This is a genomic window from Nocardia sp. FDAARGOS_372 (assembly GCF_002554515.1).
GTDB lineage: Bacteria > Actinomycetota > Actinomycetes > Mycobacteriales > Mycobacteriaceae > Nocardia > Nocardia farcinica.
The window spans coordinates 106699-162806 of the sequence record NZ_PDDW01000001.1; the positions used below are offsets into that span (position 1 = coordinate 106699).

The 56108-nt window shown below is 70.4% G+C and carries 54 protein-coding genes, 1 tRNA gene and 1 pseudogene (1 of these 56 running past the window's edge); 38 read left to right on the top strand and 18 right to left on the bottom strand.

The genetic code is table 11. The features are described 5' to 3' along the window. Window positions 1-621: the 3' portion of a 16S rRNA (uracil(1498)-N(3))-methyltransferase gene (locus CRM89_RS00655; RefSeq protein ID WP_098082989.1), read on the top strand. 120 nt of this gene lie to the left of the window's left edge; 621 of the gene's 741 nt are visible here — the last part of the coding sequence; the start codon falls outside the window, past its left edge; the stop codon is at window positions 619-621. A gap of 76 nt (window positions 622-697) precedes the next feature. Here the strand turns inward: CRM89_RS00655 and CRM89_RS00660 are convergent, their stop codons facing one another. Next, window positions 698-1186: a MarR family winged helix-turn-helix transcriptional regulator gene (locus tag CRM89_RS00660; RefSeq protein ID WP_098082990.1), complete on the bottom strand. Its 489-nt coding sequence runs from the start codon at window positions 1184-1186 to the stop codon at window positions 698-700. A gap of 55 nt (window positions 1187-1241) precedes the next feature. On the opposite strand from CRM89_RS00660, the gene CRM89_RS00665 reads away from it, so the two are divergent. The 24 genes from CRM89_RS00665 to CRM89_RS00785 all read left to right on the top strand — a co-directional run bounded on the left by CRM89_RS00665 (window position 1242) and on the right by CRM89_RS00785 (window position 29853). Then, on the top strand, window positions 1242-1742 hold the full coding sequence (locus CRM89_RS00665; protein ID WP_011207959.1) for an SgcJ/EcaC family oxidoreductase: 501 nt from the start codon (window positions 1242-1244) through the stop codon (window positions 1740-1742). A 255-nt stretch (window positions 1743-1997) separates the two neighbouring features. Beyond that, window positions 1998-3062 (top strand): PhoH family protein, encoded by a 1065-nt coding sequence (locus tag CRM89_RS00670; RefSeq protein WP_011207962.1) that lies wholly within the window; start codon window positions 1998-2000, stop codon window positions 3060-3062. Window positions 3063-3138: 76 nt separating this feature from the next. Beyond that, complete coding sequence (ybeY, locus tag CRM89_RS00675; RefSeq protein WP_011207963.1) at window positions 3139-3693, top strand: rRNA maturation RNase YbeY; 555 nt, start codon at window positions 3139-3141, stop codon at window positions 3691-3693. Next, window positions 3690-5051 carry a hemolysin family protein gene (locus tag CRM89_RS00680; protein WP_060592786.1) on the top strand — a complete coding sequence of 454 codons (1362 nt, stop codon included), beginning with the start codon at window positions 3690-3692 and terminating at the stop codon, window positions 5049-5051. The genes ybeY and CRM89_RS00680 overlap by 4 nt, the downstream gene beginning before the upstream one ends. After that, on the top strand, window positions 5048-5407 hold the full coding sequence (locus tag CRM89_RS00685; RefSeq protein WP_011207965.1) for a cytidine deaminase: 360 nt from the start codon (window positions 5048-5050) through the stop codon (window positions 5405-5407). Before CRM89_RS00680 ends, CRM89_RS00685 begins: the two co-directional genes overlap by 4 nt. Then, window positions 5400-6317 (top strand): GTPase Era, encoded by a 918-nt coding sequence (gene era, locus CRM89_RS00690; protein ID WP_086841328.1) that lies wholly within the window; start codon window positions 5400-5402, stop codon window positions 6315-6317. Before CRM89_RS00685 ends, era begins: the two co-directional genes overlap by 8 nt. Before the next feature lie 135 nt (window positions 6318-6452). After that, window positions 6453-9287: a hypothetical protein gene (locus CRM89_RS00695; protein ID WP_060592784.1), complete on the top strand. Its 2835-nt coding sequence runs from the start codon at window positions 6453-6455 to the stop codon at window positions 9285-9287. Between the two features lie 884 nt (window positions 9288-10171). Continuing rightward, window positions 10172-12271, top strand: coding sequence for an AMP-binding protein (locus CRM89_RS00705; protein ID WP_098082992.1), 2100 nt, complete (start codon window positions 10172-10174; stop codon window positions 12269-12271). 1 nt (window position 12272) lies between these two features. After that, complete coding sequence (locus CRM89_RS00710; RefSeq protein ID WP_011207969.1) at window positions 12273-13316, top strand: 3-oxoacyl-[acyl-carrier-protein] synthase III C-terminal domain-containing protein; 1044 nt, start codon at window positions 12273-12275, stop codon at window positions 13314-13316. A gap of 24 nt (window positions 13317-13340) precedes the next feature. Further along, window positions 13341-15962 carry an aminotransferase class III-fold pyridoxal phosphate-dependent enzyme gene (locus tag CRM89_RS00715; protein ID WP_098082993.1) on the top strand — a complete coding sequence of 874 codons (2622 nt, stop codon included), beginning with the start codon at window positions 13341-13343 and terminating at the stop codon, window positions 15960-15962. A 42-nt stretch (window positions 15963-16004) separates the two neighbouring features. Continuing rightward, the gene (locus CRM89_RS00720) at window positions 16005-17114 is read left to right on the top strand and encodes an acyl-CoA dehydrogenase family protein (protein WP_098082994.1); all 1110 of its coding nucleotides are present in this window, start codon (window positions 16005-16007) and stop codon (window positions 17112-17114) included. A 17-nt stretch (window positions 17115-17131) separates the two neighbouring features. Next, a complete protein-coding gene (locus CRM89_RS00725; protein WP_098082995.1) occupies window positions 17132-18628 on the top strand; it encodes an FAD/NAD(P)-binding protein in 1497 nt (498 codons plus the stop codon). After that, the gene (locus tag CRM89_RS00730; RefSeq protein ID WP_098082996.1) at window positions 18625-20205 is read left to right on the top strand and encodes an MFS transporter; all 1581 of its coding nucleotides are present in this window, start codon (window positions 18625-18627) and stop codon (window positions 20203-20205) included. Before CRM89_RS00725 ends, CRM89_RS00730 begins: the two co-directional genes overlap by 4 nt. Next, window positions 20202-21335, top strand: coding sequence for a DUF3419 family protein (locus CRM89_RS00735; RefSeq protein WP_098082997.1), 1134 nt, complete (start codon window positions 20202-20204; stop codon window positions 21333-21335). The genes CRM89_RS00730 and CRM89_RS00735 overlap by 4 nt, the downstream gene beginning before the upstream one ends. Window positions 21336-21347: 12 nt before the next feature. Then, window positions 21348-22919: an S-methyl-5-thioribose-1-phosphate isomerase gene (gene mtnA, locus CRM89_RS00740; protein WP_098082998.1), complete on the top strand. Its 1572-nt coding sequence runs from the start codon at window positions 21348-21350 to the stop codon at window positions 22917-22919. Continuing rightward, window positions 22916-23485 carry an acireductone dioxygenase gene (locus CRM89_RS00745; RefSeq protein WP_011207976.1) on the top strand — a complete coding sequence of 190 codons (570 nt, stop codon included), beginning with the start codon at window positions 22916-22918 and terminating at the stop codon, window positions 23483-23485. Before mtnA ends, CRM89_RS00745 begins: the two co-directional genes overlap by 4 nt. A gap of 23 nt (window positions 23486-23508) precedes the next feature. Further along, window positions 23509-23916 (top strand): hypothetical protein, encoded by a 408-nt coding sequence (locus CRM89_RS30610; RefSeq protein ID WP_107646850.1) that lies wholly within the window; start codon window positions 23509-23511, stop codon window positions 23914-23916. A 31-nt stretch (window positions 23917-23947) separates the two neighbouring features. After that, entirely contained in the window at window positions 23948-24883 is a 936-nt protein-coding gene (locus CRM89_RS00755) for an SGNH/GDSL hydrolase family protein (protein WP_098082999.1), read from the top strand. An 86-nt stretch (window positions 24884-24969) separates the two neighbouring features. Continuing rightward, a complete protein-coding gene (locus CRM89_RS00760) occupies window positions 24970-26199 on the top strand; it encodes an acyltransferase (protein ID WP_229434926.1) in 1230 nt (409 codons plus the stop codon). Window positions 26200-26275: 76 nt separating this feature from the next. Further along, a complete protein-coding gene (locus CRM89_RS00765; RefSeq protein WP_011207980.1) occupies window positions 26276-27142 on the top strand; it encodes an alpha/beta fold hydrolase in 867 nt (288 codons plus the stop codon). Continuing rightward, a complete protein-coding gene (locus tag CRM89_RS00770) occupies window positions 27129-27731 on the top strand; it encodes a TetR/AcrR family transcriptional regulator (RefSeq protein ID WP_041559946.1) in 603 nt (200 codons plus the stop codon). Before CRM89_RS00765 ends, CRM89_RS00770 begins: the two co-directional genes overlap by 14 nt. Before the next feature lie 61 nt (window positions 27732-27792). Then, entirely contained in the window at window positions 27793-28563 is a 771-nt protein-coding gene (gene recO, locus CRM89_RS00775; RefSeq protein WP_098083001.1) for a DNA repair protein RecO, read from the top strand. Window positions 28564-28606: 43 nt separating this feature from the next. Next, the gene (locus CRM89_RS00780; protein WP_011207983.1) at window positions 28607-29410 is read left to right on the top strand and encodes an isoprenyl transferase; all 804 of its coding nucleotides are present in this window, start codon (window positions 28607-28609) and stop codon (window positions 29408-29410) included. A 29-nt stretch (window positions 29411-29439) separates the two neighbouring features. Continuing rightward, a complete protein-coding gene (locus CRM89_RS00785) occupies window positions 29440-29853 on the top strand; it encodes a YbjN domain-containing protein (protein WP_011207984.1) in 414 nt (137 codons plus the stop codon). Here CRM89_RS00785 and CRM89_RS00790 read toward each other — a convergent pair. Further along, window positions 29839-30456: a TetR/AcrR family transcriptional regulator gene (locus tag CRM89_RS00790; protein ID WP_060592771.1), complete on the bottom strand. Its 618-nt coding sequence runs from the start codon at window positions 30454-30456 to the stop codon at window positions 29839-29841. The genes CRM89_RS00785 and CRM89_RS00790 overlap by 15 nt on opposite strands. 101 nt (window positions 30457-30557) lie before the next feature. Here CRM89_RS00790 and CRM89_RS00795 point away from each other — a divergent pair, with 101 nt between their 5' ends. Continuing rightward, window positions 30558-31535, top strand: coding sequence for a hypothetical protein (locus tag CRM89_RS00795; protein WP_098083002.1), 978 nt, complete (start codon window positions 30558-30560; stop codon window positions 31533-31535). A 146-nt stretch (window positions 31536-31681) separates the two neighbouring features. Here the strand turns inward: CRM89_RS00795 and CRM89_RS00800 are convergent, their stop codons facing one another. After that, a complete protein-coding gene (locus CRM89_RS00800; RefSeq protein WP_011207987.1) occupies window positions 31682-32107 on the bottom strand; it encodes a Fur family transcriptional regulator in 426 nt (141 codons plus the stop codon). Between the two features lie 3 nt (window positions 32108-32110). Beyond that, a complete protein-coding gene (locus CRM89_RS00805; RefSeq protein ID WP_011207988.1) occupies window positions 32111-32455 on the bottom strand; it encodes a helix-turn-helix transcriptional regulator in 345 nt (114 codons plus the stop codon). Between the two features lie 300 nt (window positions 32456-32755). Here CRM89_RS00805 and CRM89_RS00810 point away from each other — a divergent pair, with 300 nt between their 5' ends. Then, window positions 32756-34156 (top strand): glycine--tRNA ligase, encoded by a 1401-nt coding sequence (locus tag CRM89_RS00810; RefSeq protein ID WP_011207989.1) that lies wholly within the window; start codon window positions 32756-32758, stop codon window positions 34154-34156. A gap of 48 nt (window positions 34157-34204) precedes the next feature. Here CRM89_RS00810 and CRM89_RS00815 read toward each other — a convergent pair whose 3' ends face one another. Then, window positions 34205-34810, bottom strand: coding sequence for a TenA family protein (locus CRM89_RS00815; protein WP_011207990.1), 606 nt, complete (start codon window positions 34808-34810; stop codon window positions 34205-34207). 106 nt (window positions 34811-34916) lie between these two features. Between CRM89_RS00815 and CRM89_RS00820 the strand changes: the two genes are divergently transcribed. Next, on the top strand, window positions 34917-36188 hold the full coding sequence (locus CRM89_RS00820) for an acyltransferase (protein ID WP_229434928.1): 1272 nt from the start codon (window positions 34917-34919) through the stop codon (window positions 36186-36188). Window positions 36189-36197: 9 nt separating this feature from the next. Here CRM89_RS00820 and CRM89_RS00825 read toward each other — a convergent pair whose 3' ends face one another. Then, window positions 36198-36797, bottom strand: coding sequence for a TetR/AcrR family transcriptional regulator (locus CRM89_RS00825; protein ID WP_011207992.1), 600 nt, complete (start codon window positions 36795-36797; stop codon window positions 36198-36200). Window positions 36798-36826: 29 nt separating this feature from the next. Between CRM89_RS00825 and CRM89_RS00830 the strand changes: the two genes are divergently transcribed. Beyond that, window positions 36827-37177: a DUF6463 family protein gene (locus CRM89_RS00830; RefSeq protein ID WP_106427496.1), complete on the top strand. Its 351-nt coding sequence runs from the start codon at window positions 36827-36829 to the stop codon at window positions 37175-37177. On the opposite strand, the gene CRM89_RS00835 is transcribed toward CRM89_RS00830, so the two are convergent. Next, a complete protein-coding gene (locus tag CRM89_RS00835; protein ID WP_098083003.1) occupies window positions 37155-39161 on the bottom strand; it encodes a TPM domain-containing protein in 2007 nt (668 codons plus the stop codon). The two genes, CRM89_RS00830 and CRM89_RS00835, sit on opposite strands and share 23 nt — an antisense overlap. A gap of 7 nt (window positions 39162-39168) precedes the next feature. Here CRM89_RS00835 and CRM89_RS00840 point away from each other — a divergent pair, with 7 nt between their 5' ends. Continuing rightward, the gene (locus CRM89_RS00840) at window positions 39169-39891 is read left to right on the top strand and encodes an MBL fold metallo-hydrolase (RefSeq protein ID WP_081433165.1); all 723 of its coding nucleotides are present in this window, start codon (window positions 39169-39171) and stop codon (window positions 39889-39891) included. A 139-nt stretch (window positions 39892-40030) separates the two neighbouring features. On the opposite strand, the gene CRM89_RS00845 is transcribed toward CRM89_RS00840, so the two are convergent. Then, a complete protein-coding gene (locus tag CRM89_RS00845; protein WP_098083004.1) occupies window positions 40031-40603 on the bottom strand; it encodes a dihydrofolate reductase family protein in 573 nt (190 codons plus the stop codon). Between the two features lie 298 nt (window positions 40604-40901). Here CRM89_RS00845 and CRM89_RS00850 point away from each other — a divergent pair. From CRM89_RS00850 to dnaG, 5 genes and pseudogenes are all read left to right on the top strand, one after another. Then, a pseudogene (locus CRM89_RS00850) lies at window positions 40902-41343 on the top strand (hypothetical protein); the annotation flags it as partial. A gap of 61 nt (window positions 41344-41404) precedes the next feature. Further along, window positions 41405-42556 (top strand): serine hydrolase domain-containing protein, encoded by a 1152-nt coding sequence (locus CRM89_RS00855; protein WP_098083005.1) that lies wholly within the window; start codon window positions 41405-41407, stop codon window positions 42554-42556. 69 nt (window positions 42557-42625) lie between these two features. Then, window positions 42626-43321, top strand: coding sequence for a YdcF family protein (locus CRM89_RS00860; RefSeq protein ID WP_170916209.1), 696 nt, complete (start codon window positions 42626-42628; stop codon window positions 43319-43321). A 4-nt stretch (window positions 43322-43325) separates the two neighbouring features. Then, complete coding sequence (locus tag CRM89_RS00865) at window positions 43326-44585, top strand: deoxyguanosinetriphosphate triphosphohydrolase (protein WP_060592764.1); 1260 nt, start codon at window positions 43326-43328, stop codon at window positions 44583-44585. A 33-nt stretch (window positions 44586-44618) separates the two neighbouring features. Next, entirely contained in the window at window positions 44619-46526 is a 1908-nt protein-coding gene (gene dnaG, locus CRM89_RS00870) for a DNA primase (RefSeq protein ID WP_060592763.1), read from the top strand. Between the two features lie 13 nt (window positions 46527-46539). On the opposite strand, the gene CRM89_RS00875 is transcribed toward dnaG, so the two are convergent. Then, window positions 46540-46794, bottom strand: a complete 255-nt coding sequence (locus CRM89_RS00875) for a hypothetical protein (protein WP_011208001.1) — start codon at window positions 46792-46794, stop codon at window positions 46540-46542. 224 nt (window positions 46795-47018) lie between these two features. Here CRM89_RS00875 and CRM89_RS00880 point away from each other — a divergent pair. Further along, a tRNA-Asn gene (locus tag CRM89_RS00880) sits at window positions 47019-47091 on the top strand. A 956-nt stretch (window positions 47092-48047) separates the two neighbouring features. Here CRM89_RS00880 and CRM89_RS30285 read toward each other — a convergent pair. From CRM89_RS30285 to CRM89_RS00910, 7 genes are all read right to left on the bottom strand, one after another. Continuing rightward, the gene (locus CRM89_RS30285) at window positions 48048-48434 is read right to left on the bottom strand and encodes a hypothetical protein (protein WP_127516030.1); all 387 of its coding nucleotides are present in this window, start codon (window positions 48432-48434) and stop codon (window positions 48048-48050) included. Further along, the gene (locus CRM89_RS00885; protein ID WP_098083006.1) at window positions 48434-49822 is read right to left on the bottom strand and encodes a hypothetical protein; all 1389 of its coding nucleotides are present in this window, start codon (window positions 49820-49822) and stop codon (window positions 48434-48436) included. Before CRM89_RS00885 ends, CRM89_RS30285 begins: the two co-directional genes overlap by 1 nt. Before the next feature lie 6 nt (window positions 49823-49828). Beyond that, window positions 49829-50128, bottom strand: coding sequence for a WXG100 family type VII secretion target (locus tag CRM89_RS00890; protein WP_098083007.1), 300 nt, complete (start codon window positions 50126-50128; stop codon window positions 49829-49831). Continuing rightward, complete coding sequence (locus CRM89_RS00895; RefSeq protein ID WP_098083008.1) at window positions 50125-50463, bottom strand: WXG100 family type VII secretion target; 339 nt, start codon at window positions 50461-50463, stop codon at window positions 50125-50127. The genes CRM89_RS00890 and CRM89_RS00895 overlap by 4 nt, the downstream gene beginning before the upstream one ends. Window positions 50464-50772: 309 nt before the next feature. Then, the gene (locus CRM89_RS00900) at window positions 50773-51609 is read right to left on the bottom strand and encodes a helix-turn-helix transcriptional regulator (protein WP_098083009.1); all 837 of its coding nucleotides are present in this window, start codon (window positions 51607-51609) and stop codon (window positions 50773-50775) included. After that, window positions 51606-52136 carry a DUF6879 family protein gene (locus tag CRM89_RS00905; protein WP_098083010.1) on the bottom strand — a complete coding sequence of 177 codons (531 nt, stop codon included), beginning with the start codon at window positions 52134-52136 and terminating at the stop codon, window positions 51606-51608. The genes CRM89_RS00900 and CRM89_RS00905 overlap by 4 nt, the downstream gene beginning before the upstream one ends. Further along, window positions 52117-52458, bottom strand: a complete 342-nt coding sequence (locus CRM89_RS00910; protein ID WP_098083011.1) for a hypothetical protein — start codon at window positions 52456-52458, stop codon at window positions 52117-52119. The genes CRM89_RS00905 and CRM89_RS00910 overlap by 20 nt, the downstream gene beginning before the upstream one ends. A 234-nt stretch (window positions 52459-52692) precedes the next feature. Here CRM89_RS00910 and CRM89_RS00915 point away from each other — a divergent pair, with 234 nt between their 5' ends. Beyond that, the gene (locus tag CRM89_RS00915; protein WP_098083012.1) at window positions 52693-52893 is read left to right on the top strand and encodes a hypothetical protein; all 201 of its coding nucleotides are present in this window, start codon (window positions 52693-52695) and stop codon (window positions 52891-52893) included. Further along, window positions 52890-53060, top strand: a complete 171-nt coding sequence (locus tag CRM89_RS30680; RefSeq protein ID WP_172964423.1) for a hypothetical protein — start codon at window positions 52890-52892, stop codon at window positions 53058-53060. Before CRM89_RS00915 ends, CRM89_RS30680 begins: the two co-directional genes overlap by 4 nt. Window positions 53061-53407: 347 nt before the next feature. On the opposite strand, the gene CRM89_RS00920 is transcribed toward CRM89_RS30680, so the two are convergent. Continuing rightward, the gene (locus CRM89_RS00920; protein WP_098083013.1) at window positions 53408-54460 is read right to left on the bottom strand and encodes a sorbosone dehydrogenase family protein; all 1053 of its coding nucleotides are present in this window, start codon (window positions 54458-54460) and stop codon (window positions 53408-53410) included. Window positions 54461-54775: 315 nt separating this feature from the next. Further along, the gene (locus tag CRM89_RS00925) at window positions 54776-55963 is read right to left on the bottom strand and encodes a lipase family protein (protein ID WP_060592742.1); all 1188 of its coding nucleotides are present in this window, start codon (window positions 55961-55963) and stop codon (window positions 54776-54778) included. Between the last annotated feature and the right edge of the window lie 145 nt (window positions 55964-56108).

The following is a 56108-nucleotide window of genomic DNA, read 5'->3' on the forward strand; positions in this document are numbered from 1 at the left end:
ACCCTGTCGGACGGGCGCGGCCTGCTGGCCGCCTCCGAAGTGGTTGCCGCCCAGCGCGATCGGCTGGAACTGCGGGTGGTGGAGCGCACCGTCGCGCCGCGGCCGGCACCGGAGGTCACCGTCGTGCAGGCACTGCCGAAATCGGACCGCTCGGAACTGGCCGTCGACCTCATGACCGAGGCGGGTGCCGACGCGATCGTGCCGTGGCAGGCCGCCCGGTGCGTGGCGAACTGGGAGGGCAAGGCCGCCAAGGGGGTCGAGAAGTGGCGTTCGGCGGCGCGTTCGGCGGCACGGCAGTCCCGCCGCGCCTACATTCCCGAGGTCGCCGACCTGCATCGCACCCGCGACGTGCTCGACCTGGTGCGCGGCGTGCGGGCCGAGGGCGCGGTGGTGGCGGCGTTGCACGAGTCCGGCACCGCGAAGTTCACCGAGCTGTCCTTCGCCGGGGCGTCGCGGGTGGTGTTGATCGTCGGCCCGGAGGGCGGCCTCGACGACGGCGAACTCGACGCGTTGGCCGCGGCGGGCGCGCAGGTCACGCTGCTCGGGCCGACCGTCCTGCGCACCTCCACCGCCGCGGCGGTCGCCCTCGGCGCACTGGGAGCGCTGACCCCGCGCTGGTGAGGGCCAGTCGGCGGGTGCACTGTTCGGCGGACCGCCCGAGGCTTTGCGGCGCAACGACACTCGTGTCCGGTCGATGTCATTGCCTGGCGTCGTCGGCGCCGGGTGGCGCCTGCCGTGCGACCAGGCGCATCGTCTGGTCGTGGTGGACGTCCAGGGCGGTGTGCAGGAAGTCGAGCACGACCGCGAGCTGGTCGGTGTCGTAACGCGCCAGCGCCTCGGCGCCCGCGACCGCCACCGGCTCGAAGATCTCCGTGGCGGCCGCACGGGCGGCGTCGGTGGGCGCGACCAACACCCTGCGACGGTTGGCCGGGTCCGGCGCCCGCGTCACGAGCCCGGCCCGCACCAACCGGTCGACCACGGTGGTCGTGGCGGCCGGGCTGAGCTTCAGCTCCCTGGCCAGTTCCCCCGGAGTCGACGAGTCCGATCCCGACACCACGTCCAGGCAGCGCAGATCGGTGCGGTTCAGCCGCAGATGCGCCGCCGCCGCCTCGTCGAAGGTGTCGAAGCTGCGTTGCAGGAGGCGGAGTTGCCTGCCGATCTCGGCGATCAGATCATCTTTCGACATTCGAAACTTTCTGCTAGCGTATTGTTCGATCATCGAATAATAGCAGGAGATACCGATGCACACCGACGCCAGCCTCGACCGCACCTCCGACGACGCCGCGATCGGAGCGCTGTTCCACGACATGTTGCGTGCCTGGACCGCCAATGACGCGGACGCGTTCGGCGCACTGTTCACCGAGGACTCCGACTATGTGTCCTACGACGGCACGCTGGCCCGCGGCCGCGCGACCCACCAGCGCAATCACGACCAGCTCTTCCGCGGTGTGCTGGCCGGATCGGCCTTGGTCGGCGACCTCGAATCGATCCGGTACGTGACCGACGACGTCGCCGTCGCGCACGGCACGGGGTCGGTGCTGATGCCGTGGCGCTCCCGGCTCCCGAAACGCAGGCTGTCGCGCCAGACGCTGGTCGTGTTGCGCACCGGCGCGGGCTGGAAGATCACCGCGATCCACAACGGCCGGGTGCGGCCGGTGACGGTGCCCGCGCCCGATTCGTTCCCCGCGCGTATGTCCCAGCTCATGGCGCGCGCGGCACGGGCACTGGGGATCGGACGGTAGTCCACCCGGAGGTGCCGCGAGCGGTGGGCGGGCTGGGCGCGGTGTCGACCCGGCCGTGACCGGCACCGCCCGGATAATCCCTGTCGGGTGTCGGTGGGCCGCGTTAAACTTCGAGTATCGGTGAACAGTTCTCGAAGCCGCTCGTCGGAGCCGGTTTCTCGGGTCGCTGTTCGGCGCGGAACTACTGTCGAGACCGGAAAGCGGGCTTAATCACTTTTGCGAACCCATGGTGAGATCGGCGACCCGACCAACCCCGTGACCGGCATCGGTGCAGGCGATGGTACGGGCCCCGCAGCACGGACCGTCCGTTCCAGCATCGAGCTCGCCCCCGAATCCGTCTTCCCGTTCCTCGGCTCCGCCGACGAGAACCTGCGCGAACTCGAACGCCTCCTCGCCGCCGACATCCACGTTCGCGGCAATTCGGTCACCCTCACCGGCAAGGCGGCCGAGGTCGCGCTGGCCGAGCGGGTCATCGAGCAGCTCGTCGCGCTCACCGGCCGCAACCGGGTGATCACGCCCGAGGCCGTGCGGCACACGGTGTCCATGCTCACCGAGGGCTCCTCCGAGTCGCCCGCCGAGGTACTGAGCCTGGACATCCTGTCCCGGCGCGGCAAGACCATCCGGCCCAAGACGCTGAACCAGAAGCGCTACGTCGACGCCATCGACGCCAACACCATCGTGTTCGGTATCGGCCCCGCGGGCACCGGCAAGACCTACCTGGCGATGGCGAAGGCCGTGCAGGCGCTGCAATCCAAGCAGGTCAACCGGATCATCCTCACCCGCCCGGCGGTCGAGGCGGGCGAGCGCCTCGGCTTCCTACCCGGCACGCTCAACGAGAAGATCGACCCCTACCTGCGCCCCCTCTACGACGCCCTGCACGACATGATGGACCCCGAGGCCATCCCCAAGCTCATGGCCGCCGGCGTCATCGAAGTCGCCCCCCTGGCGTACATGCGTGGTCGGACCCTCAACGACTCCTTCATCATTCTGGACGAGGCGCAGAACACCACGGCCGAGCAGATGAAGATGTTCCTGACGCGGTTGGGGTTCGGCTCGAAGATCGTGGTCACCGGTGACGTCACGCAGGTCGATCTGCCCAGCGGGGCGCGGTCGGGCTTGCGGGCGGCGACGGAGATCCTCACCGAGATCGAGGACATCCACTTCGCCGAACTCACCAGCAGCGACGTGGTGCGGCACCGGCTGGTGTCCGACATCGTCGATGCCTACGACCGCTTCGAGGCGACCAGTCGCCCGCAGGTCGGGCCGCACTATCCGGGCAACCGCGCGCAGCGGCGGGCCGCGGGGCGCGAGCGCCGCTGATCGATGCCGCCCGGCGTCCGCCCCCGGCCCGCGAGCCGGGCGGACCCGGACCGGCCGCACCGAATACCCTGTTCACGTGAGCATCGAGATCGCCAACGAGTCGGGGATCGACGTACCCGAAGAAGACCTGGTCAGCGTCGCGCGGTTCGTCATCGGCCGGATGGACGTGCATCCGGCCGCGGAACTGTCGATGGTGCTGGTGGATCTCGACACCATGGCCGATCTGCACATGCGGTGGATGGATCTGCCCGGGCCGACCGACGTGATGTCGTTTCCGATGGACGAGCTCGAGCCCGGCGGCCGCCCGGACAGCCCGGAGCCGGGCCCGTCGATGCTCGGCGACATCGTGCTGTGTCCGGAGTTCGCCGCCGACCAGGCGCACAAGGCCGGGCATTCGCTCGAACACGAACTCGCCCTGCTCACCGTGCACGGCGTCCTGCACCTGCTCGGCTACGACCACGCCGAGCCGGAGGAGGAGAAGGAGATGTTCGCGCTGCAGGCGCGGCTGCTCGAGGAATGGTACGAGAGTCTGCGCGAGGCACGCCGCCGCGCCGAACTCGCCGAGCGCGACGCCCGGCTGCTCGGCAAGGCGGGATTCACCGCGCCGGGTGACGCGCTGGGCCCGGCGTGAGTTCACCGACCCTCATCCTGCTCGCGGTGCTGCTGGTGCCGATCGGCGGACTCTTCGCCGGCATCGACTCCGCGCTCAACACCATCTCACTGGCCCGCCTGGGCGACATGGTGCGCGCCGACCGTCCCGGCGCCGTGCGGCTGAGCCAGATCGTGGCCGACCGCGCCCGCTACGTGAACCTCATGGTGCTGCTGCGGATCTCGTGCGAGATCGGCGCCACCGTGCTGCTGGCCGCGGCCCTGATGGACATCTGGTCCGACACCGTGGCGTTGCTGGTCACCGCCGCGATCATGGTGCTCGTCGACTACGTGGTGATCGGTGTCGGCCCGCGCACTCTCGGCCGCCAGCACGCCTATTCGCTGGCGCTGGCCGCCGCGGTGCCGCTCCAGGTGATCGGTGCGCTGCTCGGCCCCATCAGCAGGCTGTTGATCCTGCTCGGTAACGCCATCACCCCCGGCAAGGGCTTCCGCAACGGCCCGTTCGCCTCGGAGATCGAGCTGCGCGAGGTCGTGGAGATGGCGAGCGAGCGCGGCGTGGTCGCCGACGAGGAACGCCGGATGATCCAGTCGGTCTTCGAACTCGGCGACACCGCGGCCAGGGCGGTGATGGTGCCGCGCACCGAGATGGTGTGGATCGAGGCGGACAAGACCGCGGCGCAGGCGCTGTCGCTGGCGGTGCGCTCCGGGCACTCCCGTATTCCGGTGATCGGCGAGAACGTCGACGACATCCTCGGCGTGGTCTACCTCAAGGATCTGGTGCCCTACGCCGATCGCGGCAGGCAGGTGCGGGTGCGCGAGGTGATGCGCCCGGCGGTGTTCATGCCCGACTCCAAGCCGCTGGACGCGCTGCTGGACGAGATGCAGCGCCGGCGCAACCACATGGCCCTGCTGGTGGACGAGTACGGCGGCATCGCGGGCCTGGTCACCATCGAGGACGTGCTCGAGGAGATCGTCGGCGAGATCGCCGACGAATACGACACCGACGAGATCGCGCCGGTGGAGGATCTGGGGGACGGCAGCTACCGGGTGTCGGCGCGGCTGTCGGTGGAGGATCTCGGGGAGCTCTACGGCATGGAGATCGAGGACGAGGATGTCGACACCGTGGGCGGGCTGCTCGCCCACGAACTGGGCCGGGTGCCGCTGCCCGGCTCCAAGGTCGAGGCGTACGGGCTGGTGCTGCGCGGTGAGGGCGGACCCGATGCGCGCGGCCGGATGCGGGTGCACACCGTGCTGGTGCGCAAGGCCGAGGAGCCGCCCGAGATCGTCGAGGCCGCGGCCAGGACCAACGGCCGCCGCAAGGGCAACGGCTCGCAGCGGGATGTGCCCGCGGAAACGAACGAGGACGGAGACACCGAATGACCGAACTGGACGCCGAGGACACCAAGCTGGTGGTGCTGGCCCGTGGTGCGCTGGGCCGCACCGGAGGTACCGCGGGCGCGGCGGTGCGCGACACCGACGGCCGCACCTACGCGGCGGGCGAGGTGGATCTCGCCGCGCTGCGCCTGACCGCGCTGCAGGCCGCGGTCGCGGCCGCGATCTCCAGTGGCGCCGAGGGATTCGAGGCGGCGGTGGTGGTGGGCGGCAAGTTCTCCGACCCCGGCGTGACGGCGGTGCGCGAGGTGTCCGGCGCGGCCAGGATCATCTTCACCGACAAGGCGGGCGCGGTCTTCGACATCGTCGACGACGCGGCAGGCGCCGAGGTGCAGGGTGGCTGAGCGGGGCGCGGACGCCGTATTCCGTTCCGGTTTCGTCTGTTTCGTCGGCAGGCCGAACACCGGCAAGTCGACGCTGACCAATGCGCTGGTCGGTGCGAAGATCGCGATCACCTCCTCGCGCCCGCAGACGACCCGCCACACCATCCGCGGCATCGTGCACCGCGAGCACGCGCAGCTCATCCTGGTCGACACCCCGGGCCTGCACCGGCCGCGCACGCTGCTCGGCCAGCGGCTCAACGACCTGGTGCGCGACACCTATTCCGAGGTCGACGTGATCGCGATCTGCATCCCGGCCGACGAGAAGATCGGCCCGGGCGACCGGTGGATCGTGCAGCAGGTCAAGCAGATGGCGCCGAAGACGACGCTGCTCGGCGTGGTCACCAAGATCGACAAGGTGGGCCGACAGCAGGTCGCCGAGCAGCTGCTCGCGGTCTCGGAGCTGCTGGGCCCGCAGGCCGAGGTGGTGCCGGTGTCGGCGGTGCGGGGCGAGCAGGTCGAGGTGCTGGTCGATGTGATCGCGGCGAAGATGCCCGAGGGCCCGGCGTTCTACCCCGACGGGGAGCTCACCGACGAGCCCGAGGAGACGCTCATGGCCGAGCTGATCCGCGAGGCCGCGCTCGAGGGTGTGCGCGACGAGCTGCCGCATTCGCTGGCGGTGGTGATCGAGGAGGTGCTCCCGCGCGAGGAGAACCCCGACATGCTCGACGTGCACGCGCTGCTGTATGTGGAGCGGCCGAGTCAGAAGGCCATCGTCATCGGCAAGGGCGGATCGCGGTTGAAAGAGGTGGGCACCAACGCCCGCAAGCAGATCGAGCACATCCTGGGTGTGCGGATCTATCTGCACCTGCACGTGAAGGTCGCCAAGGACTGGCAGCGCGACCCGAAACAGCTGGGCAAGCTGGGCTTCTGAGGACGCGGAAAGCATTACGGCCCAGTGACGTCCGGGCCGATCCGGCTGTCCTCGCGGAAGCGCGCCCGGTACAGTCCCCCTACGCGCGGGATCGCGGTCCCGCCCGCCAGACACATTTCCGGGGGAGGCCGTCGAGTGCCCGAGGCGAACGACATCGGCAAGCTGCTCGAACTGGTGCGCGCGCTGAACGTCCCGGACGCCAGGCCCCGCGTCCTGCGCACCATGATCCGGCGCAGGCGGCCGTTGCCGCGTCCGATCGTCGGGCTGGTCGGTACCCCGGCCACCGGGCCGCTGCTGGTCGAGATCTACCGCTGGCTCGGAGAATCCGGCGGGCGGCGCGCGACTCCCCGTGCGCGGGTGGACCTTTCGGCCGCCGACCTGCCGCCCGACGCGCTGGCGCCGGACCCCAACGCCACCGGCGAGGAGATCGCCGGCCACTGCCTGCCGATCCTGCAACGGTTGGTGGAGGGGTTCTCGACCGACGACACGGCCATGGGCCCGATCAAGTTCCCGCGCTACCGCACCGCCGACTGGCTGACCCGACAGCGGGTGACCAGTGACGAGACCGAGGCGGCGGTGGAGTTGCGGGCCCGGTTGCCGCGCCTGCTGCGCAGCGGTTCACCGGCGGCCTCGGCCACCGACGCGGGCGAGGCGGCGGCGGGCGACATCGTGTCGCGCACGGTGTTCGCGGTGTTCGCGTTGTGGCCGGTGCTGCGGCTGTGGTTGTGGATCAGCGGGCGTATCCCCGGCATGTCGAAGGTGACGCGCTGGTTCATGCACCAGCGGTACCTCGCTCCGGAGCTGTCCGACTCCTTCCTGGGTTTCGCGACCAGGTTGACCGCGTCGCGGCGCAGCGACGAGAACGAAGAGCAGCTGGCGAAGCTGCTGGTGCACGCCTTCCTGGAGGATCTGCGCGACGCCTATCGACGGCACATCTGGCGCCCGTCCGGCTGGCGGCGCACCGCCTATCCGGTGGCGCTGCTCGGCCCGGTGGCCGAGGGCAGCGCGGGCGCGCGCCTGCTCGGCTGGATCAACGACATCCGCAACGAGACCGGACAGTTCGATCCGCTGGTCGTGCTGGCCTGCCTGGACACCCCGCCCGCGCGGCCGCCGGTGCGGGACCTGGCCCGGGTCGGGGACCTGGCGCATCTGGACACCCTGGAGAGCCTGGTCGATCGCCCGTACGCGGAGCAGGAGCCGGATCCGCTGCAGCGCTGGCTGCGCAACATCGAGAACATGCGCACGAACCGGCTGTCCTACGCCTGGTTCCTGCCGTTGCGGGTGCGCCTGCCCGATCCGCTGAACGGTCGGGTGCGCGACCCCGGGTACGCGCATCTGGCGGTGCCGCCCGCGCCGCCGCTGGCCGCTCGGCGGTGGTTCGTGGCGATGTCGGTGCTGGTGCCGGTGGCGCTGCTGGTGGCGGCGGCGCTGGTGTATGTGCCGCCGCTGCGCGGGGCACCGTGCGCGCACTGGCCGTGGACCTCGGGGATCGCGGTGCAGCTGCGCGGCGAGGAGTGCGTGGGCTACAGCGACAACGCCGATCAGGTGTTCACCGACGATCCCGAGCTGGCCGCGATGCAGCGGGAGGTGTTCCGGCTCAACGCCCGCGCCGCGGTGGCGCGCCGGGACAATCCGCGCAGGCCGCTGGTCTCGCTGGTCTACTTCTCCGGGCTCAGTTACACCGACACCAACGTGCGTTATCCGCACGCGCAGGTGGAGGAGCTGGCGGGGCTGGCAGTGCAGCAGCGTCGCGCCCTGCTGGCCTCCGACGAATCCGAGCCGCTGCTGCGGGTGATCGTGGCCAACGGCGGCTCGGACATGCAGCACGCCACGTGGGTGGTCGACCATCAGCTGCGCGGGCTGATCGCTGACGATCCCGGGGTGCTCGGCGTGATCGGGTTGGACCGCAGCAATGCCGAGACCCGCCGCGCGATCGGCAGACTCGGCGAGTTCGGCGTGCCCGTGGTCGCGACGACGCTGTCCGCCGACGGACTGGCCGAGGCGTCTCCGCTGTACTTCCAGGCCGCGCCGAGCAATGCCACCCAGGCCAGGCTGATCGCCGACTACGTGCAGGGCGCGCGCCATCCGGCCGGGTCGGCGCAGGCCGGGCAGCCGCGCTACCGGCGGGTGAGCGTGTACCACCCGGAGGCGGCCGAGGACATCTACGTCACCACGTTGGTGGCGGATCTGAAGTCCGAGCTGGCCCGGCGCGCGATCGACTATGACGCCCACACCTGGCGGATCCAGCAGGAGCTGAACCGTTTCCCCGCGCCGTGCGAGACGGACGATTTCGATCCGGGCACGCTGCTGTTCTACGCCGGGCGCAACGAGGACTTCCCGACCTTCGCCCGCTCGGTGAGTCGCGGCTGTCTCACCGGTCAGGCCCCGGCCATCCTCGGCAACGACACCCTCACCCGGGTCATCACCGACCCGCGCGCGACGGCGGCGCTGCCCGCCAACCTCACCGTGCGTTACGTCGCCAAGGCCGCGCCGGTGCTGCTCGGCGGTGCGCGGTGCATCACCGGCGTCGCGGAGCTGGGCGATCAGCCGGTGCCGATCGAGTACGAACAGCTGTGCCGGGAGCTGCCCGGCCTGATCGAGGATTTGCGCCGCTACCCCGAGCTGGCCGACTACCGCCCGTCGTGGGCGGGGGACCGGACGGGTCTGGCCTTCGACGTGAGCGGGTTGTTCCTGGCGGCGGTCCGCGCGGGCAGGCACACCGATCTGCCGCCGAATCGCACCGCGATCGCGATGCAGTTGCGCGAGCGCGACTATCAGGGCATCACCGGGACACTGGGTTTCGGCGCGTCGCGGGTGGCCGACGGTTCCTCGATCGCGGTGCTGGTCACCGAGTCGGTCGGCCAGACGGGGCCGCAGCGGTGCCTGGTGATGTTGCCGCGTGCGCAGGGCGACGGGTGCCCGGCCGGTACCGGCAGCGCGCTCGAGGACTGGGCCGACCCGCCCGGCTGAGCGATCCCGGTCACCACCACCGGGTGGGCCGGTCGCGCTCCCAGCCCGGTTCCGACTCCGGCTGCGCGGCCAGGGCGACCGGCAGCGGCTCGGACGGCGGGCCCATCAGCTGCGCGCCGAGCGGCACGCCACTGTCGTCGACATCGCCGCGTGTTCGGCGGTGACAGCGGCGGAGGTGCGACCGCCCGCCCGGACGTTCACGCTCGGCTCGGCCGAGCACGGTCCAGGACCACGTGTAGGACAGGCCGCGGTGAAGAGCGCTCGGCCGGGGACGGCGCCGCCCGCAACGCCCGCCGAGCGCGCAGCCGCCACACCGCCTCGGCGTCGGCGGTCGCGGCCGGGAAGTGAGCCGCAGCCGAAAGCGGTGGGCGCCCGGGCGATGTCGGTGTCGCCCTCGATCGCGACGGGCACGCCGGGCGGCGGCAGCCGCACACCGGCGGTCGGCGTCGCCAGCGCGGCGACGCGCCGCACCACCCCGGGAACGCGTCGAACGTGGGCAGGCTCGCCTCGATGCCGTCCAGTGCCGCGCGGACGACGGTGGTCGAGCGCACGGTGCCGGCGGCGAGCACCGCGGCCGGCTCGGACAGCCCGAGCCCCGGCGGCGCGGTGGGTGTCGCCGTGACGTGAGGCGTGCACCGCGCACGCTCGCACCATGAATCATGCACTCCAGAATCTGCAACCTGTCCCAGTTAACATGGATGTCATACGGGCGCATTTCTGTCGAGAATGGTTGACCGTGACATCTGATATCGGCTAATCTCGGCCACAGCCCCGCATCAATTCCAGTTTCTCCGAGCCCCGCAGGCTTCAAGGACGAGGCGATATCCACTGCGGTTGTTTCTGCTGTCCGCGGCGCGGGGCGAGCGAATCTTCTTGGGGTGCTCATGTGTTGTTCACCTAATTCCTCCGAGTTTTCGTTCGGCAATTGGAACGAACTTCTCCGTGTACGTGCGAGCGAGAAATCCGACGATATCGCCTTCGTATTTCTCGACGATGCGGGCAGGCAGGCGCAGGCGCTGGACTACGGCGACCTGCACCGCAGGGCCGAAGCCCTCGCGGCGCGTCTGACCAGGGATTTCAAGCTCGGAGACCGGGTTCTTCTGCTGCATCCCCCCGGCTTGGACTACGTTGTCTCGTTCTATGCCTGCCTGTACGCCGGGCTCGTCGCGGTGCCGCTCTTTCCGCCGCAGCGAAATCGGGTGAACCATGTCGAGGCCGTGGCGCGAGATTGTGCGGCGGCCGCCGTCGTCAGCACCCCCGAGGTGCTCGCGGAAATGGCGAATCTGTCCGGAGATCTGTTTGTCTCCCGTTTGCCGAGAGTTTCGACGGAATATACCGACGACCTGCCGGTAGAATTCGAACCGCCGGAAATAGACGGGTCGCAGATCGCCTATCTGCAATATACGTCGGGCTCCACGTCCACCCCGAAAGGCGTGATCATCGATCACGCGATGGCGTTACAGCAGGTGCGCGAACTCGCCTTTTCCTGGGAGGTCGACGCCACCAGCGTGGTGGTGTCCTGGCTGCCGCACTTCCACGACTTCGGCCAGGTCAGCAGCGTGCTGATGCCGGTGTACGTCGGTGGCGGCGCGGTGCTGATGGCGCCGTCGACCTTCGTCAAGAATCCGTTCCGCTGGCTCGCGGCGGTCACCGAGTATCGCGGAACGCACAGCGGCGCACCGAATTTCGCTTTCGATCTCTGCGTGGACAAGATCACCCCCGCCGAACGTGCCGAGCTCGACCTGGCCAGCTGGCGGTTGGTGTCCAACGGCGCCGAGCCGGTCCGCCTCGGCACACTGGAACGGTTCGAGAAGACCTTCGCTCCGCACGGCCTGGCCCCCACCGCGCTGTCGCCGGGCTACGGGCTGGCCGAGGCCACCCTCAAGGTCTGCTCGGGCACCCCGGACCGCCGCTACCGCACCGTCCGGCTGGACGATGCCGCGCTTGGCAGGCGCAAGATCGTGCCGAGCACCGCCGAGCACGGCTCCACCGAGCTGGTCGGCTGCGGTGGCACGGTGCTGGAGACCGAGGTCGCCATCGTCGAGCCCGAGACCGGACGCCGGGTCGGTGACGACGAACTGGGCGAGATCTGGGTGAGCGGGCCGATCGTGGCGCCCGGCTACTGGAACCGGCCCGACGACAGCGAGCAGACCTTCCGCGCCCGCATCGCCGGCGACGACTCGGGCCGCACCTATCTGCGCACCGGCGACCTCGGATTCGTCCACGAGGGTGAGCTTTTCATCTGCGGCCGGGTGAAGAACCTGATGATCGTCAACGGTGTCAACTACTACCTCGAGGATCTCGAGGCCACCGTGGTCGGCAGCGACGAGGCGCTGCGGGCCGGCGCGGTGATCGCGTTCTCGGTCGAGCGGGACGGGCAGGAGAACCTGGTGCTCGTCGCCGAGTACCGGCCCGACACCACCCGCGCGCCGGAGGAACTCGTCACCGTCATGCACACCGCGGTCTCGCGCAAGCACGCCGTCGCGCCCGCCGCGATCGTGCTCATCGCCGCGGGCACGATCCCGCGCACCACCAGCGGCAAGTTGCGCCGCCAACAGTGCAAGGCCGACTTCCTGGCCGGCTCGTTGCAGGAGATCCACCGATGGGAGGGCATGGTGACGATCACCGAGGAGACCACCGGCGGCGCGGCGCCCGCGGGCGGCGGCATGCCGTCGATGCGGGAGCTGGTCCGGCAGGGGCTGGCCACCCAGGTGAGCGAGTGGATCACCGCCAATCTCGGCGCCGAAGCGGGCCGCGTCCGCACCTCCCGCTCACTCATCGAGAACGGTTTCGGCTCGGTCGACCAGATGGACCTGCACGAGCGGCTCGAGACCTGGTCGGGCAAGCGGTTCCCGCCGGAACTGATGTGGGACGCCCCATCGATCGACGAAATGGTCGAGGTGATCGCCGGTTTCCTGGTGCCCGGCGCCGCCGAGCCCGCCGCGACCCCCACCGAAGACCCCACCGGCGTAGGAGCGCAGTGACATGAGAATTCGTTCGGCTGTGGCGGAACTGCCCGCGCGGGTGGTCACCAACGACGACATCGTCGGCTGGATCGGCGAGCACAGCGCGGGCCACTTCGAGGGCGATCTCGACGCCGCCCTGCGCAAGGTGGACTACTACCTGCGCTACGCGGGCTCGCGGGAGCGGCGCTGGCTCGACGCGGGGGAGCGGCCCATCGACCTGCTGCGCCGCGCCGCGAACACCGCGCTCGACCGCGCCGAGGTGCGGCCCGAGGACGTGGACCTGCTGATCTACACCGGCATCGGCCGCGGCTTCATCGAGCCCGGCGGCGCCTACCACTCGGCAGCCGCGCTCGGCCTGCGCAACGCGCACTGCTTCGACATCCTCGACGCCTGCATGAGCTGGACCCGCGCGGTGCAGGTGACCGACGCGCTGTTCCGGTCGGGCACGCACCGCACCGCGATGATCGTCAACGCCGAATGCAACCTGCGCTCGGGCGGCGTGGTGTTCCCGCACCTGTTCCGCATCCCCGAGGTCGGCGCGCTGGAATCGGTCTTCCCCGCCTACACCCTCGGCGAGGCGGCCACCGCGACGGTGCTCACCGCCGAGGACAACGAGCCGTGGCGGTTCGAGTTCGCTTCGCGACCGGACCTCGCGCCGCTGTGCAATGTCACCCTGGACGGCTACGACGGCTACTGCGATCCCTCGGACAAGCTGGCCGCCAACGGCGTCGGGTTCTTCACCTCCTACGGGTTCGAGATGCACGAGCAGGGCGCCGCCGACGCGCACGCGGTGTTCGAGCGGCTCGACCCGCCCGTCGACGAGGTGGCGGCACTGTTCACCCACGCCTCCAGCCAGCGCTACTGGCAGGGCATGGCCGACAAGGCCGGGCTGGGCCACGCGATCCACCACGTCTTCGAACGCACCGGCAATGTCGTGTCGGCCTCGGTGCCCGCGGCGATCGCCTCGGCGCTCGAGCTGGGCGTGCTGGCACCGGGCGAACGCGCGGTCGGCTGGGTGGGCAGCGCCGGAATGTCCTTCGCCGCTTTCTCTTTCGTTCTCTGACGGCCGAGCAGAACAGGTGACCCGATGTTGAAACACCTCGCCCGCGCGGGCGTGCTCTCCGCGCGCGGCGCCGCCGAGTACTCGCTGGCCGCACTGCGCGACCGCGATCCCGCGAGCCGGGACCGCCGCCGCGCGGAGGCCGTCCTCGACTTCCTGGTGCGGATGGGCCCGATCTACATCAAGATGGGCCAGATCGCGGCGACCCGCTCGGATCTGTTCGGCCCGGATTGGGTGTCGACGCTGCGGGTGCTGCAGGACCAGACCCCGCACATGACCGCCGCGCAGAGCAGGCGCGCCGTCGAGCGGGAACTGGGCAGGCCGCTGACCCAGGTGTTCCGCCGCTTCGACGCCGAACCGGTCGCCAGCGCTTCGGTGGCGCAGGTGCACGTGGCCGAACTGCTCGACGGGCGCAAGGTGGCGGTGAAGCTGGTCAAGGACGGCGTGCCCGAACAGATCGAGGAGAGCCTGAAGTCCATCGCCACCCTGCTGCGGCTGCTCAACCGGGCCACGCCGCGGCTGCGCGAACTCGATGTGGCCACCCGCTTCGACGAGATCGCGCGGCTGCTGCGCCCGCAGGCCGACATGACGCACGAAGCCGCCCAGCAGCGGCGCATCCACGCCAACTTCGCCGGGCACCCGTACGTCACGGTGCCTGCGGTGCTCGACGAGCTGGTGACCAGCCGGATGCTGGTGATGCAGTTCATGGACGGCATCCCCGGCAAGCGGGTCGAGGAGGTCGGGTTCCCGCGCGACCAGCTGGCCCGGCGGCTGCAGGACGTCATCTACACCATGCTGTACATGCACGGGGTGTGCCACGGCGACCCGCACCCGGGCAACGTGATGTTCGGTCCCACGGGCGAATTGATCCTGCTGGACTACGGCGTGACGGTGGAGCTGACCGAGGACGAGAAGTGGGGCCTGTCCTCGTTCTACTACGCCTGCACCCGCAAGGAGTGGCACAACGCCATCGACCGGTTCACCCGGTATTTCGTGCTGGCCGACGAGAAGCTGCACCGCAACCGCGCCGCCTACGACGCGGAGATGGCCGAGGTGCTGCGCTACCACTTCGACATCAGTTCGAGCCAGTGGTCGACGATCTCCTACTTCAACGACGTCAGCGCGGTGCTGCGCAAGTACGACTCGCGCTACACCACCAACTTCACCAAGGTGGAACTGGTCTTCCTGTCCTGTGAGGGGTTCGCCTCCCAGATCGATCCCGACATCGACATCTGGGCCAACGCCCGGCGGTTCACCGACCGGTACTCGCCCTACATGAGCGCCGAGGTGGAGGCCCGCTTCGCCGCCGGTTTCGCCGAGCAGATGCCGACCTCGCTGCGGTTGCGCGACCGCGCCCAGGCGACGCTGGTGGCACCCACCCACATCGACCGCTATTTCTTCCCCAGCGGTTTCCCCGTGTTCGTGGAGTCGGCCGCGGGCGGGCGGGTGCGTGACTTCGACGGCAACGACTACCTGGACCTGTCCGGCGGCTACGGTCCGCACCTGCTGGGCTACGGGCATCCGGCGATCACCGAGGCGATCACGACCGGGGTGCGGCGCGGGCTGGTCAACGGCATCGGCAATCCCGGCGAGATCGAACTGGCCGAGCAACTGGTGCGGGCGTTCCCGGCCGCGGACAAGGCCGTGCTGTGCAATTCCGGCACCGAGGCGATCCTGTTCGCGATCCGGATGGCGCGCGGTTACCGCAGGCGGGCCACGGTGGCCAAGTTCGAGGGCCACTACCACGGCTTCTCCGATCAGGGCATGGTCAGCTCCTGGTTCCGCTTCTCCGGCGACCGGCACCGCCCCGACCCGGTCGCGGGCTCGCAGGGCGTCGACCCGGCGACGGTCGCCAACACGGTGGTGATGCAGTACGGCGACCTCGACGGGCTGGCCAGGATCCGCGAGCATGCCGACGAGCTGGCCTGCGTGATCCTCGAACCGATGCCGACCTCGGTGGTGGCGCTGAACGTCGAGTTCCTGACCGCGCTGCGGGGGCTGTGCACCGAGCTGGACATCCCGCTGATCTTCGACGAGGTGGTCAGCGGCTTCCGGGTGGCCTACGGCGGTGTGCAGGTGCTCGCCGACGTGCACCCGGACCTGACCTGCCTGGGCAAGGTGATCGGCGGGGGTCTGCCGTGCGGTGCGGTGGTGGGCCGGGCGGAGCTGATCGACACCGCCAAGAGCTCGCAGGACCCGTTCTACGACTACGAGAACAAGGTGTTCGCCGGCGGCACGCTCAGCGGCAACTCGTTGACCTGCGCGGCCGGGCTCGCGGTGCTGCGCCATCTCGACGCGCACCGGGAGATCTACGACGACCTCGAGTCGAACACCCAGCGCCTGGCCGGGATGCTGCGCGAGGCGACCGCCCAGCGCGAGATCGCCTGCCGCATCAATGCCTCCCGGTCCATCTTCTCGCTGAACTTCAGTCACCGCGCCGCCGGCCTGTACCGGGACCGGATGGCGGGCAGCAACTTCAAGGCCACCATCGCGCTGGCGTACTACATGCGCAAGCACCAGGTGTACCTGCCGGAACTGCACAGTTTCCTCATCAGCGCCGCGCACACGACCGAGGATCTCGATCAGATCGCGCACGCCTTCGACAAGAGCCTCGACGAGATGCTCGCCGACAACCTGTTCGTGCTCTGACCGCTCCCGCCCTGCGGAGTGGCCGAAATTGCGGAGGACGCAATGCGTTTCATGTCCCGTGAGCTCGAGACCGCGCAGCGGTTCGTGCCCGGTCTCGATGCCCGGCTGCGCGAGGTGCCGCTGCCGGTCCTGGAATCGCCGGACAGCCCCGGCCTGGCGCTGTTCAAGGAATACGGCGGGCCCGGCCTGCTGATCGCCAAGGAGGCCGGTGGCCTCGGCGCCACGCTGTGGGAGGCCGCCCAGATCCACCGGCTGCTCGGCAGCCACTCGCCCTCGCTGGCCATCGCGGTGAACATGCACTCGTGCACGGTCGCCGCCATCCCGGAGGGGCCCGGCACCGAGGCGATGCTCGGCATGGTGGCCGCCGGAAACCTCTACCTCGCCTCGGCGTTCGCCGAGGGCGTGCCGGGCGCGAGCGTGATCGCGCCGAAGCTGCGCGGCACCCGGATCCCGGGCGGGTGGCGGCTGGACGGCAGCAAGAAGCCGTGCAGCCTGGCCCGCTCGATGGACATCCTCACCGCCAGCGTGCTGCTCACCCCGGACGGCGCCGACGAGCCGGAACTGGCGCTCGTGGTGGTGCCCGCCGACAGCCCGGGACTCGCGGTGCGGACGCTGACGGGCGCGCCGGTCTTCCCCGCCTCGGAAACCGAGGAGGTGGTGCTCACCGGTGTCGAGATCCCGGACGAGGCGGTGTCGTTCTTCGGCCGCACCGACCGGCTCAACGCCGCGCTCACCGCGGGCTGGCTCACCTTCGAGCTGCTCGTGTCGGCCTGCTACCTGGGCATGGCGAGCGGGCTGGTGCGCGAGGTGCTCGAGCAGGCGGGCGGCTCGGCCGCCGACCGGATGCTGCTGGTCGGCGAACTGGACACCGCGATGGCCGCGATCGAGGCCGTCGCCACCGAGATCATGAACGGCGGCAGCGAGGCCGACACCGTCGCGCGGGCACTGCACGTGCGGTTCGCGACGCAGCGGGCCATCGAGCGGGTCTCGGCGGCGGCCACCGAACTGCTGGGCGGCGTCGCCTTCCTCACCGGCTCGTCCGCCCAGCGGTACGCGGGCTGCCGGGCGCTGGCCTTCCACCCGCCGTCGCGGCTGAGCATCGCCGAGCCGCTGGACCGGTTCACCGCCGGTGAACCGCTCATCGTCACCTGAGCACGGATCGAGGCATCATGTCCACGCCAGACCGGCCGCGCACGCTCACCGAGGCGGCCGTCGTGCAGATCGGGCGCGGTCCCACCGGTACCGCGCTGGCCAGGCAGCTGCTGCCCACCCTCGCCCCGGGCACCCGCTACGTCGTGATCGACCGTGACCCGGACGCGCCGCACCTGGCCTTCGGCACCCCGGAACCCACCCACCTCATCAACACCAGGGCGGCGAAATCCAGCCTGAATCCGGCCGATCCGGACGAATGCCTGCGCTGGATGACCGCGCATGCCGCGCGGGCGGGCGTGCCGGTGCCGGAGTTCCCGGCGCGGCGCTGGTTCGGCCGCTACGTCGCCGACATGTTCGACGCGGCCGTCGAGCGGGCGCGGACGGCGGGCGTGCTGGTGGACGTGGTGCGCGCGGACGCGGTCCGGGTCGTGCCCGGTGCGGGGACTGCGCACCGGGTGGAATGCGCGGGCGGCTTCGCGGTCGAGGCCCCGCGCGTGGTGCTGTGCCTGGGGATGCAGGCACAGTCCGATCCGTTCCCCGGAATCGTCGGCGCCGCAGGGTATTTCGCCGACCCGTGGCGGTTGCCGGAGCTGCCGCCACGGGCGCGGGTCGCGGTGCTCGGCACCCGGCTCACCGCCATCGACGTCTTCCTGACGCTGGCCGCGCGCGGCCACGAGGGGCCGATCCTGCTGGCCTCCCGTTCCGGCAGGTTGCCGCGCCTGCGCGGGTCCGAGGACGTGGCGCCGGTGCCGCACGTCGAGGCGTGCATGGGCGCGGCCTTCGCGGCGGGCACGTTGCGGCTGGCGGACTTCGGCCGGGCGCTGATGGCCGACATCGAAGCCGCCTCGGCGACCCCGCCGGACTGGCGCGAAGTGCGCGACTGCGGGCCCACCACGGCCGCGCGGCTGGCCGCCGAACTCGCCGAGGTCGACGCGGGCGCCGACCGCGGCTGGCAGCGGGTGGTCAACGGCGCCTCGCCCACCCTGTTGCCCGCCTGGCAACTGCTCGCCGACGAGGACCGCGCCGTGTTCTTCGCCGAATGGCTCACCCCGCTGCTGGTGCACGGGGCGCCCATTCCCCCCGCGACCGCGCGACGGGTGCTGGCCGCGATGGAGTCGGGCCTGCTGCGGGTGACCGGGGGACTGGCGGCGGTGCGGACGGCCGGTGACGCGTTCGTCGTGCACGCCGGCGGCGCCGACCACGAGGCGGACGTGGTGATCAACGCGACCGGCGCGGGCACCGGTCCGGACGCGCTGCGCCGCGAACCGCTGCTCGCCCAGCTGCTCGACACCGGGCGGCTCACCGTGCATCCGCACGGCGGGGTCCGCATCGATGTCGCCACCTTCGAGGCGCTCGGCCCACAGGGCGCCCCGATCCGCGGACTGCACGTCATCGGCGATCTCACCCGCGGCGCGGTGCTGGTCACCAACGACGTGCTCGCACTGTCCTTCCAAGCCGCACTCGCCGCGACCGCGATGGGTGCCGAACGCGAAGCAGGGGTACCGATTTCATGACCACGACGTCCTCGCGGCCACGCTCGCTGGTGCTGGCCGTGCTGTGCCTGTGCGTCATCGCGATCTACATGGACGCGATGATCGTGAACCTGGCGCTGCCCAGCCTGGTGCGCGAACTCGGTTCGAGCACCGCCGGTCTGCAATGGATCATCGACGCCTACGCGCTCACCTTCGCCGCGCTGGTGCTGGCCGCGGGCAGTCTCGGTGACCGTTTCGGCAGGCGCAACACGCTGCTGCTCGGCCTGGTGATCTTCACCGTCGCCACCGGGCTCGGAGCGCTGTGCACCAGCACCGGGCAGCTGATCGCGGCGCGCACCGTGATGGGCCTCGGTGCGGCGCTGATCTTCCCGTCGACGCTGTCGATCCTGACCAACGTCTTCGTCGAGCGCACCGAACGGGCGGCCGCGATCGGTGTCTGGGGTGCGGTGTCGGGCATCGGCGTGGTGCTCGGCCCGATCGTCGGCGGTCTGCTGCTCGAGTACTTCTGGTGGGGCAGCGTGTTCGTCGTCGTGGTGCCGGTCGGGCTGGTCTGCCTGGTGCTGACGGTGCTGGTGGTGCCGGATTCGCGCGATCCGGCCACCCCCGGGCTGGACGTGCCCGGCCTGGTGCTGTCGACCGCGGGCATCGGTGTGCTGGTCTACAGCATCATCGAGGCGCCCAACCGCGGCTGGCTGGCCGCGCCGACCCTGCTCGGCTTCGCCGGCGCGGCGGCGCTGCTGGCGCTGCTGGTGGCCCGCGAACTGCGCACCCCGCATCCGATGATCGACATGCGGCTGTTCGCGAACCTGCGCTTCTCGGCCGCCTGCGCCACCATCACCATCACGTTCTTCACCCTGAACGGCTTCACCTTCCTGGTGACCCAGTACTTCCAGTTCCTCAAGGACTACACCCCGCTCGGCGCGGGCGTGCGGCTGATCCCGGTGGCCGTGGCGATCGTCGTCGGCTCGGTGCTGGGCGGCAAGCTGGTGCTGAAGGTGGGCACCCGCGCGGTGGTGACCACCGGCCTGGTGCTGATGGCGCTGGCCTACGCCTGGTTCTCCGTCGACGGCGTGGACACCAGCTACTCGCTGATCGCCGCGCAGATGGTGCTCATCGGTCTCGGCATCGGCTCGGTGGCGGTGCCGGCGACCGAATCGATCATGGCGGTCGTCCCCGCCGACAAGGCGGGCATCGGCTCGGCCATGAACGATGCCACCCGCCTGTTCGGCGGCACCCTCGGCATCGCCGTCGTGGGCAGCGTGCACCACTCCCTCTACACCGGTGAGCTGCCCGACTCGCTGCCCGGCCTGCCCGCCGACCTGCTCGATCACAGCCGCGACTCGGTCGGCGCCGCGCTCGGGGTGGCGGCCCGGGTCGCCGAATCCGGCGGCCAGGGCGTCGCCGCGACGCTGGTGGACAGCGCCGAACACGCCTTCCTGCACGGCTTCCAGATCTCCTGCCTGGTCGTCACCGGCATCTGCGCGGTCGCGGCGGTCGTCGCGGGCAGTCTGCTGCCCACCCGCGCGCCGGTCCCCGACGCCGATCCCGCCCCGGCGGACTCCGAATCTCGTCAAACCCCGGAAGGGATGTCGTCATGACCGCAGCACCCGCCACCACCGCCACCCCCACGGCGGTGACCGATCGCTGGCTGCTCTACAGCACCTGCGACGAGGATTCCCGCTCGGAGTTGCGCGCGCTGACCGTCGGCGAGGGCGACGACGTGCTGGCGGTGACCGGAAGCGGTTGCCGCGCACTGAGTCTGGTGGTGCACAATCCGCGCTCGGTCACCTCGGTGGACAGCTCCGCCGGGCAGACCTACCTGCTGGAACTCAAGCTGGCCGCCATCCGGCACTTCTCCTACGACACCCTGCTCGAGTTCCTCGGGGTCGACCCGAGCCGGGACCGCTGGCGGCTGTTCGAGGAGCTCACCCCCGCGCTGTCACCCGGCGCCGTCGCCTATTTCACCCGCTACCACAAGGCGATTCGCGGTGGCGTGCTGCTGGCCGGGCGACACGAGCGGCTCTACGTGCGGCTGGTGGCGCCGATGATGCGCACGCTCTACGGCTCGGCGATGAAGGAACTCTTCGCCGCCGCCGACCTCGAGGCGCAGCGCCGCGTGTACCGGGAGAAGATCGACGGGGTGCTGTGGCGCACGCTGATCCGGCGCGGGTTCACCGAACGCACCCTCAAGACGGTGCTCAACGACGACTCCTACAACGTCGTCACCGATGTGCGGTCGTGCGGGGACTACGTGCTCGAACGGCTCGAGCACACCCTCACCGAGCACCTGGTCCGCGACAACGACTGGGTGTCGTTCATGCTGCACGGCCGCTACCCGGACCGGAATGTGCTGCCGCACTACCTGTTGCGCGACAGCGTCGAAGCCATCCGATCCGCCGAGACGAAGGTCGAGCCGGTGCGCGCCGACCTGATGGCGCACCTGCGGGCACTGCCGGACGGCTCGATCGACAAGTTCTCGCTCTCCGATGTCACCAGCTGCATCGACCGGGCGCAGTTCGCCACCATGATGACCGAGGTGGTGCGGGTCGCCCGGCCGGGCGCGCGGATCTGCTACCGCAACTTCCTCAGCAGGCACCGGCCCGATCCGAGCTTCGCGGCGGTGCTGCGCCGTGACGACGCGCTGTGCGAGCAGCTCTACCACGACGATTACGCGTTCGTGTACCAGTTCGAGATCTTCACCGTCGGCGCGCCCGGCGCGGTGGCCTGACGGGACGGGCCGATGCGACGTTCAGTGGACTGGGTCGACGGCGAGGTGCACGTCGTCGACCAGCGGGCGCTGCCGGGCGAGTACCGGATCGCGCGGCTGGGCACCGTCGAGGAGGTCGTCGCGGCGATCCGCACGCTCACCGTGCGCGGCGCGCCCGCCATCGGCGCCGCGGGCGCGCTGGCCGTGGCGTTGTCGGCGCGGGCGCACGGCGCCGATCTCGCCGCGGTGCGGGCCGAAGCCGAACACATCGCCGCGGCCCGGCCCACCGCGGTGAACCTGGCGTGGGCGGTGCGCCGGGTGCTGGCGCGGCTGCCGGACGGGCCCGCGGCCGTGCTGGCCGAGGCGCTGGCCCTGCTCGACGAGGACGAGCGCGTCGACCGAGAGATGTCGGCGCGGGCCGCCGACGAGGTGCGCGCGCTGTGCGGGCCGGGGCCGGTGCGGGTGCTCACGCACTGCAACACCGGGCGCTTCGCCACCGTCGGATGGGGGACCGCGCTCGGCACGGTGCGCGAGCTGGCCCGCCGCGGCGAGCTCGACTCGGTGCTCGCCGGGGAGACCCGGCCGCTGCTCCAAGGCGCCCGCCTGACGGCATGGGAACTCGCCGAAGCCGGTATCCCGCACCGGATCTGCGTGGACTCGGCCGGTCCGGGCGCGCTGGCCGCCGGCGCCGTCGACTGCGTGCTCGTCGGCGCCGACCGCATCACCGCGCTCGGCGATGTCGCCAACAAGATCGGCACCTACCCGCTGGCGCTGGCGGCGGCGCGCGCCGGGGTGCCGTTCGTGGTGGTGGCGCCGGAATCGACGGTGGACGAGTCGCTGACCGACCCGGCGGCGATCGTCCTCGAGGAGCGCGATCCGGCCGAGGTCACCACCTTCGCCGGCGTGCCCGTGGCGCCCTCGGGCACGGCCGCCTACAACCCGGCCTTCGACGTGACGCCGCGCGATCTGGTCACCGCGATCGTCACCGAACGCCGGACCCTGCGCCCGGCCCTCGGTTTCGGCGTGCCCGCGGTCGCGGCGCAGCTGTACGGGCGCGGCTGGCTGGACGGCACCGCGGGCAACCTCTCGGTGCGCCTGGACGGCGACCGGGCGGTGGTGACGGCCAGCGGACGCAGCAAGGGGGCGTTGACCGCCGCCGACCTGATCACCGTCGACGTGACCACCGGCGACGCGCTCGACGCGGGCGCGCGGCCCTCCGCCGAGACCTCGATCCACGCCGCCCTCTACCGCGCCGTCCCGGGCTGCGGCGCGGTGGTGCACGCGCACCCACCGGCCGCGACCACCGCGGCCACGCTGCTGGCCGGCGCGGGCACGGTGGTGTTCGACGACTTCGAGATCGTCAAGGGTTTCGGTCCGCGCCCGGCCGGGCCGTTCACCGTGCCGGTGCTGACCAATCACGCCGAGGTGCCGCGCATCGCCGCCGACCTGGCGGCCCGGCTGACGCCGGACGCCGTGCCCGCGGCCCTGATCGACCGGCACGGCGCCACCACCTGGGGCCCGGACCTGGAGACCGCCCGCAACCGAATGGAGTGCCTGGAAATGCTGTGCGCCCTACAGCTCCGAACCGGAGGAGACCGGTCATGACGCTCGTACAGGTGATGGCACAGGACGACCGCGATCAGGTCGTGCTGCGCACCGCCGACCGCACCGAGATCGCCGACACCCTGCGGCCGTTCGGTATCCAGCTCGACCGGTGGCCGCTGCGTGAGCTGCCCGCCGACGCGGGCCAGGACGCGGTGCTCGCCGCCTACCGCGCGGAGGTGGACGAGGTCTGCCGCGCGGGCGGGTACCGGTTCGTCGACGTCGTGCGGCTGGTGCCCGCCCCCGAAGACCCCGAGTGGCCCGCCCGGGCCGCCGCCGCCCGCGGCCGTTTCCTCGACGAGCATCGCCACACCGAGCACGAGGTCCGCTTCTTCGTCGAGGGTCGCGGCTGCTTCTACCTGCATCTCGGCGACAAGGTCTACGCACTGGTCTGCGAGGCGGGCGATCTGGTCTCGGTGCCCGCGGGCACCACGCACTGGTTCGACATGGGTGCGCAGCCGCACTTCTGCGCCATCCGCTTCTTCGAACGCGAGGACGGCTGGATCGGGGACTTCACCGGTAGCCCGATCGCGTCCACCATGCCCACCCTCGACGAACTCGTCGGCTGATCCGTCTCTGGAGAGGGAACACCATGCAGCACACCGCCCGCCGCACCGTCCGCAGGTTCGCCGTCGCCGCGATGCTCACCGGCCTCGCCCTGGCCGCCGCGGGCTGCGGTGACGACGACGCGTCCACCGAGCAGTCCACCACCACCCGGTCGACCACGACGCGGCCCACCACCACGGCACCCGCGTCCGCCACCACGAGCATCACCCCGCCCACCACGACGGTCGAGGCGCCCGCCCCGGCGCCCGAGCCCGCCGCGCCCGCCCCGGCCCCGCAGCAGGCCCCGGCCCCCCAGCAGGCGCCGGCGCCCCAGCGGGCCCCCGCACCGCAACCGGCGCCGCAGCAGGCGCCCACCCAGCAGCAGGCCCCCGCGCCGCAGCCGGAACCGCCGACCCTGCCCGACCCCGGTTTCGAACCGCGCCCCGGCTACTGACCGATTCCCGCCACGTCCGACGAGGAATGCCATGACGCTCCCTTCCCGTGTCCGCCTGACCGCCGCCGCGCTCGGCTGGGCGGCCGCACTCGTCCTCGCCGCCGTCACCCCGGCCCAGGCGGCACCCGCCGCCGAGGGCAAATCGCTGGTGGTGCTCGGTGATTCGTTCACCGCCAACGGCGACATCGCCGCCGCCGTGGAGAACGCCGCGCCCGGCGCGAAATCCGATTGCTCGCACAGCCCGACCTCCTGGCCCACCCAGCTGGCCCAGGCCACGGGGGTGTGGGGCACGGCCGATTTCGCCGATCTGTCCTGCCGCGGGGCGTCCCTGGTGAGCGGGCCGGGCCTGACCCTGGTGCACCAGGCCCGCAACGCCGATGCCCAGGGCGCCTTCGGCCCGCGTACCCGGGCGGTGTTCATCCAGTCCGGGCTCAACGACGCCTGGGGCGAGAACACCGTGAAACTGCGGCAGACCCTGCTGAACTGCGTGCTCGACCTGGTGCGCGGGTGCGGGCCGGAAGCCGCCGAGCAGGGCCGGGCCACCGACTTCCGCGGGGTGAACGGCGCGCTCTATGCCGACAAGATCCGGCCTGTCGTGCAATACGTGCGCTACTACGCGCCGAATGCGCGCATCGTCCTGGTCGGCTACCCGGAGATGAACGCGCCCGGCCAACAGCACTGGTGCGTGGACGTGCTCGGTCTCGGTTCCATCGTGCAGCAGCGCGCGGGCGCGGCGATCGCCCTGTGGGACCGGATGGACGCCGCCCAGCGTGAGGCGGCGGCTCTGTTGGGCGTGGAGTTCTTCGACGCCAGGGCCGTCACCGCGGGACACGGCCTGTGTTCGCCGGAGCCGTGGCTGGCCGGCATCCTCGACCCGCGCAGCGAACTCATGGGCACTCCGCTGCATCCCTCGGCCCGCGGTGACGCGGCCGTGGCGGCCGGGCTGCGCGAGCTGATCCCGAGCTGATCGTGTACCCCGCCGACACGGGGGAGCGAGCGGGCACGGCCGCGATCGTTCCCCCCGCCACCACCGCACCGTCTCCGACCGCGGCCGTGCCGACCGGTCCCGCCGCGGCTGTCTCGGACCGGGCCGCGGCGCCCGTGCCCGAGCGCAGGCCCGCCCTGCCCGCGCTCACCGGGGCGCGGTGGTGGGCGGCGTTCGCGGTGTTCGTGCTGCACGCGCTGGTGTTCCTGCCGGTCTACCCGTTCCAGAAATCGGAGTTGTTCCGGCAGATCCACCAGGTACTGCCGATGCAGCTCGGCGCGGCGGGCGTGACGTTCTTCTTCGTGCTCTCCGGCTTCATCATCTACTGGTCGTTCCGGCCGGGCAGTTCGGTGGGCGGCTTCTACTGGCGCCGGGTGCTCAAGATCTATCCCACGCACCTGGTGGCGGCGGCCGCGTTCGTCGTGGTGGCGAGCGTGCCGTTGCACCGGCTGGTGGTGTGGTTGCCCAACCTCGCGCTGGTGCACACCTGGGTGCCGAAATGGACCACGGTCGGCGGTCTCAACGTGCCGTCGTGGTCGTTGTGCGCGGAAATCCTGTTCTACCTGAGCTTTCCGCTGCTTCTTCCGCTGGTGCGACGGATACCCACGCATCGGCTGTGGCTCGCGCTGGCGGTGTTGTTCCTCGCGATCGCCCTGCTGCACACCGGCTTCTACCTCTGGGTGGACGGCCCGAAGGGGATCGCCAACGCGTTCGCGCCCCGCCTGGTGCCGGGTGAGGTGTCACCGCATCACGAACTGCACGCCTCCCCGGCCTGGTTCGCCCAACCCGACATCCCGGTCTCGCCGTCGTACTGGCTCAGCTACAACTTCCCGGCCTCCCGGCTGCCGGAGTTCTTCCTCGGCGTGCTGGCCGCCCGGCTGGTGCTGGAGGGCCGCTGGCGCACCACCGGCATGCTGGTTCCGTCGGCCGCCCTCGTCGTCGCGTACTTCGCGACCTTCGTGGTGCCGGTGAACTACAAGATGTCGGTGCTGCTGGTGGTTCCGATGACCGCCGTGGTGGCCACCCTGGCCGCGCGTGATCTGGCCGGCGTCCGTGGACTCAACGCCGCGCCGCCGATGGTGTGGCTGGGCAAGATCTCCTACGCCTTCTACCTGATCCAGTTCCCGGTGATGGTGCTCGTCACCCGCCTCTTCATCGGCGGCGGGCAATTCGGCTTCCTCGGCTGGCTGGGCTGGGCGGTGCTGTGCCTGCTGCTCTCGGTGCTGGCGGCGGCGCTGATCTTCCACCTGGTCGACGAGCCGTTGATGCGACGATTCGGGCGCCGGGCGGGACGATGACCCTGGACATACATACGGAATGTATGTAATGTTCGACGTGTTCTCGCACAACGGGATTCGCAGAGGGGATGGGGTCATGACACACAGCAGTGCGCTCGGCCGGCAGCGGGAGATCGACCTGCCCGGCGGGCGGATCAGGTACTACGAGACCGGAAGCGGTTCCCCGGTCGTGTTCGTGCACGGCTTGCTCGTCAACGCCAACCTGTGGCGCAAGGTCGTCCCCGACATCGCCGCCGCCGGGTATCGGTGCCTCGCGCCGGACTGGCCGCTGGGGGCGCATTCGATCCCGGTGCCGGAGGCCGACCTGTCGCCCGCCGGGCTCGCCGATCTCATCGCGGCCTTCCTGGACCGGCTCGACCTCACCGACGTCACCCTGGTGGCCAACGACACCGGCGGTGCCATCACCCAGGTGCTGCTCGCCCGTCAGCGGGCCAGGATCGCGCGCGTGGTGCTGGCCTCGGTGGACTGCTACGAGCGGTTCCTGCCGCCGCCGTTCAAGCTCCTCACCCCGCTGGCTCGGATTCCCGGCTCGCTGCGCCCGGCCACCGAACTGCTGCGCATCCGCGCCCTGCATCCGCTGCCGATCGCGCTGGGCTGGGTGGTCAAACGTCCGGTGCCCCCGGAGGTCGTGGACACCTACCTGCTGCCCAGCCGCCGCTCCGGCGCCATCCGGCACGACCTGCGCCGTTTCCTGGCGGGCGCGCGCAACAGCTACACGCTGGAAGCCGCGCGCCACTTCGGCGAGATCGACCTGCCGGTGCTGCTGGTGTGGGCCCGCGAGGACAAGCTGTTCCCGGTGCGGCTGGCCGAGCGCTTGGCCGCAGACCTGCCGAACGCCACGCTGCGGTTCGTCGACGACTCCTACACCGCGATCCCGGAAGACCAGCCCGCCGCGCTGACCGAGCTGATCCTGGACTTCACCCGCCAGCATGCAGCGACGTAGCCAGCTCGACCGCACCCGCAGCACCCGCGGGCAACTGGAACAGGCGGCTCGCGAACTGTTCGCCGAGCGCGGCTTCACGGCCGTCTCGGCCGAGGAGATCGTGGCCGCCGCCGGGGTGACGCGCGGTGCGCTGCAATACCACTACGGCGACAAGCGCGGGCTGTTCGTCGCGGTGCTCGAACAGCTCGAACGGGAGAACAGCGCCGAACTCGCCGCCGCGATGGCCGCGGTGCCGCCCTCCAACGATCCGATGGCGGGCCTGCGCGAGGGACTCGACACCTTCCTGCGGATCTGCCGCAGGCCGGAGATGGTGCAGATCGCGCTGTCGGACGCGCCCGCCGTGCTCGGCTGGCATGCCTGGCGCGACTTCGAGGTGCGCTACGGTCTCGGGTTGCTCATCGAGCAGTTCGAGGCCGCGCGCAGCCTCGGCCTGCTCGCCGACGCGCCGGTGCGCATGCTCGCCCAGGTGGTGCTCAGTGCCGTCACCGAGGCGGGCATGATCGTCGCGCACTCCGAGGACCAGGCCACCGCCCACGCGCAGGCCCTGGATGCCCTGGTGTTGCTGATCGGCGGGTTGCTGCGTTCCTGAGTCCGGCCGCCGCCCCCATGTCCGCAGCGTGGTTGTCGCGCCCGCGTGCGAGGATGAGGGCGTGCGGTTGTATCGGGACGAAGCGGTGGTGGTGCGCCAGCACAAGCTGGGCGAGGCGGACCGCATCGTCACGCTGCTGACCCGGCAGCACGGGCTGGTGCGCGCGGTGGCCAAGGGTGTGCGGCGCACCAGGTCGCGGTTCGGCGCCCGGCTCGAACCGTTCTCCTACATCGACGTGCAGCTGCACCCCGGACGCAATCTGGACACCGTCACCCAGGTGCACACGGTGGAGTCCTTCGCCGCCGACATCATCGACGACTACGGCCGCTACACCACCGCCTGCGCGATCCTGGAGACCGCCGAACGCCTCGCGGGCGAGGAGCGCGCCCCCGCGCCGAAGCTGCACGCGCTCACCGCGAGCGCCCTGCGCGCCATCGCCGCCAAACAGCGCCCGCACGAACTCGTGCTGGACGCCTATCTGCTGCGCGCCATGCGCTTCGCCGGCTGGGCGCCCGCGCTCGACGAATGCGCCAAGTGCGCCACCCCGGGTCCGCACCGCGCCTTCCACGTGGCGGCGGGCGGCGCGGTCTGCGTGCACTGCCGCCCGCCCGGCGCGGCCACCCCGGCGCCGGGCGTGCTCGACCATCTCGTCGCGCTGGCGCGGGGGGAGTGGGACGGTATCGAGGCGGTGCCCGAGTCGACCCGCAAGCAGGCCAGCGGTCTGGTCGCCGCGCACCTGCAATGGCATCTCGAGCGGCAGTTGCGCACCCTGCCGCTGATCGAACGTTCCGGCCCGGCCCGCGACGCGGCGACCGCCGGGCACGTGGGCTGAGCCCGCGCCCCACCCGCCGAGCGGCGTGCCGCCATCGGGCAGGATGGAGCCCGTGATCCTCCGTCGTGACCCCGCCTCCGCGACCCGCACCGTGCGCCCGCCCGCCCCGCATCCCTCCGGCGCGCGTCCGCCGCAGCTGCCGCCGGAGCTGGTGCCCAATCACGTGGCCCTGGTGATGGACGGCAACGGACGCTGGGCCCAGGAGCGCGGCCTGCCCCGCACCGCCGGGCACGAGCGCGGCGAGGCGGTGCTGATGGACACCGTCGAGGGGTGCATCGAGATCGGCGTGAAGTGGCTCTCGGCGTACGCGTTCTCCACCGAGAACTGGCGGCGCAGCCCCGAGGAGGTGCGCTTCCTCATGGGCTTCAACCGCGACGTGATCCGCCGCCGTCGCGACGAGATGCACGAGATGGGCGTGCGGGTGCGCTGGGCGGGCAGGCGTCCGCGGTTGTGGCGCAGCGTGATCAAGGAACTCGAGGTGGCCGAGGAGCTCACCAAGGACAACACCGTGCTGACGCTGACCATGTGCGTCAACTACGGCGGTCGCGCCGAGATCGCCGACGCGGCACGGGAAATCGCCCGACGGGTGGCCGCGGGGGAGATCGATCCCGAACGGGTGGACGAGCGCACCGTTGCCCGGTTCCTCGACGAGCCGGACATGCCCGACGTCGACCTGTTCCTGCGCCCCTCCGGCGAGTTCCGCACCTCCAATTTCCTGCTGTGGCAGTCGGCTTACGCCGAATACGTCTTCCAGGAGACGTTGTTCCCCGACTTCGATCGGCGCAACCTGTGGGAGGCCTGCCTCCAGTACGCTTCGCGTGACCGCCGATTCGGCGGCACGAAGTAGACGCGACGCAGGCGAACGGTGGCACGGAGATGGACGCGGCAGTGACCCCCGATCAGGAACTACAGGCCCGCGCGGGCGCGTGCCTGACCCGCTACGACGTCGACGTGCGGGTCGACCCGGAGGGCTCGCTCGGCTTCGAGTACGAGGGCGCGCTGTGCTCGCTGCGCGCGGTGAATCTGGCGCCCGGCCTCGACGTGCTGAGCCTGACCTGCGTGCTGGCCTGGGACCGCCCGCTCAAACCGCAGCTGCACAAGCGAGTCGCCGAGCGCAACAACGCCTTACAGTTCGGCTCGCTCACCGTGATCGCGCACGGCAAGCTGGCCGATGTCATCCTGCGCTACACCTTCCCGGCCGCGGGGCTCGACGATCAGGCGCTCACCACGATGCTGCTGCTGGTGCTCTCCGGCGCGGGCCGCGCCCGGCAGGGGCTACTCGCGCCCTGAGGGCAGCGGTGCCGCCATCGGCATCAGCGCTTCGACACCGCGGGCGAGGGTGTCGGCATCCACATCGCCCAGGATCAGGTGCTCGAGGATGAATCCGGGCAGCACGGTGATCAGGGTCTTGGCGACGGCGTCGACGTCGGCGTCGGGGGCCAGCAGGCCCGCGTCCCGCATCCGCGCGGCGTACTCGAACCACAGGTCCCTGATCCCGCCCATCGCGCCGCGCACCGCCACCGCGGCCTCCTCGTTGACCAGTGCCAGTGCCCAGGCCTGCGGGGCCAGCCGGACCATGCCGTCGGGTCCGCTGCGCCGCATCACCTCCAGGGCGACCGTGTGCACCAGTTCGGCGGGGGTCGGTAGCCGCTCGGCCCGCACGGCGGCGGTGATCACCGCGCGCAGTTGCACGCTCGTCTGCCCGGCCAGCGCCGCCACCAGGTCGTTCTTGCTCTTGAAGTAGCGGTAGACGGCACCGGCGGACAAGCCCGATTCGGCGAAGACGTCCTGCATGGACGTCTCGAAGAAGCCCTTGCGCGCGAAGCACCGCTGCGCCGCGTCGAGGATCTGCTGTCGGCGGCGTTCGAGGTGTTCTTCGCTGACCCGGGGCATGGTTCCAAATTAAAACGAATGTTCGTTCTTGACAAGCGAACGGGGCCGGTGGGACCGTGGACGCACAAAGAGAACGGACATTCGATTTCTTGGGAGAAGCGATGAACACCCTGCGACGCGCGCTCGCGGTGGGCCTCGGTGCGGCCCTGTTGCAAGCGCTGATGCTGATCGCCTTCGCCTGGCCGGCGGCCAACCTGGCACCCCGCGACCTGCCGGTCGCCGTGGCCGGCCCGCAGGCCGCCGCGATCGCCGAGCGGCTCACCGCGCACAGTCCCGGTGCCTTCGCGGTCACCACGCTGCCCGACGGCGCGGCCGCCCGCGCCGCGATCGCGGATCGCGAGGTCTACGGTGCGATCGTCACCGGCGAGGGCGCACCGCGCACCCTGGTCGCCTCGGCCGCGAGCCCGGCGGTGGCCCAGCAGCTCACCGCGATGGCCCAGCAGCTGTCGGGTGCGCAGGGCGGCGCGGTGGAGGACGTGGTGGCCGCCGACCCGGACGACCCGCGCGGGGCGGCCTTCGGCGCGATGGTGTTGCCGCTGGTGATGTCCGGCATCGCCGCCGGGGTGCTGCTGAGCCTGCTGGTCACCGGCTCGGGCGCGCGGCTGGCGGGCGTGGCCACCTTCGGCGTGGCGGGTGGGCTGCTGAGCATGGCGCTCGCGCAGGGCTGGCTGTCGGCGCTGCCCGGCTCCTATCCGGCGCTCGCTGCGGTGGCAGGCCTGGCCTCGTTCGGGGTCGCCTGCGCGATCGTGGGCCTGAACGCGGTGATCGGACGGGCGGGTATCGGGCTCGGCGCGCTCACCATGCTCCTGATCGGCAACCCGTTCTCCGCGGCCACCTCCGCCCCGGAACTGTTGCCGCAGCCGTGGGGCGCGCTCGGCCAGCTGCTGCCGCCGGGTGCGGCGTCCTCACTGCTGCGGTCGGTCGCCTTCTTCGACGGCGCGGGTGCCACGAAACCCCTTGTGGTACTGCTCGTCTGGGCCGCCTGCGGGATCGCGCTGCTCGGTGTGGCGGCGCTGCGCGAGCGGGCCGGCGGTGCCGAGCGCGAGGTCACGGCGGCGAGCGAGCCCGCCCTGGCCTGAACGGGTCGACGGACCCGGCCTACGTCGACCCTCGATACACCGGAAATCGGGTGCGCATCGCCGCCGCGACGCGCACCCGATCGATGTGTCCCCGGGGTGCGGGGCACGACCGGCATCCGGCCGCGACCGTTGTGCGTCCGCCGTCCTCAGCTACGGCGCTCGGCGCAGTCGCGGCAGGTGCCGAACACCTCGATGGTGTGGCTGACGTCGGTGAAGCCGTGTTCGCCCGCGATGGCGTCGGCCCACGCCTCGACGGTGGGGCCGGCCACCTCGACCGTGCGCCCGCAGTGCCGGCACACCAGGTGATGATGGTGGCCGCTGGAGCACTGCCGGTAGACCGACTCGCCGGAGTCGGTGCGCAGCACGTCGACCATGCCCGCGTCGGCCAGGGACTGCAGGGTCCGGTAGACGGTCGTCAGGCCGATGCCCTCGCCGCGCTTGCGGAGCTCGTCGTGCAGCTCCTGCGCCGAGCGGAACTCATCGATGTCGCCGAGCAACGCGGCGATCGCGCTGCGCTGGCGCGTACTGCGAATTCCGACCGGCTTCTGCGGGGCGGACGTCTTGTCCTGCACGGATCACCCTTCCTCGGCGTGCGCGACGGCGTCGACGACGATGTGTGCGAGATGGTCGTCGACGAGTTCGTAGAGCACCTCGCGTCCGGATCGCTCACCGTGCACCACGCCGGCGGACTTGAGGATGCGCAGGTGCTGACTGACCAGCGGCTGCGTCACGCCGAGCGCGTCGACGAGTTCGTGCACGCAGCGCGGCGACTCCCGCAACTGCAGCACGATCGCGATGCGGACCGGCGCCGCGAGCGCGCGCAGCAGTTCACCGGCGTCCTCGAGCACGCTGCGGGCGGGCACCGGGGCGGGCCCGGGGGAGCGGTACGGTGTGTGCGCGGCGGCCGTATCGGCGGTCATCGGAAACCATCTCCTTAATGGAAAGCGATCCCATTTTGATATGCACAGTTGCGCATGTCAAACAGGCGCGCCGGAGAATCCGAACCGCACTGCTTCGGAGCGGGGAAACCGCAGGTCAGTGACCGAAGCGAGGGGCGGAGCGCGGCGGCGACGTCGGGGTGGACGGGCCGAGTCGCCGGTGCTGCCCGGCCGCGACGCGGCTGGTGCACGGCCGCCGCACGGCTACGGATAGGCTAGTCCCATCCTTAGTGTCGGCTGCACACTATTGCATTGCTTGTAAACCAATCCGACTCGCAGTGGATGGAGAAATCTCGCGTGGCACCCAAGTCGAAGGTGGACACCGTTGCCAACCTCGCCAAGCGCCGGGGTCTGGTGTACCCGTGCGGTGAGATCTACGGAGGCACCAAGTCGGCCTGGGACTACGGGCCGCTCGGGGTGGAGCTGAAGGAGAACATCAAGCGGCAGTGGTGGCGGTCGATGGTGACCAGCCGCGAGGACGTCGTCGGCCTGGACTCCTCGGTGATCCTGCCGCGTCAGGTCTGGGAGGCCTCCGGCCACGTCGCCACCTTCACCGACCCGCTGGTCGAGTCGCTGATCACGCACAAGCGCTACCGCGCCGACCATCTGCTGGAGGCGTACGAGGAGAAGCACGGCCACCCGCCGGCCAACGGCCTGGCCGACATCCGCGACCCCGAGACCGGCGAGCCCGGCCGGTGGACCGAGCCGCGCAACTTCTCCGGCCTGCTCAAGACCTTCCTGGGCCCGGTCGACGACGAGGAGGGCCTGCACTACCTGCGCCCGGAGACCGCCCAGGGCATCTTCATCAACTACAAGAACGTCGAGACCACCGCGCGCAAGAAGCCGCCGTTCGGCATCGCCCAGATCGGCAAGAGCTTCCGCAACGAGATCACCCCGGGCAACTTCATCTTCCGCACCCGCGAGTTCGAGCAGATGGAGATGGAGTTCTTCGTCAAGCCGGGCGAGGACGAGCAGTGGCACCAGTACTGGATCGACACCCGGCTGGCCTGGTACACCGACCTGGGTATCGACCCGGAGAACCTGCGCCTCTACGAGCACCCGAAGGAGAAGCTGTCGCACTACTCGACGCGCACCGTCGACATCGAGTACCGCTTCCGCTTCCAGGGCAGCGAGTGGGGTGAGCTGGAGGGCGTCGCCAACCGCACCGACTACGACCTCAAGACGCACTCCGAGCACTCGGGCACCGAACTGAGCTACTTCGACCAGGCCAACAACGAGCGCTACATCCCCTACGTCATCGAGCCGGCGGCCGGTCTGACCCGCTCGCTGATGGCGTTCCTCGTCGACGCCTACGCCGAGGACGAGGCACCCAACGCCAAGGGCGGGGTGGACGTGCGCACGGTGCTGCGCCTGGACCGCAGGCTCGCCCCGGTCAAGGCCGCCGTGCTGCCGCTCTCGCGCAACGCCGACCTCACCCCGAAGGCCAAGGATCTGGCCGCGCAGCTGCGCAAGCACTGGAACGTGGAGTTCGACGACGCGGGTGCGATCGGCCGCCGCTACCGCCGCCAGGACGAGATCGGCACCCCGTTCTGCATCACCGTCGACTTCGACACCCTCGAGGACCAGGCGGTGACCATCCGCGAGCGCGATTCCATGGCGCAGGAGCGCATCGCGCTCGACAAGGTCGAGGGCTACCTGGCCCAGCACCTCATCGGCGTCTGACCGCACCGCGACGGCCCGCCACCACGCGGTGGCGGGCCGTCGGCGTGCTCAGGGCACGTCCCAGAAGGCGAGTTCGTGCCGCATGGCTTCGCGGAACAGCGTTTCCGCGCGGGCCGGGTCGGCGCCGGATTCGTCGAGCATCTGCGCGCAGCGGCGGGTGAGGGCGGCGAATCCGGGATCGGCATAGGTCTCGACCCAGCGCCGGTAGCGCGGCTCGGCGGGCGGGTCGGCGGCCAGCAGCGCGCCCAACGTCGAATAGCCCCACATGCAGGGGTAGAGCGCGGCCAGGCCGTCGGCGTAGTCGGCGGCGGCGTCGAGCAGGAAGGCGGTGTAGGCGGCACAGGGCGCGCCCTTCACCGCGTTGTCGAGGTCGGCGCCGAACTCCGCCGCCAGCGAGCGATGCAGGGCGAGCTCGTCGTGAAAGGTGCTGTGCGCCAGATCGACCAGATCGCCGAGGTGGGCGTCGGGCGCCTGCCAGGCCAGCCGGCTGAAGACCCGCACGTAGTCGAGTAGGTACAGGTAGTCCTGTTCGAGCCAGGAGCGGAACACCGGCTCGGGCAGGTCGCCCGCGGCGATGCCGGCGACGGTGGGATGGCGGCGCTGCTCCTCGACGAGCGGGCGGCCGATTTCCTCCAGGTGCGCGGAAAGACTCATGCCCGCAGTCTGGCGCATCCCCGGCCGCTGCCCGTCCGGGGCCGTCCCACTGCCACCGGTGCTCGTCCCACTTGCGCACCGGCGACCCGCCCGTCACTCTTGCGGTGTGTGGTGGGATGAGGACGTGGTGGTGCGCGAGCTCGCGCCGTCGGAGGCGCGGTTCGTGCGGCACGGCACGTACACCGGGCGTTCGATCGTGGTCCGCGGCGCGCTCGAGATCGCCGCGCTCCGAGCGGCTTTCACCGCCCTGCAGCGCGAGTACCCGGTGCTGGTCTGCCGGATCGTCGAGGACGCCGCGGGTGGCGGATGGTTGCTGCGCCCCGGCGAGGCGATCGGCGCGTGGGTCGCGCCGGGGGACGTCGATGCCGTCCGGATCCCCGCCGAACCCGTGGATCCCGGACGCCAGCTCGCCTACCTCGACATCGTGCCCGATGCCGACCGCGCCCGCGTCACGCTGTTCGCCCACCACGCGATCGCCGATGCCAGGCACTGCGTGGCGCTGTTCGCGCGGCTCTGGCAGCACTACACCGAGGGCGTCCAGCAGGGTGCGACGAGCGTGGTGCCGCACGAGATCCCGCAGTCGCTGGAGTGGTACGCCGCCCGTCGGGGCGCCCGGCGCAGCGCGCTGTCGGGACTCGAGGAGGTCGCCACGCCGCTGTCGACCGTCGCGCACGCCCTGCCGTTGGAACCGCCGCCGCCCGCACCGCCGACGCTGGCCCGGCCCGCGCGCGTGGTGCTGGACGCGGCCGCGACCGGACACATCATCGCGCTCGGGCATCGGCACGGCGTCACCGTCAACGGCCTGGTCACCGCCGCGCTGCTGCGCGCCGTCGCCGCTGAGAAGGGCGGTCCCACAGGCGAATCCGTGCCGCTGACCTGTGTGTACCCGGTGGATCTGCGCACCCGCTTCGACCCCCCGGTGGCCGCGGCGGCGGGCACCAACATGGGCGGGCTGGCCGGGTTCGCCGCCGAGATCGGCCCGGCGACCGGCTTCGTGCCGCTGGCCAGGCGCATCGCCGCGCGCCTCGGCCACGATCTGGCCGAGGGCGTCGTTCAACAGTCGGTGCTGCACTTCCCGGAGTTCTTCGGCCCCCGGCGCGTGCATTCGTTGGCCGGACACGTCGCGATCACCAACACCGGCGTGGTGCCCGCCTTCGCGATGCCACCCGGCCTGTCGGTGACCGACTACGAAATCGTTTATCTCAGTGCCCATCCGCGGCCCTCGGCGGGCGCCGCGGCCGCGGTCACCTTCCTCGTCTACACCTTCGCGGCGCGGTTGTGCGTGGGGGTGCTCGGCGGTGGTGCGCTGGCCGACCGGCTGCCGGATGCGGTGTCTCGCGAATTGTCCGCCCTGGCGGCCGAACCCATCGACGCCTGAGTCCCGCGGTCAGCGCGGCGCGGGACGCCTGCCGAACTCGCGGACCACGGCGCCGGTCGCGGTGGCCACCACGTCGTCGACCCAGTCGGGGATGGGCGCGGCCCGCGCGATGTAGTCGCGGACCAGGCCGTAGGGGATGGCCTTGACCGCGGCTTCGGCGATCGCCATCCGGTGCTCGTCGGCGGCGCCGAACTCGGCCACCACGGCCGCCCGCAGCGCGGCGTTCATGTCGTCGTTCACACCGGCGATCTCGGCCCGCAGTTCCGGCGGGCCCACCTCGAGCAGTTCCTCGTGGTGGAACATCTTCATCGCCCGCGCCTCGGTGGGGTGGGCGCGGCAGTAGCGCGGCAGGTGGATCGCGGCCGACAGCAACGGATCGGGGCCGCCGAGCGCCTCGACGAACCCCACGTGGAAGCGGCGGATCGAGCGCAGCCACAGCCGCGCCAGCAGTTCGTCGCGGGAGGGGAACCGCAGGTAGATCGACCCGGTGTGCACACCGGAGGCGGCGCTGATCGCGGCGATGGTCGGGTGCAGCGTGGCGGGATCGGCGAGCAGATCGCGCGCCGCGTCGAGAACCTGATCGTCGGTGAATCGCCGGGGTCTTGCCACGGGGACAGCCTAGGGCATAGTTTATGAATATGAATTCAAAAACTCCGCCACCGCTCGTCGGATCCCTGCTCACCGTCATCGGCGCCGGCCACACCGGGCTCGGCGTGGTGGACTGGCTCACCAAGGATCAGCCGACCGAATTGTCCTTCTGGTTCACCGGATTCGGCGTCGCCGGCATGGCCCTCGGCGTGGCCGTGATGGAGGTGGAGCGGGCCCGCGGCTACGTCCCCGGGCCCGTGCTGGCCGCCGTCGCCGCCATGACCGCCTTCGGCTTGGCGTTCGAGCCGATGTCGGGGTTCCTCACCGTCCTGGTGCCGCTCGGCATCGGCGTGGCGGGCTGGGCGAAGCGCCGGTCGGTCAGAACCGTCCACCGCGGCTGACCCGCCGCGATCCGCTCGAACCGCCGAAGGAGCGCGGGCCGAAACCCCCGCCCCCGAAACCACCGCCGCCGAAACCTCCACCGTGTCGCCCGCCCGTCATCGCGCCACGGAGCAACCCTTCCACGAGGATGCCGCCGAGGATCGCCCCGGCCTGCGCCCCGCCCGAGGGCGGCCTGCTCGCCTCGAAGGCCCGCACGCTGGCCTGTGCCTCCTGTAAGGCACGACCGGCCAGCCCGGCAGCGGACTGGGCGTGGGTGAGTGCCTGGGCCGGGTCGGCGGCGGCCAGTGCGTGGGCGGCGTCGAGGTGGCGCTGGGCTTCGGAGAGCCGCGTGCGGGCGGTGGCGTCCACACCGCCGCGGCGGGTGCTGATGAAATCGGCGGCGGCGCCGATCCTGGCCTGCGCGTCGGTCATCGCGTGATCGAACCGACGGCGCAGATCCGCCACCGCGAGCTTGCGGTCCGTGGCGGCGACCAGCGCCCGATCGAGGTCGGCGTCGGCGGCCACGGCGTCGTGGAACGCGCTGAGCGGATCGGTGTCGGCCTGGGCGGTGGCGGCGTCCAAGGTCTGGCGGGCCGCGGCTGTGGCGGCGGCCAGCTCCGCGCCGCCGTAGCCCTCCAGCTCGGTGGCGGCGGCGATGTCCTTGCGCAGTTCGTCGAGCGCGGCGGGCAACCCGTCGCGGGCCTGCTGGATGTTCGCGGCCGCGTTGTCGACGGCGTCGAGCAGGGCGCGGGCCTGGCCGATCGCGCTCTCGGCCGCGCGGATCGCGCCCACCGCCGGACCTTGCTCGCCCACGGGCCGGGCCAGCGCGGCGCGCCCGGCGTCGATGTTCTCCTCGGCGAAGGCGATGCGTTCGCGCGCCATCCGCACGTTGTCGGCGATCGGCGCGAGCACGCCGGCCGGATGCGCCGCGGCGAGCCGGGTGAGTTCGGCCTCCGAGGCCGGCACGCGGCCGGTGAGCTCGACCAGATCCCGGGTCAAGCCGTCCAGCCGGCCCGGCGCGTCGATGAGCAGGTCGCGCATGGCGTCGAATTCGGCCACCCGGGCGTCCAGTTCGCGGTCGGCCCGCCCGACCAGGGTGATGAGCTCGATCAGGAGCCTGCGCTGTTCGTCGGGTGTCTCGGGCACCGCGTCGTCGAGCTGCTGCCGGATCCGGAACGCCCGGCCCGCGGCCGCCTTCGCCTCGCCGACCGCGGTGGTGAACGGCATCGCCGCGGTCTCGCCGAACTCGCCGACGGCCAGGGCGAGCTCCTCGGCACTGGCCCGGATCGCATCGTCGATCTCGACGAGCACCTCCCGCGAGCGGGCGTGCAGCGCCGCCAACGGCAACGCGGCCAGCGCCGCGGAATCGGTGGGATCGACCTGGCGGGCGGCGGCCAGTTCGGTGGCGGCGCGGTCGCGACGGCGTTTCCGGGACCAGAGCACCAGCCCGCCCACCAACGCCGCCACCACCAGCAGCGCGACCAGCACCGCACGGCCGCTGATCCCGCCACCGCTCAACGCCGCCCCGAGACCGTCGGCCGCCGCCACCGCCGCCTCGGCCCACCGGCTGTCCCGCAACGCGGGCTCGACCCGATCGGTCAGCACGGTGTCGAGCTCACCGTCGGAGACGCCGCCCGGCACGCTGCCCGCCAACCAGTACTCGCGGGCATCGGTCGCCACCGCGAGCAACAGGTCGCGCTCGCCGAACCCGGACACCGCGGCCGTGCGGGTCGCCCACTGCTCCGGGCTCGCACCGCCGAAATCGTGGACGTAGTACACCCACAGCCGGATCCGGTGGTCGGCGTAGAGACGGTCGACCGCCGAGCGGACCCGCGCCGCGCCGTCGCCGTCCAGCACTCCGGCCTCGTCCACCACGTAGGTGCCCATCCGGGTGGGCGGCTCGGCCAGCGCGCCCGGGGCACCGGTCAGCGCGAGGATCACCAGCAGCAGGCCGACGATCACCCGGGCGGACCGGCGGACACGGTTTCTCGTCGGCAGCGGCATGCCATGAATGTATCCCCCGCCGCCGGGGTTGCCGTGGAATAGCATCGGTGGGGTGATCACGATCGACCGCCCGTACACCGGCCACGTGTCCCCCGGATCGAACCCGCAGCAGCGCGACCTCGACGGCGCCCGCATCGTCAAGATGGCGGTCGGCGGCATGGACAACAACGTCTACCTGGTGCAGTGCGCGGCCACCGGCGCCGCCGTGCTCATCGATGCCGCCAACGAAGCCGACCGCATCCTCGAACTGGTCGAGCAGGAGATGCCCGGCAAGGTCCGCCTGATCGTCACCACCCACCAGCACCCCGACCACTGGGCGGCCCTGCAGCAGGTCGCGGCCGCCCTCGACGTCCCCACCGCCGCCCACGCCCTCGACGCCGAGCCCCTGCCCGTCAAGCCCTACCGCCTCCTCGACGACGGCGAAACCGTCGAGATCGGCGAACTCGCCCTCGACGTCATCCACCTGCGCGGCCACACCCCCGGCTCCCTCGCCCTCGCCCTCCCCGAACCCGCCGTCCGCACCCACCTGTTCACCGGCGATTCGCTGTTCCCCGGCGGCGTCGGCAAAACCTGGTCCCCCGCCGACTTCGACACCCTCCTCGGCGACGTCACCACCAAGATCTTCGACCGCTACGACGACGACACCGTCGTCTACCCGGGCCACGGCGACGACACCACCCTCGGCGTCGAACGCCCCCACCTGAACGAATGGCGCGAACGCGGCTGGTGAGGGAACAGTCGCCGGCCCAATTCCAGATGATCGCCGCAGCGGTGCAGCCTCGAGGTACGCGCGGCACCGGTCCGGCGGTCTCCCGCGCCGGTGCTGTCCCGGTGAACGACAGCAGGCAGGACAGTCGGGAGGTCGATCCTCACCCGTGCCGGGTGGGCCGGTAGATCAGTTCCTGGATGCGGTTGTCGAAGGTTCGGCTGTCGAGCAGTTCGAGGTCGAAGTCTTCGGCTCCGCGGAAGATGGGTGCCTCGCCGGTGCGGCCGGTGATGACGGGGAAGATCGTCACCTGGACACGGTCGACGAGCCCGGCGGCCATGAGCGCGCGGTTCATCGACAGGCTGCCGTGTGAGCGCAGCGGCACGTCCGATTCCGCTTTGAGCCGGGCGACGATGTCGACGGCGTCGCCTGCGGCGAGGGTGGCGTCGGGCCAGGGGGCGGTGTCGGTCAGCGTCGTGGACACGACCGTGGTGGGCATGCCGCGCATGCGCGCGTTGATGGGGTCGAGGTCGGGCACCGCGCCGATCATCTCCACGAACTCACGGAAGGTGTTGGCGCCGAGTACCATTCGCTGGTCCTCGATCATCTGCGCCAGGCGGTGGTCGAGGAACTCGGGGCCGTGTTTGCCCCAATACCCGCCCCAGTCCCCGTCCGGACCGTACGAGCCGAAGCCGTCGAGGCTGGTGAAGACGTCGAAGGTGTAGACGGCGGTCATGGCTGTTCCTCCAATGCTGATCGGTCTGTCGATACAGACCGGCGGCGCGGCGGAAACTCATCGGCGCGCGGGGTGGGACGTCGCGGGACCACCCGGGGAAAGGACGTCGGCCGTATGCAGTGGTGGGGAGGGTTCGTCGGCCGTGCCCGGTACCTGGTGATCGGCGTGATCGCCGCGGCGGCGCTGGCGCTCGCGGGCTACGGTCACGGGTTGGCGGACCACCTGAGTTCGGGCGGCATGTTCGACCCCACCTCGGAATCGTCCGAGGCCGGTCGCCTCGCCGATGCCGCGTTCGGCCGCAACCGACCGGCCCCCGGGCGTGCGGATGCTCGTCGGCGGCGTGCCCGCGTTGCAGAAGGACAGCATCGACGCCCTGCTGGTTCGGATGCCGTGGATGATCGCGCTGGTGGTGCTGGTGACCACGGTGCTGATGTTCCTGACCTTCGGCTCGCTGGTGCTGCCCCTCGAGGCCGCCGCGATGAGTGCGCTCGGCCTCGGCTCGACGCTGGGCATCCTCACCTGGATCTTCATCGACGGCAACGGCGCGGGTCTGCTGAACTTCACCCCGCAGCCCATCCAGTCGAACATGCTGGTGGTGATCATGGCCGTCGCGCCGCGTTGATCATCGACGCCACCGTGCTGCGCATGCTCCTCGTGCCCGCCACCATGAAACTGCTCGGCGACGACTGCTGGTGGGCGCACGATGGATGAACCGCCTCCAACGGCGAATCGCCCTGTGACGGAGCACCGGGGTCCACGTTTCCGCCCGCCCACTGAACTGATACGTGTTCTAATTCGGTGATGGGTAACGTTGCGGGCACGTGCGATCCGGCCTTCGCCGTCGTGCGGGAGGTCTTCGAAGCGTCGCTGGCCGCGGGCGCGGATCTCGGCGCGGCGGTGGCGGTGTTCGTGCGGGGCCGCCCGGTGGTGGATCTGTGGGGCGGCACGGCGGACCGGCGAACCGGGCGGGCGTGGGAAGCCGACACCCCGTGCGTGGCGTTCTCCAGCGGCAAGGCGGTCACGGCTGTCGCCGCCCTGGCGGTGATGCGGCGCACGGGCATCGAGCCGGAGACGCCGGTCGTCGACTGGTGGCCGGAGTTCGGCGCGCACGGCAAGGACGCGGTCACCACCGAGCACCTGTTCACCCACAGCGCGGGGCTGCCCGTGCTCGAACGTCCGATCACCAAGGCCGAGGCGGCCGATCCGGCCGCGATGGCGGCCGAACTCGCGGGCCAGGCCCCGCTGTGGGAGCCGGGCACCCGGCACGGCTATCACGCGCTCACCTACGGGTGGCTGGTCGGCGAACTGGTCCGTCGCGGGACCGGCCGCAGCGTCGGGGAACTCGTCCGTGAACTGGTCGACGGCGAGCTGTGGTTCGGTCCGCCCGCCGAGGTGATCGCGAAGGCGGCCCGGCTCGAGTTCCCCGCCGCACACGAGATGACCTGGGAGCCGGGCGACTCCGCGAGCGCCGACGCCGTGATCGGCCGCCTCGCCGCCGCCTACCGCGATCCGGACTCCCTGTTGATGCGCTCCTCGACGAATCCGCGCGGCTCCCACAACGATCCGGCCGTGCTCGCCGGTGGCTGGCCGGCCAGTGGCCTGGTGACCACCGCCCGCGGTCTCGCCGGCTTCTATCGCGACCTGCTCGGCGGCGCCCTGATCCCGGAGTCCCTGCTGCGCGACGCGGTCCGGGAGCGGGTGCGCGGCGCCGACGAGGTCCTGCTTCTCGACAGCGCTTTCGGACTCGGCGTGATGCTGCCCTCCCAGACCCTGCCGGTCCCGGAAGCCGCGCGCGCCGGCGCATTCGGTCATCCGGGCGCCGGTGGGTCACTCGGTCTGGCCGATCCCGACCACGACCTGGCCTTCGCCTTCGTGCCCAACATGCGCCGCGAAGCGCTCGCCGGTGACCGGCGTGCCGAGGACCTGCTCGCCGCCGTCTACGCCGCGCTGTGACAGGCCCGCGGACCACGCCGGCCTTCACCCGCACCGCGTGCGCGGCACCCACCTGGCAGACTTGGTGGAGTGATCTCGGCACCACAGCGCAACCGCTCGGCTTCGGCGTACGAATCCGGTCTCGCGCGGGGTGTGGGGGCCGGGCTCGCCCGCTGGATTCGGCGCACCGTGGCGGCGGCCGTGCTCATGAGCATGGTGCTGGTCGGCGGCACCGCGGTGCGGGTGTGGCAGGTGGCCCGCATCGACGACTACACCCCGGCCGACGCGATCGTGGTGCTCGGGGCGGCGCAGTACTCCGGCACGCCCTCGTCGGTGTTCGAGGCCCGGCTCGACCAGGCCTACGACCTGTTCCGGGCCGGTGTCGCCCCCCGCGTCATCACCGTCGGCGGTAAACAGGAAGGCGACCTCTACACCGAGGCCGCCTCCGGCAAGATCTACCTGGAGGGTCGCGGCGTCCCCGCCGAGGCCATCCTGGCCGTGGAGACCGGCTCGGACACCCTGCGCAGTGTGGAGGCCGTCGCGCTGGCGATGAAGGCCCGTGAGATGTCCTCGGCCGTGCTGGTCAGCGATCCCTGGCATTCGCTGCGCACCCGCACCATGGCGCGCGACGCCGGCCTGCGCGCGTGGACCGCGCCCACCCGCACCGGCCCCGCCGTCTACACCCGCGAATCCCAGGCGCACGGCATCGCCCGGGAGACCTTCGCGCTGCTGTGGTACCAGCTCACGCATTTCTCCGCCGACTTCCCCTACACCGCGGGACAGTGACCTGATGGGCGACTACACCGAACACGACCGCGAGCGGATGGTGGTCGAGGGCGCCAAGACCGCCGGGCTCGGCTCGCCCGACACCGAGTTCACCGCCGGGCACCGCACCCAGTTCGCCCGCGACCGCGCCCGGGTGCTGCACTCGGCCGCGCTGCGCAGGCTTGCCGACAAAACCCAGGTGATGGGTCCCCGCGACGGCGACACTCCACGCACCCGGCTCACCCACTCCATCGAGGTCGCCCAGATCGGCCGCAGCATCGCCGACGGTCTCGGCTGCGACCCCGACCTCGTCGACCTCGCCGGTCTGGCCCACGACATCGGCCACCCGCCCTACGGTCACAACGGCGAGAAGGCGCTGGACGCCTTCGCCGACCCCTACGGCGGATTCGAGGGCAACGCCCAGAACCTGCGCATCCTCACCCGCCTCGAACCCAAGGTGCTCGCCCCCGACGGCACCAGCGCGGGCCTGAACCTCACCCGCGCCGCCCTCGACGCCGCCATCAAATACCCGTGGGGTCGCACCGGCCCGGGCACCAAATTCGGCGCCTACGACATCGACGCCGACCGGCTGGCCTGGATCCGCAAGGGCGCCCCGGACCGGGTGCGCAGCCTGGAATGCCAGATCATGGACTGGTCCGACGACGTCGCCTACTCGGTGCACGACGTCGAGGACGGGGTGATCGCCGGGCGCATCGACCTGCGCGCCCTGGCCGACCCGCAGGAGCAGGCCGCGCTCGCCGCGATGGGCCATCGCCAGCATCCCGAACTCGGCGTCGACGAGCTGATCGCCGCCGCCCAGCGCCTGTCCGAACTGCCGGTGGTCGCCGACGCCTTCCGCTACGACGGCACCTTCGCCAGCTCGGTGGCGCTCAAGCGGCTCACCAGCGAACTCGTCGGGCGCTTCGCCACCGCCGCAATCACCGCCACCCGTGCCGTCGCCGGGCCCGCGCCGCTGGTGCGATACCAGGCGAGCCTGGAGATACCGCCGATCGTCGCCGCCGAGGTCGCGATCCTCAAGACCGTGGCGCTGCGCTACGTGATGTCCGACCCGGTGCACAAGCAGCGCCAAGCCGCCCAGCGCGAACGCATCCAGGCCGTGGCCACCGGCCTGCTCGCGACCGCGCCGCGACACCTGGACCCCCAGCTGCTGCCGTGGTGGGCCGAGGCCGACTCCGACACCGCCCGCGTGCGGGTGATCGTCGACCAGATCGCCTCCTACACCGAGAGCAGGCTCGAACGCGTCGCCGCCCAACTGGCCGGATGATCAGCGCGCGGGCCCGGCGCTAGACTTCACCCCGTGGCCGGACGACTCCCTGATCGCGATATCGCGGCAATTCGCGACCGTGTCCGGATCGAGGACGTGGTGGGGGAGTACGTCGCCCTGAAACGGGCGGGCGCGGACTCGATGAAGGGCCTGTGCCCCTTCCACGACGAGAAGTCCCCGTCGTTCCACGTGCGGCCCAACCACGGCCTGTTCCACTGCTTCGGCTGCGGTGAGGGCGGCGACGTCTACAAATTCCTGCAGAAGATCGAGCACATCGGCTTCGTCGAAGCCGTCGAACAGCTCGCCGACCGAGTCGGCTACCAGATCAACTACGAGGGCGGCGGCACCTCGGTGCAGCGCGACCGCGGCACCCGCGCCCGCCTGGTCGCCGCCAACGCCGCCGCGCACGAGTTCTACATGGCGCAGCTGGCCGAACCCGAGGCCGAAGCCGCCCGCAAGTACCTCACCGACCGCGATTTCGACGCCGCCGCCGCGCGCCTGTTCGGCTGCGGCTACGCCCCCGCCGGCTGGGACACCCTCACCAAACATCTGCTGCGCAAGGGCTTCGAATTCAAGGAACTCGAGGCCGCCGGGCTGTCCCGGCAGGGTAAGCGCGGCCCCATCGACCGCTTCCACCGCCGCCTGCTGTGGCCGATCCGCAATCTCGGCGGCGAGGTCATCGGGTTCGGCGCGCGCAAGCTCTTCGACGACGACACCATGCCCGGCAAATACGTCAACACGCCGGAAACGCTGCTGTACAAGAAGTCCCAGGTGTTGTTCGGCCTCGACCACGCCAAGCGCGAGATCGCCAAGAGCCGCCAGGCCGTCGTCGTCGAGGGCTACACCGATGTGATGGCGATGCACCTGGCCGGGGTGAAGACCGCCGTCGCCTCCTGCGGCACCGCCTTCGGCGACGAGCACATGGCCATCCTGCGCAGGCTGCTCATGGACGACAACTTCTGGCGCGGCGAGATCATCTACACCTTCGACGGCGACGCGGCCGGGCAGGCGGCGGCGATCAAGGCGTTCTCCGGCGACCAGAAGCTGGCCGGGCAGACCTACATCGCCATCGCCCCCGACGGTCAGGACCCCTGCGAACTGCGCCAGCGCAGCGGCGACGCCGCCGTGCGCGACCTCGTCGCGCGCCGGACCCCGTTGTACGAGTTCGTGATCCGCGGCCTGCTGGCCGAGCACGATCTCGACACGGTGGAGGGCCAGGTCGAGGCGCTGCGGCGGGCGGTGCCCGTGGTCGCCCAGATCAAGGACAACGCCACCCGCAAGGCCTACGCCACCCGGCTGGCCGGCTGGGTCGGCTGGGACGACATCCAGACCGTCGTGCGGCGCGTCGGTGAGGAGGCCAAGCGCGGCCGCACCGGCATCGCCCCGCGCCGCGCCCCCGCCGCCCCCGCCAAGGTCGCCGAACATCCGGCCGCGCGCCCCAACCCCAACGACCCCGTCCTGCTGCCGCAGCGCCAAAGCCTCTGCGCCGCACTGCAATACCCGGCGATCGCGGGCGCCGTCTTCGACGCGCTCGAACCGGAAGCCTTCACCCACCCCGCCTACGCCGCGATCCGCACCATGATCGCCGAGGCGGGCGGGGCCTCCTGCGGGCTCAGCGGCGCCGAATGGGTCAACGCCGTCGCCGACGCCACCGACGACCTCACCCTGCGCGCCCTGGTCTCCGAACTCGCCGGCGCGCAACTGCCGGTCAAGAGCGTCAACGACATTCCCCGCTTCATCACCGGCGTGCTCGCTCGCGCCCAGGAAGCCTACGTCGGCCGGCAGATCGCCACGCTGAAGTCCAAGCTGCAGCGCCTGTCCGCCAACGACCAGACCGACGAATACCTCGCGCTGTTCGGCGATCTCGTCGCGCTCGAGCAGTATCGCAAGAGCCTGGAAGCCCAGGCGATGGGCAACTCCGACGACTTCGCCGCGGGCTGAGGCGGCCCTCAGCTCACTTGCTCTTGTGCCGCAGCTGATCGTGCGGCACCAGCACCGTGGTCCGCTCGTCCAGCGGCACCATCGGCTCCAGCTGCGGGCGGGTGCTCAACTTGTCCGACAGCTTCTGCCGCCCCACCAGCACCAGCTTGCGCGTCACCGGGCTGCCCGTCACCGCGCGGGTGGCCGCACTGATCTGCTCGTAGCGCGCCCGCCCGGCCTTCGAGCCGAGCACATATCCGGCCGCGACGCCGATCAACAACCGCAGCATCTGGTAGAGCTCCTCCCAATCGCCTGTTCGCGGCTACCATCCTGCCCGAAACGCACACCCCCTGTCGATCCGGCCACCCCGGCACATCCGTGCCCTCCCGCCCCAGCCGCCCCAGCGATGACCGGCGGCATCATCGCAGGTAGAAGCGCGATTTGGGAACCGGACGGCCGATACGCTAAAGTTTCTCCTCGGCCCGCCCGGAACGGGAGAGCCACCGAGGATAGTCCCCTATAGCTCAATTGGCAGAGCAGCCGACTGTTAATCGGCAGGTTTCTGGTTCGAGTCCAGATGGGGGAGCTGTGACCAGGGCGAACGTACAAGTTCGACCCTGGTTTTTCCGTTTTGAGGGGCGAACGACACGTTTTCCCCCCGCGAGGCGTCCCAGGGCTGCGGCGACGCCGGGTGCTTCGGCCGGTCGGAAATTGTGGGGGTCCCAGATGCCGCCGTCGCGGTTGGGGAAGACGAGGTCCAGTTCCTTCTCGATGGTCCTCTGCTTTGACGCGGCGGAGGGTGTCGACCACGAACTGAGGTAGGACGACGGTCCGGTCGCCGGAGTCGGTCTTGGTCCATTCCTGGTGGATCAGGCCCCTTGCCTTTGATGCGGACGATCGTGCCGGAGAGAGTGATTCGCGGCGGGTGGGCGTGCAGATCGACATCACCAGCGCAGGGCGAGTGCGTTGCCGGGGCGCGGGCCGGTGTCGAGTTCGACGTCGGCCACGTCGAGGACCCGAGGGTTGCGTCTGGGGCCGTACATGTAGCCGGGCGCTCCATCGAGGGGCTTTCCGTCCACCCGATCCTGGAGTTGGGTCCGCAGCTCGGCGAGGTCTCCAGGTCGGCTGCGCGCGGTTTCTGGCGATTGCGGGGCAGGTCGGCGACTTCGCGGACGAGATTGCGGGCGATGGCGTCGCGGCGGACGGCCATGCTCATCATCTCCGAGAGGATGACCCGCTGTCGGCGCGCACTCTCGCGGTGTCCGTTGAGCACGATGCGCTCGAGGTGTGCGTCGATGCGGGAGGTCGTGGCTTCCCATACGCGCAGGCCGCCGAGCGCTGATTTGATCTTGACGGTGCCCTTGGTCGCCCAGCAGTCGGTGGAGACCTCGATCTCCATCCGGTACAGGTCGCGCGCCTGTTGGGGGATGCCTTCTTGCAGCACTTTCTCCGCGTCCGATTGTCCCATCGACGAGCCCGGCTCAGACTTTCGCGATGTGGCCCATCAATCCGCTGCCGGACCTCGATCACGTGAACTAGAGGTCAGATGCCGGAATGTTGATCCAATACTGCGATGATTCGCTCGAAATCGCGTACTGACTGCTGGCAAAACTCTGGATCCATCCTCGTCAGGAGGTCGGCGGCTTGTGCTTCGGTTGCCAGTCCGTGGTGCTCTTTCTCTGCCATCACTCGTGAAGGCACAAGCACCCAGTTTCGTCGACTGGTGTCGAACAGCCAGTCGATCTCTCGATTGTCGGCGACCGCGGCTTCGTGCAAGAGTTCGGCAAGGCGAGCCGGCTGAGGTTCGGAAAAGCGCCAGACAACAAGTGGTGGAGTGGGAGTACCGTCGTCGCCGGTGCCGCCCGCATGGCGGTACCACTCCAGGTCTCCGCACCGCTTCAATCGAGTGATGAAGTCCCCAGAATTCATTACCCTACCTTCTTGACTGTGGCGCCGGGGTTATCTCCCATAATAGTCTTCCGCCATTGCTCGATAGGGATGGGGTTTGGACTGTGTCTGGGATCATAAACGTATTTTCCGTCGGTATAGACCTCGTGGTAGAGGAATTGTTCACGTTGTCCATATTCTTCGACGGTTACCTCTTGCCCGGGAGCGGGATCTACTCTGAGTATCTCTCCTGCTCCAGCGGCAACCTTCTTCAAGTGTTCTGCGATCTCGGAACAGTCTTCGCCTGGATGGATGCCCTCTCGCAGCATTCTTGCCATCTCGTCGGTGACCGCGCTCGAAGGAGCGCCGGAGGAGTCACCTTCGCTGGCGGGGTTTCCGTCGTCATCGATGTACACCTTCATGGCGATGATGGCGCCGAGTTTGACGGCGATATCGGTGAGGCTGGGGACTTTGTCGAACGCCGTGACGACGACGGCGGCAGTGCCTGTTGCCGCGGCTGCGGCGCCGATGATCCTGACGAGTTTGCTGATGTCATAGGTGCTTTTGAGCACTCGGGCGGTGTTGCCGGCGATCGCCAGAACGCCGACGCCCGCGGCGACGTTGCTGAGAGCGGCAGTGATCCAGGAGGCCGCGACACCGATGACGACTGTGGCTCCAGCCGCTATTAGGGCGTTGGTGACCGCTTCTTTGAACTTGTCGCGGACATCGGCGGTGGCTTCGCTGTATTCGCCGACGGGCGCGGCGAGGTTGACGGATGCGGCGGCGAGTTGTGTGGCACCGCTGTTCAGTGTGGAGAGGTGCCCGAGGAGGGCTTCGAGGCCCTTCTTGTCCTGGATGTCGTCGAAGAGGCTGCTGATTGCCGTGATGCGGGCGGGGGCGCCGGTGATGGTGGGGTGTTCGGCGAAGGTCTTCCAAATGGACTCGGCTTTGGCGAGCTTGTCCTTGTTGCCATTGGGCAGCTTGCTGCCGAACTCGTCCTGGATCTTGCCGACCAGGGCGTCGTAGAAGCCTGGGATGCTGCCGTTGCCCTCGGTGACGCCGTCGCCGTTGCTTCCCACTGATGTCGGAATCGACACCTTGTATTCCAACATCGCCGTTGCGGCGGGGCGGTCAGGCACCGGATTGGACTTATTGGCCAGTGCCCAGTTGTATCCGGCGGCGTAGAGCATGTTGCCGAAGTTTGTGAGTGCGTCGGCCAGGTTCGTGCAGGTCTGCATCGTTTCCTGGGCGGCGCGGTCATAGGCTTTACCCCATTGCTCACAGCCCGGCGCGTCACCGGCCATGCCAGCGCACTCACCTTTGACGGCATCGTGGACCGGCTTGTCGGCGGTACGGAGGTCGGTCGCGAGGCTATGGCACTTCTTGGCGGCGTCGTAGTAGGTCTGCCAGTCGATGACCAGTACGCCCATGGTGGGCTACCCCCCGTTGAACATCTTGTAATTGGTGTCGACGGCACGGGTATAGCGCGTGTGTGCAGCCTTCGCTGCATCGCCCATATCCCTAACGCCTTCAACGAATTCGCGTGCCCCGGCGACCCATTGAGCGTGGGCCTCGGCATACGCCCGAGCGGCGACGCTTTCCCAGCCAGTGCCGGTCAAGGTTGCGACCCGGTCATCGATTTCATCGAGATGTTCGCCGATGAAGCCGGCGAGCCCCGACAGGCGGGCGACGATCTCTTCGAGGTGGTCGAGATCGACCGAAAATCGTGAGTTCATGGCAGATCCAAGCTCGATGTGTTGAAGGACGCGGCGTTGCTCTCATCACGTGCCCGATAGGTATCGGCGGTGACGCCGAGCTTCTCCGCCATACCCGTCAGGGCGTTCATGACCTGGGAGCCAGCGTCACGGACATCGGTCCAGCCCGCGGAGAACTCGTTGGCCGCATTCCCGGTCCAGCTGCCATCGGTGAGCGAGGCGACGTCCTTCGCGGCGGAGTCCAGCGCCGCGCGCAGCGCATCTGCCAACTCGTAGACGTACTTGCCGAGTTCCCACACCTCATCGGGTACCACGGAGAGATTCGGGCCAGAGGCTGGCGTCCCCCCATCACTCATGACGCGAATTCTAGCCGGGTCCTATCGGGGCGCGGGAGTGGACGGGTCACAAGTTCGTCGCGTCCGAGGTGGTCGACGCCGAGACGCGGATTCCTGGTCTGGGCCGCGGACCCTGCAACCGGTATTGATTGCCAATGGGTAGCCAAGGTAAGCAGTGAGGGCTTTCTCGCTTCCTGGGGCACTGAGCCCGAGATTCGGTACTGTCCGACTACAACAAGGCGCTACTCGCCTCGGCTCACCGAGCAGTGCTGAGGGCCGACGAACTCAGGTTCCTGAAGAACCTGAATCGGATCATCGGATGTGCTGACGTCACGTGGTCCGGGTGTTGAGGGCGGCGGTGATCAACGTCCGCGCGGCGTGGCCGATCGCGGCTTGCTGGGCTAGCGCTTCGAACGCTCGCTCGTGCACGACGATTTCCCGCGGCTGGGTGATGGTCTGCGCTGCCCCGATGCCCTCGACGAGGACTTGCCGCCGGTCGTAGATGACGAAGTTGGTTGCCGACACCCGGTAGGGAGCGGTACGGGGCACGATTCCGAGCACGACACGCGGCAACGTCATCGCTGTCATGAGTCGATCCAGTTGGCCGAGCATCACGTCGTTGTCGCCCACCGTCGTGTATAGGGCTTGTTCGCCAATGAGGTAGTGGACTTTGTGGTCGCCGCGGTAGAGGAACTGTTGCTGGCGTTCCATGCGGGCGGCTACCGCGGCGTCCACGTCGTTGGGGATCTGGTTGAATTCGATCACCTGGCGGAAGATCGCTGCCGCGTACTCGGGGGTGTGGAGCAGGCCAGGGATCAAGGCCGGGTCGTATCCGCGAATGAGCTTGGTGTCGGCCTCGACGGCAGACGCGTGGCGTTGCCGGCGGCGGATCCCGGTGCCCAGGATGCGGCGCCACTCCAGGTAGGCGGCATCGATGTTGCGGAGTGTGGCGATGAGGTCGGGAACGTGGGCGGTGGCATCGGTGTGCTGGCACCACGCGCGAATGTCGTCCTCGGTCGGGGTTTGTTTGCCGTGCTCGATCTTCGACACTTTCGACGGTTGCCAGCCCGCGCGCTCGGCGAGCTGGCTTCCGCTCAGGCCTGCGTCCTTGCGCAAGTCCCGCAGTTGTTGCCCGAAGGCGTGTCGTGTTTCGTTGACGTTGGTCACGGTGTGGTGTGGCTGCCGATGTAGCGGGCACGCGGGATCGCCCGCGGCCAAATCACTGCCCGGATCTCGATGCAGCGTCGGACCAGCACCGGGTCGGTAGTCACCGCGGCGCCTGCGGCCGCCCCCTCCGGTGTGAACAATGTGTAGGCAACCATCGTGTCATCGAACAGCCAGTAGTCGTCGGACGGTAGCCGGTCGGCGTCGACCTGGTGGCGTGGCAGGTACCGCACGTCTTCACCAGCGGCGATATTGACCTCCGAGACCGCGAGCCCCCACCGCGTGTAGTCGGTGTGCGGTACGGTAACCACACGCACACGCTGGAACGCGACGCCACGCGCAGCGCCGGCGCGGACGGTATCGGTCCAGCCGTTCATCCACGCGTAGTCGTCCGGTTCGCCGGCGAGGAACATCCGGAAAGGCTCCGATTCCTCTGGAGTGCTGTAGGTGTCGTGCACTTCGAGATGGAACGCCGACTGCTGGCAGGTGCGGAACAGGTTGGTGAATCCGCTACCTATGAGATGGCGCATCCGCGCGGATCTCCTTCCCCATCGGAACCTCGATGCAGGTCTCATGATCGGGGATGTCCATCTGCTGCAACACTTCCAGGTCGGTGACACCAGGGCCGGAGAGGGTGAACGTGCCGTGCCCGGTATCAGTCAGCAGCACACCCAAACAGGTGCCCGGTTCGAGGAATCCCAACAGCGGGTGCGGGATCTCGATCAACTCCGGATGGCCTTGCACCCGCCACCCCTGCACAACGTAGGTGCCGTACTCGGTGGCGTAGAGGGTGGGGGAGTGCTCGCCCTGTGTGTTCTTGCCGAGAAATCGCAGACGCTTCGAATAGCGCATGTTGTCGCTCCGTGCGGGAGAAGGGGGATGTGTCCTCGCATTCTCCCAGATCGACCCGCCGCAAGTAGCGAAAAGTCACGCACACCAGCCACTTATTCAAGCAATTCGAAGCAATTTCGTGGCGTTTGTTCGCAGTCCGCTTCTACCGTTCGACAAGGGAGGTCCGAGGTCTCGGCAACCGCCGCTCCGCGACCCTCGGGCATCCCTCCACTTCTTCACACCAGGGGTGACGCGATGACTTGGGACAGCGCGCTTTTCGACCGGATCGCATGCAACAACGGGCTATGGGCAGCGACGAGCGTCGCCAACGCCCACCACACGATGCAGGTCCATCGGGACTGCATGGTGGGCGAGTGCCGCGCCAAGACCGCGGCCTATCGCCTGCTCACGGAGGAAGGGTTGCTGGTGCCGGACTCGGGGCGGGCCAAGCAGTGAGCGACATCGAACCCGCCGGCTGGCGCCAACGCGCCGACGGCACATGGGAGACCGTCGACGAGGACGGATGGACCACCGACAGCGACCCCGACGACACTCTGCCGCACCGCATCCAGGAACGCAGGCGCAACAGGCTGCGTGTCGTAGGGCAACAGTCCATGCCCTGAACGCACGCAACGGCGCCCGACCCGAAAGCGGGTCGGGCGCCATTGCGTGTGCGTGGAGAAACCGACGCCCGCAGTCGTGCCCCCCTCGTTTCGTTCCGACAAACCGAACGCACGAGGGGAACCACGATGAGAATCACGGCTCTACGCGATGCTGCGGACCGGCCCGACGCGCCGATGCCCAAAAGACCCTCGCGGGCGACACCATACGTGCGATCCGAACGGCCTTGCGCCGTCATACGAAATGCCGGACGGCGGCGGGTGGAGGGCTTTTATGTTGCCGCTCGCGGTTACTCGTCGGCCAGGTGCTGTCACCGAGGAATGCCCTGCCGTGCAGGGTCCGGCGAAACTCATTGCGCTGGAAACCGCAGGATTCGGTCGTCGCCGGAGCGGACGTCTCCGCGGCCGTCGGTGTTGGAGGTGGTGAGCCACAGTGCGCCGTCGGGGGCGAGGGTGACGGTGCGGAGGCGGCCGTAGGTGCCGTCGAGGACGGCTCGGTCGTCGGTGAGGGTGGCGCCGGTGAGGGTGGCGGTCCAGAGGCGTTCGCCGCGGAGGGCGGCGGCGTAGAGCGTCTGGTCGGCGATGGCGATGCCGGAGGGGGAGGCTTCGTCGGTGGTCCAGGTGAGCAGGGGGTCGGTGTAGCCGTCGGCGGAGCCGCCTGCGCCTTCGACTTCGGGCCAGCCGTAGTCGGCGCCGGGGGTGATGAGGTTGATCTCGTCGTAGCGGTTCTGGCCGAATTCGGCGGCGAAGAGGCGGCCGGTGCTGTCCCAGGCGAGGCCTTGGACGTTGCGGTGGCCGCGGGAGTAGACGGGGGAGCCCGGGGTGGGGTTGCCGGGGGCGGGGGCGCCGTCGGGGGTCAGGCGCAGGATTTTGCCGTTGGGGGAGGCGGGGTCTTGGGCGAGGTCGGGTTCGCCCGCGTCGCCGGTGCCCACGTAGAGCAGGCCGTCGGGGCCGAAGGCGAGGCGGCCGCCGTTGTGGAAGGAGGCGTTGGCGATGCCGGTGAAGATCGGGTCGGCGGGGCCGTCGAGGCGGAAGCGGACGATGCGGTTGTCGTCGGCGGTGGTGAGGTAGGCGTAGACGTAGCCGTCGTCGGGGTAGCGGGGGGAGACGGCGAGGCCGAGCAGGCCGCCTTCGCCGCGGGCCGCGACGCCGGGGACGCGGTACACCTCCTCGGGCGTCCGGCCGGGTTCGATGCGCAGGATGCGGCCGGTGTCGCGTTCGGCGACCAGTGCGGCGCCGTCGGGGAGGAAGGCCAGGCCCCAGGGCACGTCGATATCCCGGGCGATCTCCGCCGCGGGGCCGAAGCCGGGGATCTCGGCGGGCGCGGGCGGTGCCGTGCGGGTCGCGTCGGGGATGGCCGGGTCGTCGGCGCACGCGGCGAGCATCAGCACGGCGGCGAGCATGGCCGCACCGCGGGCGAGTGGTGGTGTTCCGGTGCCGCGCGGGGAACGCTGCTCGGCGGGGGCACCTTGCGTGCGGCAGGGACGGAACTGCTTGCGCGCGAAGGGGATTCGAACGGGTCGCGTTCGAAACGACAGGCTCGGCATGGCGGCTCCCTCGGTGCTCGCGACGTCGGGCGACTGTGCCCGAGCGGCTGCCGGGTTCACCGACCGAGCCTACCCCCGAACCATGACCAGGGCTTTTCCCCGAGCGTGGCCCGGTCGCCGCCGTCCGGCGAACGACGAACGGGGCGCCCGGAGACGCCCCGTTCACCGCCGTCAGCAGCTACTGGTCACCGGATCGCCCCGGAACCGCGCCTCCACGTAGTTCCAGGCGTCGACGAACCCCGCGACCGCCGCCGTCATGTGCTCGGCGATGTCGTAAGGCACCATCGTCACCGGTGCGCCCGCCTTGCAGTAGCGGTCGGCGGTTTCGGCGACGGGGTCGAAGGCGGTGAGGGTGTCGTAGCGGCCCTGCCAGATGTAGGTGGGGGCGGTGGGGACGCCGGGGAAGTAGCGCAAGCTGTTCTCGCGCAGCACTTCCCGCGCTGCGGGGCTGTCCATGAGGCTCTTGGACGCGGCCATCTGCTCGGCGCTGCGGAAGGCGCCGTGGAAGAGCAGGAAGCGGCGGCAGGCGTCGTGGGTGAATTCCCGGAACCAGAGGCCGTTCTCGTTGAGCTGGTCGGAGATCGGCAGGCGGTCGGGGTATTCGCGCTCGAGACCCATCGCGGCGGCGAAGGCGAGGCCGAAGCCGGGATGCGGGTCGAAGCCGAGGCTCAGCGCCATCTGCTCGAGGTCGGCGGGGATGCCGCCGGCCACGGCGGCGGCCAGCTTCAGGTCGGGCGCGTAGGTGGGTTGCAGCGCGGCGGCCCACGCGGTGGCCATGCCGCCGCCGGAGTAGCCGGCGATGGCGACCGGCGAGTCGGCGAGGCCGAGCTCGGCGACCTTCTGCACGGCCTTCACGCTGTCGAGGGTCACCATGCCGCTGAGCTTGGCGGCGCCGTAGGCGACGCTGGGGCCGAGGTAGTCGGGCAGCGAGATGGCCCAGCCGCGCCCGATGGGCAGCATGGCGCCGACGGCGTCCTGCAGTTCGCCGTTGAACAGCGAGCGCGACGGATTGCACCGGGAGCCCAGCGAATTGATCAGTGCCTGGTAGGAGACCAGCGGCGGGTTGTGCACGCCCGCGGGCAGCAGCACGGTGGTGATGCCCATGATCGCGTTGCCGCCGGAGTTGGTCGACCGGAAGGCCACCTGCCAGCCCTCGGTGCCGACGTAGGGGCCGGTGTCGATCTTGCGGGTGCGGACCACGTCACCGGGCTGGAAGGAGCCGATGTCGGCCGGTGCGGTGTAGAACGGGTCCGGATCGGGTTCGGGGTAGCGCGGTTCGGCCTGGGCGGGCGCGCCCACGACGCCGAGCGACAGGATGCTCAGCAGGACGATCAGGATGCGGGTCGAGAGTCTGGACACGGTCTTCTTTCACACATCAGGCAGCACCGAGGGTGGACCGGCAGAACACGATCTGCCCTCGGAGGACGAGCTGGCGAAACGGGCAACAGTGCGGTGGGATCCGCCCCGGGACTGCGCACCTCCTTCGCCGCGGTGGCTGCCCGGG

What these genes read in the sequence shown, in the direction of transcription:
- CRM89_RS00660 (WP_098082990.1), bottom strand. Translation starts at nt 1,186, where the DNA reads ATGTCGAAAGATGATCTGATCGCCGAGATCGGCAGGCAACTCCGCCTC.
- CRM89_RS00665 (WP_011207959.1), top strand. Translation starts at nt 1,242, where the DNA reads ATGCACACCGACGCCAGCCTCGACCGCACCTCCGACGACGCCGCGATC.
- CRM89_RS00685 (WP_011207965.1), top strand. Translation starts at nt 5,048, where the DNA reads ATGACCGAACTGGACGCCGAGGACACCAAGCTGGTGGTGCTGGCCCGT.
- CRM89_RS00705 (WP_098082992.1), top strand. Translation starts at nt 10,172, where the DNA reads ATGTGTTGTTCACCTAATTCCTCCGAGTTTTCGTTCGGCAATTGGAAC.
- CRM89_RS00710 (WP_011207969.1), top strand. Translation starts at nt 12,273, where the DNA reads ATGAGAATTCGTTCGGCTGTGGCGGAACTGCCCGCGCGGGTGGTCACC.
- CRM89_RS00715 (WP_098082993.1), top strand. Translation starts at nt 13,341, where the DNA reads ATGTTGAAACACCTCGCCCGCGCGGGCGTGCTCTCCGCGCGCGGCGCC.
- CRM89_RS00720 (WP_098082994.1), top strand. Translation starts at nt 16,005, where the DNA reads ATGCGTTTCATGTCCCGTGAGCTCGAGACCGCGCAGCGGTTCGTGCCC.
- CRM89_RS00725 (WP_098082995.1), top strand. Translation starts at nt 17,132, where the DNA reads ATGTCCACGCCAGACCGGCCGCGCACGCTCACCGAGGCGGCCGTCGTG.
- CRM89_RS00730 (WP_098082996.1), top strand. Translation starts at nt 18,625, where the DNA reads ATGACCACGACGTCCTCGCGGCCACGCTCGCTGGTGCTGGCCGTGCTG.
- CRM89_RS00735 (WP_098082997.1), top strand. Translation starts at nt 20,202, where the DNA reads ATGACCGCAGCACCCGCCACCACCGCCACCCCCACGGCGGTGACCGAT.
- mtnA (WP_098082998.1), top strand. Translation starts at nt 21,348, where the DNA reads ATGCGACGTTCAGTGGACTGGGTCGACGGCGAGGTGCACGTCGTCGAC.
- CRM89_RS00745 (WP_011207976.1), top strand. Translation starts at nt 22,916, where the DNA reads ATGACGCTCGTACAGGTGATGGCACAGGACGACCGCGATCAGGTCGTG.
- CRM89_RS30610 (WP_107646850.1), top strand. Translation starts at nt 23,509, where the DNA reads ATGCAGCACACCGCCCGCCGCACCGTCCGCAGGTTCGCCGTCGCCGCG.
- CRM89_RS00755 (WP_098082999.1), top strand. Translation starts at nt 23,948, where the DNA reads ATGACGCTCCCTTCCCGTGTCCGCCTGACCGCCGCCGCGCTCGGCTGG.
- CRM89_RS00765 (WP_011207980.1), top strand. Translation starts at nt 26,276, where the DNA reads ATGACACACAGCAGTGCGCTCGGCCGGCAGCGGGAGATCGACCTGCCC.
- CRM89_RS00770 (WP_041559946.1), top strand. Translation starts at nt 27,129, where the DNA reads ATGCAGCGACGTAGCCAGCTCGACCGCACCCGCAGCACCCGCGGGCAA.
- CRM89_RS00780 (WP_011207983.1), top strand. Translation starts at nt 28,607, where the DNA reads ATGGAGCCCGTGATCCTCCGTCGTGACCCCGCCTCCGCGACCCGCACC.
- CRM89_RS00785 (WP_011207984.1), top strand. Translation starts at nt 29,440, where the DNA reads ATGGACGCGGCAGTGACCCCCGATCAGGAACTACAGGCCCGCGCGGGC.
- CRM89_RS00790 (WP_060592771.1), bottom strand. Translation starts at nt 30,456, where the DNA reads ATGCCCCGGGTCAGCGAAGAACACCTCGAACGCCGCCGACAGCAGATC.
- CRM89_RS00795 (WP_098083002.1), top strand. Translation starts at nt 30,558, where the DNA reads ATGAACACCCTGCGACGCGCGCTCGCGGTGGGCCTCGGTGCGGCCCTG.
- CRM89_RS00805 (WP_011207988.1), bottom strand. Translation starts at nt 32,455, where the DNA reads ATGACCGCCGATACGGCCGCCGCGCACACACCGTACCGCTCCCCCGGG.
- CRM89_RS00810 (WP_011207989.1), top strand. Translation starts at nt 32,756, where the DNA reads ATGGAGAAATCTCGCGTGGCACCCAAGTCGAAGGTGGACACCGTTGCC.
- CRM89_RS00815 (WP_011207990.1), bottom strand. Translation starts at nt 34,810, where the DNA reads ATGAGTCTTTCCGCGCACCTGGAGGAAATCGGCCGCCCGCTCGTCGAG.
- CRM89_RS00830 (WP_106427496.1), top strand. Translation starts at nt 36,827, where the DNA reads ATGAATTCAAAAACTCCGCCACCGCTCGTCGGATCCCTGCTCACCGTC.
- CRM89_RS00835 (WP_098083003.1), bottom strand. Translation starts at nt 39,161, where the DNA reads ATGCCGCTGCCGACGAGAAACCGTGTCCGCCGGTCCGCCCGGGTGATC.
- CRM89_RS00840 (WP_081433165.1), top strand. Translation starts at nt 39,169, where the DNA reads ATGTATCCCCCGCCGCCGGGGTTGCCGTGGAATAGCATCGGTGGGGTG.
- CRM89_RS00845 (WP_098083004.1), bottom strand. Translation starts at nt 40,603, where the DNA reads ATGACCGCCGTCTACACCTTCGACGTCTTCACCAGCCTCGACGGCTTC.
- CRM89_RS00855 (WP_098083005.1), top strand. Translation starts at nt 41,405, where the DNA reads ATGGGTAACGTTGCGGGCACGTGCGATCCGGCCTTCGCCGTCGTGCGG.
- CRM89_RS00865 (WP_060592764.1), top strand. Translation starts at nt 43,326, where the DNA reads ATGGGCGACTACACCGAACACGACCGCGAGCGGATGGTGGTCGAGGGC.
- CRM89_RS00875 (WP_011208001.1), bottom strand. Translation starts at nt 46,794, where the DNA reads ATGCTGCGGTTGTTGATCGGCGTCGCGGCCGGATATGTGCTCGGCTCG.
- CRM89_RS30285 (WP_127516030.1), bottom strand. Translation starts at nt 48,434, where the DNA reads ATGAATTCTGGGGACTTCATCACTCGATTGAAGCGGTGCGGAGACCTG.
- CRM89_RS00885 (WP_098083006.1), bottom strand. Translation starts at nt 49,822, where the DNA reads ATGGGCGTACTGGTCATCGACTGGCAGACCTACTACGACGCCGCCAAG.
- CRM89_RS00890 (WP_098083007.1), bottom strand. Translation starts at nt 50,128, where the DNA reads ATGAACTCACGATTTTCGGTCGATCTCGACCACCTCGAAGAGATCGTC.
- CRM89_RS00895 (WP_098083008.1), bottom strand. Translation starts at nt 50,463, where the DNA reads ATGAGTGATGGGGGGACGCCAGCCTCTGGCCCGAATCTCTCCGTGGTA.
- CRM89_RS00905 (WP_098083010.1), bottom strand. Translation starts at nt 52,136, where the DNA reads ATGCGCCATCTCATAGGTAGCGGATTCACCAACCTGTTCCGCACCTGC.
- CRM89_RS00910 (WP_098083011.1), bottom strand. Translation starts at nt 52,458, where the DNA reads ATGCGCTATTCGAAGCGTCTGCGATTTCTCGGCAAGAACACACAGGGC.
- CRM89_RS00915 (WP_098083012.1), top strand. Translation starts at nt 52,693, where the DNA reads ATGACTTGGGACAGCGCGCTTTTCGACCGGATCGCATGCAACAACGGG.
- CRM89_RS00920 (WP_098083013.1), bottom strand. Translation starts at nt 54,460, where the DNA reads ATGCTCGCCGCCGTGCTGATGCTCGCCGCGTGCGCCGACGACCCGGCC.